Here is a 57,671-nt window from a genome sequence, read left to right on the forward strand (position 1 = left end):
CTTTCGCTACGGCTGCTCCGCTTAACGGATTAACCTTGCTAGTAAAAGTAACTCGTAGGCTCATTATGCAAAAGGCACGCCGTCAGCCCGAAGGCCTCCGACCGCTTGTAAGCGTATGGTTTCAGGATCTATTTCACTCCCTTATTCAGGGTTCTTTTCACCTTTCCCTCACGGTACTGGTTCACTATCGGTCTCTCAGGAGTATTTAGCCTTATCGGATGGTCCCGACAGATTCATACAGGGTTACACGTGCCCCGCACTACTCAGGATACCACTAAATCAATATATCTTACCTATACGGGACTATCACCCTCTGTGGTCAGTCTTTCCAAACTGTTCTAATTCAATATACATCTTATAACGTGGTCCTACAACCCCAGCATTGCCGTAACAATACTGGTTTGGGCTAATCCGCGTTCGCTCGCCACTACTAACGGAATCACTATTGTTTTCTTCTCCTCCGGGTACTTAGATGTTTCAGTTCTCCGGGTTCGCTCCTATTGCTAGGTGACATATCTTCAATATGCCGGGTTGCCCCATTCGGATATCTGCGGATCATAGTGTATGTGCCACTCCCCACAGCTTTTCGCAGCTTATCACGTCCTTCATCGCCTCTGAGAGCCTAGGCATTCCCCATACGCCCTTAATTAGCTTATGCGTCTTGCTTTAACTTGCTCTTTTAGTTTTTGATGATAAATAAATATCATCACTCTTTTATTTTTGTCGTTAAATGTCTCCTGTGAGAACATCTAACGCTCGTATTCTTTAAATCAATATGTCAATGAACGTTTTTCCTATAATCAATATAAAAATCAATGAAACCAAAAACTTTTTCAACTTGTGAATCCTGTGTTTTAGCAACTATCAATCCCTATATCTAAAGAATTGTGGAGAATATCGGAGTCGAACCGATGACCTCCTGCGTGCAAGGCAGGCGCTCTAGCCAGCTGAGCTAATCCCCCATTAATGAAATCCTAAATGTCGAATTCAGAATCCCGAATGATGAAGTAATGAATTCTCAACTTCTAAAATTTCCTTTCAGTAATATAATCAATGAACTAATTTTAAGTCCGTAGACTTAGTAGTCTCAGGCAGACTCGAACTGCCGACCTCTACATTATCAGTGTAGCGCTCTAACCAGCTGAGCTATGAGACTTCTTCATAGTTGATGGTTGGTGGTTTTTTGTTGATCGTTATAAATATTTTAAAAAAAATACTAACAACTAACAACCAAAAACTAACAACTATTGTTTAATTAATTAACAGCTTAAGACTAAAAACACCTCAAAATAACAATTCCTGAGTATCGTCTTTCTCTAGAAAGGAGGTGTTCCAGCCGCACCTTCCGGTACGGCTACCTTGTTACGACTTAGCCCCAGTTACCAGTTTTACCCTAGGCCGCTCCTTACGGTGACGGACTTCAGGTACCCCCAGCTTCCATGGCTTGACGGGCGGTGTGTACAAGGCCCGGGAACGTATTCACCGGATCATGGCTGATATCCGATTACTAGCGATTCCAGCTTCACGGAGTCGAGTTGCAGACTCCGATCCGAACTGTGATAGGTTTTATAGATTCGCTCCTGGTCACCCAGTGGCTGCTCTCTGTACCTACCATTGTAGCACGTGTGTGGCCCAGGACGTAAGGGCCGTGATGATTTGACGTCATCCCCACCTTCCTCGCGGTTTGCACCGGCAGTCTTGCTAGAGTTCCCGACATTACTCGCTGGCAACTAACAACAGGGGTTGCGCTCGTTATAGGACTTAACCTGACACCTCACGGCACGAGCTGACGACAACCATGCAGCACCTTGTAATATGTCCGAAGAAAAGTCTATCTCTAAACCTGTCATACTACATTTAAGCCCTGGTAAGGTTCCTCGCGTATCATCGAATTAAACCACATGCTCCACCGCTTGTGCGGGCCCCCGTCAATTCCTTTGAGTTTCATTCTTGCGAACGTACTCCCCAGGTGGGTTACTTATCACTTTCGCTTAGCCACTCAGACCGAAGTCCGAACAGCTAGTAACCATCGTTTACGGCGTGGACTACCAGGGTATCTAATCCTGTTCGCTACCCACGCTTTCGTCCCTTAGCGTCAATACATTATTAGTGATCTGCCTTCGCAATCGGTATTCTAAGTAATATCTATGCATTTCACCGCTACACTACTTATTCTAACCACTTCATAATGATTCAAGACCTGCAGTATCAATGGCAATTTTCCGGTTGAGCCGAAAACTTTCACCACTGACTTACAGACCCGCCTACGGACCCTTTAAACCCAATGATTCCGGATAACGCTTGGATCCTCCGTATTACCGCGGCTGCTGGCACGGAGTTAGCCGATCCTTATTCGTAGAGTACCGTCAGAGTTCCACACGTGGAACTGTTTCTTCCTCTATAAAAGTAGTTTACAACCCATAGGGCAGTCTTCCTACACGCGGCATGGCTGGATCAGAGTTGCCTCCATTGTCCAATATTCCTCACTGCTGCCTCCCGTAGGAGTCTGGTCCGTGTCTCAGTACCAGTGTGGGGGATCTCCCTCTCAGGACCCCTATCTATCGTTGCCTTGGTATGCCGTTACCATACCAACTAGCTAATAGAACGCATAGCCATCTTATAGCAATAAATCTTTAATGATTAAATGATGCCATCTTATCATACTATAAGGTATTAATCCAAATTTCTCTGGGCTATCCCTTACTATAAGGTAGGTTCTATACGCGTTACGCACCCGTGCGCCGGTCGTCGTCAAGTGCAAGCACTCACGTTACCCCTCGACTTGCATGTGTTAAGCCTGCCGCTAGCGTTCATCCTGAGCCAGGATCAAACTCTTCATCGTGTATTCTTAAATATTATTTAACAATAACAACAGGAATTTTAAATCGTATCTCAAAAATGCTTCTAGTCTTAATTCTTATTGTAAAATGATCGTAAATAAATACAACCATAATACGCGCTGTCAATCAATATATCAATGAACTTTTTTAACTAACCGAAAACAATCTTCATTGCCGGTCGTTAATCGAAAATTAACAAGGAATCGAACCCTATAAATGAACCTAATCACTCTACTCCAGTACAACTTTTATTCTTATGAACTTCGCTTGTTTCTCAAAGCGGGTGCAAATATACAACCTCTTTTTAATCCTGCAAAACTTTTTTTAAAAAAAATTAAAGTTTTTTTTGAACCCCGAACCAAATCTACAAAAGCATCTAAACCCCAGTAAAACCTGACCCAAACAAACAAAAATAATCTCAATGAACTTAACAAAACAATATCCCGTTTTGCGGGTGCAAACATACAACCCTTTTTCTAATCAACAACAACTTTTTTGAAGAAAATTTTAATCTTTTTATAACAACCTAGAAACATACGGTTTACACAAATAAAAAAAATAGAAAACAATCAACACTAAATCAAAATAACAATATCAAACCAAATAACATCCTGTCCTTATTATTATACCACATTTAACCAACAACTAAAAATATCTATTAAATTGGTTTTTACAACAGATATTAGCACATTAATATTTTGATAAATCTAGTCATTAATTATTGTGAGGATTTTATTATCGTATTATCTTTGTCTATTATAATTTGAAGAATAATGATCAAGATTACATTACCGGATGGTTCGGTTAGAGAGTTCAGTGAAAGCATCACTGCTATGGATGTTGCAAAAGACATCAGTGAGGGATTTGCAAGAAATGTTATTTCTGCAAAATTCAATGGCACTATTATAGAAACCTCAACGGAATTAACCACCGATGGAAATTTGGTTTTGTTCACCTGGAGAGATCAAGAAGGAAAGCAAGCCTTTAGGCACTCTACTTCTCATGTTCTTGCGCAAGCTTTAGAAGAACTGTATCCAGGAGTTAAATTATCTATTGGACCAGCTATAGATAATGGTTTTTATTATGATGTAGACTTAGGAGACAAAACTATTTCGGAAAAAGACTTTAAAGCAATTGAAGACAAAATGTTAGAAATTGCTAGAGGGAAACATGAATTTAAAATGAGATCTGTTTCTAAGTCTGACGCTCTCGCTAAATATAAAAAGGAAGGAAACGAATACAAACTAGAATTGATAGAGAATCTAGAAGATGGAACTATCACATTCTGTGATCATGATACTTTTACCGATTTATGCCGAGGAGGACATATTCCTAATACTGGTTTGATCAAGGCCGTTAAAATAATGAGTGTTGCAGGTGCGTATTGGAGAGGTGACGAAAAAAACAAACAACTCACAAGGGTTTACGGAACTTCATTCCCAAAACAAAAAGAACTTAAAGAACATCTAACACTACTAGAAGAAGCTAAGAAGCGTGACCATAGAAAACTTGGAAAGGAATTAGGATTCTTTACATTTTCGCAGAGAGTTGGTCAAGGGCTACCTTTATGGTTACCTAAAGGTGCTGCTTTACGCGAACGTTTAGAGCAGTTCTTAAAAAAAGCTCAGAAAAAAGCTGGATACGAAATGGTGGTTACACCTCATATTGGTCAAAAGGAACTATATGTTACTTCTGGTCATTATGCTAAATATGGTGAAGATAGTTTTCAACCGATAAATACTCCCGCAGATGGAGAGGAATTTTTGCTTAAACCAATGAACTGTCCTCATCATTGTGAAATATACAAAAGTGGTCCTTGGTCCTACAGGGATTTACCTATACGATACGCAGAATTTGGGACCGTTTATAGATACGAACAAAGCGGTGAGCTTCATGGACTTACACGAGTTCGTGGATTTACGCAAGATGATGCACATATATTTTGTACACCTGATCAATTAGATGATGAGTTCAAAAAGGTTATAGATCTTGTTTTATATGTTTTTGGTTCTTTAGGTTTTGAAAATTTTACAGCACAAGTATCATTAAGAGATCCTGATAATCCTGAAAAGTACATTGGAGATGTGGAAAACTGGGAAAAAGCAGAAAATGCAATTATAAGTGCCGCAAAAGATAAAGGTCTTGATTATATTATCGAAACTGGTGAAGCTGCTTTTTATGGACCTAAACTTGACTTTATGGTAAAGGATGCTTTAGGAAGAAGTTGGCAATTAGGAACTATACAAGTAGACTATAACCTACCGGAGCGTTTTGATCTTGAATACAAAGGCAGTGATAACGAAATGCATAGACCAATAATGATCCATAGAGCACCATTTGGTAGCATGGAAAGATTTATAGCTATTTTATTAGAGCATACAGCTGGTAACTTCCCTTTGTGGCTAATGCCTGAACAAGTTATTGTCCTATCAATCAGTGAGAAATATGAAAAATACGCTGAAAAAGTTTTAAATTTGTTAGAAAATAACGAAATTCGCGCCCTTGCCGACCACAGAAACGAAACTATGGGTAAGAAAATTAGAGAGGCAGAAATGAAAAAAATTCCTTACATTGTTATTGTAGGGGAGCAAGAAGAAAAAGATAACACAATATCTGTTAGAAAACATGGTGGAGAAGATATTGGAGCTATTAGTATTGAAAAGTTCACTGAAATAATCACCGAAGAAATAAATAGAACGTTAAAACCATTTAACGGATAATAAAATAAATTTTAAGTTTAATTTAAATTTTGAAGTCATAGCAATAAGAAGAAGAAGGTCTCAGAAACCACTAAGAGTAATTAAAGAAGATGCTCACAGAATCAATCATAAGATTAGGGTTGACGAAGTACGTCTTGTAGGCGACAATGTAGAAGTTGGTGTATATCCAACCAAAAAAGCACTAGCACTTGCTGAAGAGCAAGAATTGGATCTTGTAGAAATTTCTCCAAAAGCGGTACCTCCTGTTTGTAAAATAATGGACTATAAAAAGTTCTTATACGAACAGAAAAAAAGGGACAAGGCTCTTAAAACCAAAGCGACTAAAGTCACTATAAAGGAGATTAGATTTGGACCTAACACAGACGAACATGATTACGAGTTTAAGAAAAAACACGCAATTAAATTCTTAAGTGAAGGAGCTAAATTAAAAGCATACGTTTTCTTTAAAGGTCGTTCTATAATCTATAAAGATCAAGGTCAAATCTTATTATTAAGACTTGCTCAAGAACTGGAAGATTATGGTAAAGTAGAACAAATGCCTAAATTAGAAGGTAAGAGAATGATTATGTTCATTGCTCCAAAGAAATCAAAATAAAAAAAGAAGCTTTTTTTTAAAGAAAGCTCTAAAGATAATAAGTGAGATTATTATAAAAACAAGGATACAATGCCTAAAATGAAAACAAAATCCAGTGCTAAGAAGCGTTTCAAGCTTACCGGTACTGGTAAAATCAAAAGAAAGCACGCTTTTAAGAGTCATATTCTGACAAAAAAATCTAAAAAGCGTAAGCTAGCTTTAACGCACTCTACGTTAGTGCACAAAAGCGATGAAAATAGTATTAAAGAACAATTACGTTTAAAGTAGTCGCTTTTTAATCAGGTTAAAATTATTACAAACCCAGGAGTTGGGCCTTTAGAAAATTGGAGAACTAAATATTTAGAACTCGGATTAACAAAAAGACAAAGAGTCAATTTATTGACCGCCTACTACTAAAAAATTTAAAATTATGCCAAGATCAGTAAATTCTGTTGCAAAAAGAGCTAGAAGAAAAAGAGTTCTTAAGCAAGCAAAAGGTTACTTCGGACGTCGTAAAAACGTTTGGACAGTAGCAAAAAATGCAGTTGATAAAGCAATGTCATATGCTTATAGAGACCGCAGAAACAAAAAAAGAACTTTCCGTGCGTTATGGATTACTCGTATTAATGCGGGAGCTCGTATACACGGTATGTCTTATTCTCAATTCATGGGAAAAGTAAAAGCTAATAATATCGAATTGAATCGTAAGGTTCTTGCTGATTTAGCTATGAACAACCCAGAAGCTTTTAAAGCAATTGTAGAAAAAGTAAAGTAATTTTTAAATAAAATATTTTCTCACTTATAGTAAAAACCTCATCATTGTGATGGGGTTTTTGCATTTCTAAACATCTATAAAAAACTAAAACTTAATCCGTAATTTCTGGGATTAACAAACAATTGGCTTATGACGCTAGTATCCCCTAAAATCTATAATCTTAGCTTCGTAAAAATATCTTTTCTATAATTTATTTTATACTTGTCTTAGTATATTTGTTCCTATGCTTAAACAAATTACCAGTATACAAAATCCAAAAATAAAATTCTTAAATCAGCTTAAGGAAAAATCTAAGATTCGTAAAAAGGAAAATCGTTTTTTTATTGAAGGAAGACGAGAGATTTCCCTTTCAATTTCTGGCGGATACAAAATAGAACATATATATTATTGCCCATCAATTATCTCTTCTGAAGAAGTTATAGAAATTCTAAAAAAAACGAATATCCAAATTGATTTATTTGAAATTACCTTAGAAATTTATCAAAAACTATCTCATCGATCTACAACCGAAGGTATTATAGCAATTGCAAAATGCAAAGAAATATCACTTCAACACTTAGTTCTTGAAACAAAAAATCCATTAATTTTAGTTGCAGAATCCCCGGAAAAACCGGGAAATATTGGTGCATTGCTACGTACTGCGGATGCTGCAAAAGTAGATGCGGTTCTAATTGCAAATCCAAGAACAGATATCTACAACCCAAATATAATTAGATCAAGCGTTGGGTGTGTATTTACAAATAATGTAGCAACTGGATCCACTTCCGAAATTATCTCCTTTCTTACTGCTCAAGGTATTGATATATATGGAGCTGCATTACAATCTTCTGAAAATTATTACACACAAGATTATACTAAACCTACTGCAATTGTCGTTGGTACAGAAGATAAGGGCTTAACCGATGAGTGGTTAAATAACACCACACAAAATATTAAAATCCCAATGAGTGGTGTTATAGATTCAATGAATGTTTCAGTAGCTGCAGGAATACTAATTTTTGAAGCAAAACGACAACGTGATTTTGTTGTGTGATACTTAAAAAATCACTAACTTTCTAAACCTACAAATCCCAAAGCTACAAACCTATACAAATGACGTCAAACACGCTCTTTCAACTATTGATTGCTATTATTATAATAGTATTTCTAATAGATTCTTTACTGGATATTTTAAACGCCAGACATTACAATAACGAAATCCCTGATGAACTCTCTGATGTTTACCCAGAAGATGAGTATCAAAAATCAATAGCCTATAAAAAGGCTAATTACAAGTTTAAGCTAATATCTTCTTTAGTTTCTTTATGCATCATGCTTTTATTCTTTTACTTAGATGGTTTTGCTTGGGTAGATAATATCGCCAGAAGTTTTTCAAACAACTCTATTATTGTTGGACTTCTATTTTTTGGTATTATAATGATCAGTAGTGATATTCTATCGACACCTGCTGCATATTATAAAACCTTTATTATAGAAGAACAATTCGGGTTTAATAAAACAACTATTAAAACTTTTTTTATTGATAAAATCAAAGGGATTATTATGATGATCATTGTTGGAGGTGGTCTTTTAGCATTAATTATGTGGTTTTATGAAATTACCGGAAAATATTTTTGGGTCTATGCCTGGGCATTAATTTCTATTTTTACATTAGCTATGAATATGTTCTATGCTAAATTGATAGTTCCATTGTTTAATAAACAAACACCTTTAGAACCAGGTGAGTTAAGAGATACAATTCAAGAATATTCTAATAACGTTGGTTTTCAATTAAGAGATATTTTTGTAATTGATGGATCAAAAAGAAGTACTAAAGCGAATGCTTATTTTTCTGGTTTAGGAAGTGAAAAAAGAATCACATTATATGACACACTGATTAAAGACCTTAACAAAGAAGAAATTGTAGCGGTTCTAGCTCACGAAGTTGGGCACTATAAAAAACGTCATGTAATCATGAATCTTCTTTTATCAATTTTACTCACAGGAGTAACACTATGGTTTTTATCTTTATTTATTGCAAACCCACTTCTTTCAGAAGCATTAGGTGTAGAAATACCTTCATTTCATATTGGACTAGTTGCTTTTGGAATCTTGTATAGCCCAATATCTGAGATAACTGGACTTATTATGAATGTTGTTTCTAGAGCTTTTGAATACCAAGCAGATGACTATGCTAAAAGCTCTTATGATGGTGAAGCCTTAATAAATAGTTTAAAAAAATTATCAAAAAATAACTTAAGTAATCTGACACCACATCCTGCTATGGTGTTCATTCATTACTCACATCCAACTCTTTTACAAAGGATTAAAAATATACGTAAATAAATGAGGTAAGATAGTCTTGGTGGTTACAATTCTTAATTGTATTTTTAACTCTTACTCGATGTTTAGAATCAAATATTTTTAACCATTAAGTAAGCACACAGTCACATTAAAAATAGGCTTTCAAAGAAAACTTTATAGTATGACAGAAGCCGCTATAGAAGAGGAAAACAAACAAATTGCTAAGCAATACAAAGAATTGCTTCGTATTAGTTATAGAGATCTTAGTAAAGAAGATAAAAAACTAATACGACAAGCGTTTGATATTGCTGTAGATGCTCATAAAGATCAGAGACGTAAGAGTGGAGAAGCCTATATCTTCCACCCTATTGCTGTTGCTAAAATTGTAGCAAGCGAAATTGGACTGGATGCAACTTCTATAGCTGCAGCATTACTTCACGATGTTGTCGAGGATACAGAATATACCTTAGTAGATATCGAACAAATGTTCGGAGATACTGTTGCTCGCATTGTAGATGGGTTAACAAAAATATCTTCTCTAAAAAAAGATAAAGATATATCCCTTCAGGCTGAGAATTTCAGAAAAATGCTACTTACCCTTAATGATGATGTAAGGGTTATTATTATTAAAATAGCAGATCGTTTACACAATATGCAAACGATGGATGCAATGCGTCCTGACAAGCAAGTTAAAATTGCGTCAGAGACCTTATACATCTATGCTCCTTTGGCACATAGAATAGGTCTTTATAATATCAAAACAGAATTAGAAGATCTAGGATTAAAATATACTGAACCCGAAGTTTACAAGGATATTTTAGAGAAAATCAAAGAGAGTAAAGAAGAACAAGATGTTTACATAAAACGGTTTTCTGATAAAATAAAAGAAGGACTTGATAAGGAAGGCTTAGATTATGAAATTAAAGGAAGACCAAAGTCAATTTTTTCAATCAGACGTAAAATTCTGAAACAAAACATTTCATTTGAAGAAGTTTATGACAAATTTGCCATAAGAATCATATACAAAGCAGATGATATAGAAAACGAAAAATTCATTGCTTGGAAAATATACACTATAGTTACTGACTATTATAGACCAAATCCTATACGACTTAGGGATTGGATTTCTCAACCAAAATCTACGGGATATGAAGCCTTACATATCACTGTAATTGGTCCTGATAGCCAATGGGTAGAAGTGCAGATACGTAGTGAACGAATGCATGAAATTGCAGAAAAAGGATATGCAGCGCATTATAAATATAAAAACACCGAAGAAAAACAAGATCAAGGGCTTGATGGTTGGTTAAATAGATTACAAGAAGCACTAGAAAATTCTGAAGCAAACGCAGTTGATTTCGTGGAGGAATTTAAACTTAATCTATATGCAAAAGAAATCTTTGTCTTTACTCCTGAAGGAGATTTAAAATCTTTGCCCAAAGGAGCAACAGCATTGGACTTTGGCTTTAGCGTACATACAGAAGTTGGACTAAGAACTAGAGGAGCTAGAGTGAATAATAAATTAGTTCCGCTAAGTCATGAACTTAAAAGTGGAGATCAAGTAGAAATTATTACTTCTACTAAATCAAAACCTTCATCAAACTGGTTAGATTATGCAACTACCGCTAGAGCAAGATCTAAAATCAAATCTGCCTTACGTGATGAAAAGAAACAGATAGCCGAAGAAGGAAAAGTAGTTCTTAAACGTAAACTACGCTCCCAAAAAATAACCATGGGAGAAAAAGTAGTTAACGAACTGGTTCTATACTTTAAACTCAAAACTAGTCAAGATCTTTTCTATAGAGTTGGTATCGGAACTATTGATAACCAAAAAATTAAAGAATTCGCTACTACACGTAGTAATGTCTTCATGAATTTTATTAAAAATAAAATTCGACGAGGAAATGCCAAAGATGTGAATAAAGATGAAATTACGTCTAAGTATGATCTTTTAGTATTTGGTAAGGATTCTGAAAAACTAGAATACAAACTATCCAATTGTTGTAATCCTATAGCTGGAGATAATGTTTTTGGTTTTATAACAGTTAATGAAGGTATAAAAATTCATAAAAAAGATTGCCCTAATGCTTTACAACTACAGAGCAATTATGCATATCGTATTATTCAGGCAAAATGGATAGATTCTAGCCAAGAAGTGTTTAAAGCCGTTATTAGACTTAATGGTATTGATAATATTGGCGTTGTGAATGAAGTGACCCAAATCATATCGAATAATATGCATCTTGCCATTTATAATATGAACTTTGACACCAATGATGGTGTATTTACAGGTAAAATCACTGTAGGTGTTAAAAACAAAAACACCTTAAAAACAGTTATTCAAAACCTTTCTAAGGTAAATGGAATTGATAAAGTAATTAGAGAATAGTTCTTTCTATTTTTTATTAATAAGTATTTATAATTTGGACTCTAACTTGTAAAAAATAATGTAAATTTGCTTTTTTAAGCATTATGAGTACCAAAACAACTACGCAAAACGATCAGAATATCGTTAAGAATGTGTTTACTAGTTTTCTAGAGGAAAATGGTCATAGAAAAACACCTGAGCGCTACGCTATACTTCAGGAAATTTATGAAAGTGAAGAACATTTTGATATAGAATCACTTTATATAAAAATGAAAAACAAAAACTATCGTGTTAGTAGAGCTACACTCTACAACACTATAGAGCTTCTATTAGATTGCAAACTAGTTCGTAAACATCAATTTGGTCAAAGTCAGGCACAATACGAAAAATCATATTTCGACAGGCAACATGATCACCTTATTTTAACTGATAGTGGTGAAGTCCTGGAGTTTTGTGATCCAAGAATACAATCCATAAAAAAAACAATCGAAGAAATTTTTGATGTAGAAATTACAAATCACTCATTATATTTCTACGGAACCAAAAAGAAACCCACTAATCAAGAAAACTAATGGCGGTAAACTTATTACTTGGTCTTCAATGGGGAGACGAAGGTAAAGGAAAAATTGTAGACGTTCTTACAAAAAATTATGATATAATTGCGAGATTTCAAGGAGGACCCAATGCAGGACATACTTTGGAATTTGATGGTATCAAACATGTATTACATACGATTCCAAGTGGAATTTTTCATGATAAAGCAATCAATTTAGTAGGTAACGGTGTCGTAATTGACCCAGTAATATTTAAAAAAGAATTAGATAATCTTGCTAAGTTTAATTTAGATTATAAATCAAAACTTGTTATATCAAGAAAAGCACATCTAATATTACCAACACATAGAATTCTTGATGCAGCATCTGAAGCTTCTAAAGGAAAAGCAAAAATTGGTTCTACTCTAAAAGGTATTGGACCAACTTACATGGATAAGACTGGTAGAAATGGTATCCGTGTAGGAGATCTAGAACTAAGTGATTGGAAAGAACGCTATAGAAATCTTGCTAACAAGCACGAGGCTATGATAGATTTCTACGATGCAAAAATCGAATATGATTTAGAAGAACTAGAAAATGAGTTTTTTACTGCTATAGAAACTTTAAAATCTTTGACTTTTATTGATAGTGAAGAATATCTGTACCAAGCACAGAGAGATGGTAAGAAGATATTGGCAGAAGGAGCTCAAGGATCTTTACTAGATATAGATTTTGGAACATATCCTTTTGTAACATCTTCAAACACAACAGCTGCTGGAGCTTGTACAGGACTAGGAGTTGCTCCTAATAAAATCAAAGAAGTATTTGGAATTTTTAAAGCGTATACCACTCGTGTAGGAAGTGGACCATTCCCAACAGAATTGTTTGATGAGGATGGAGAAACTATGGGTCGTGTAGGTAATGAATTTGGAGCTACAACCGGAAGAGCACGAAGATGCGGATGGTTAGATTTGGTAGCATTAAAATACGCTGTTCACGTTAATGGAGTTACTCAATTAATGATGATGAAAGGTGATGTATTAAGTGGTTTCAAAACTCTTAAAGTATGTACTGCATATAAATATAAAGGAGAAACGATCACTCACCTACCCTACAACATTGAACCAGAAAATGTAACTCCGGTATATACAGAAATGAAAGGTTGGTCAGAAGATCTTACTAAAATGTCTGATAAATCAGAGTTCCCAAAAGAGTTAAATGAATACATCGATTTCTTGGAAAAAGAATTAGAAACACCAATAACTATTGTTTCCGTTGGACCAGATAGGACTCAGACAATTCATAGATAATTTTATACATAAATTATTATAAAATATATTCCTCAAGTTTTAAAGCTTGGGGAATTTTTATTTAATAAAACGCTAAAACCGATCTAACACAAACAGCTAACCAGTAATGTTCAATACTGCTAATTTTCTAGAATTTCTTTATCAAAACACTCTTAATTGATGATCTTTTTCAGTTCAGATATTAACTATATTTTCGGCAATTTTTAAGATTCGATTTTATATTTCTTTTAAGAAGAATAGTATATTTGCAGCAAATTTGAAATCCCCTTAATTGAGAGTCTTTTTTTCTATATTAATATTCACTGCTTTTGCCTTAAGACCTGCAATAGAAATGAGTAATGTACTATATTACCAACTAAATATTGATACAATTATAGAGAAATATTGTGTTAATAAAGAAAGACCCAAACTAAACTGTAACGGAAAATGTTATCTAATGACTCAAATGAAAATGAGCAAAACAACTTCCGATACTAAAAACAATTCTTTAACCGTAATAGTAGAGGCTTTTATTCCACTCTTTTTTGAAGATAATACCATCCGAATTAAAAACATTTCACAATTCTATTTTAAAAACACTTCCAACTGGAAACCTATTAGTGTTCATACTAAAAATGTTTCCAATAATATTGATCGCCCACCAGAAGTTTCCTTTTCTTAATCACTTCTAAAGTGATATCATAATATAGAACTTAGTTAAGATTTCTTCTTGACCTTAGGATTCTATATATCATTTTTTATAAACAAAATGTTATTTAACCGTTTTATATAATAGAAAATCTATTATATAAAGTGGATTTAAGTGGAATTACATATACCCATATGTCAACATTCTTACTTAAAAATAACCCACACAAATTATTTAATGAAAAACATACTAATGTTAGCTATATTCCTTATTTATGGAATTCATAGTTACGCACAATCTTTTCAAGGAAAAGTTGTAGACAATTCTAACAACCCACTAACAGGAGCAACAATAATAGCATCTAACACGACTACAAATGGAGTAATGAGCGATATTAATGGGAACTTTACAATAACACTCCTAAACTCAAATCAAGTTACCATTAGCTTTTTAGGATATACAACTAAAAAAGTCTCTCTTACTAGTGGCGTTAATATTATCCGCTTATCTATTGATAATGTAGCGTTAGAAGAAGTTTTTGTTACCTCTGCAAGTAGAGAAATCCAAAAACGTTCTGATGTTCCTGGGTCTATCGCTACCATATCTGCAAAAACTATAGAAGAGACAAAAGCTTTTGGTATTGATCAATTGGTTAATCAAGTTCCTGGAGTTTTTATGTCAACTTCTAGGGCTGCTAGCAATGAACAACATTTCATGGCGGTCCGATCTCCTATTTCTACAAAAGCATTGTTTTTATATCTAGAAGATGGATTGCAAATACGTCCAACTTCTGTATTTAATCATAACGCATTATTAGAAATGAATGATATTTCTTATGATCGCATAGAAGTACTAAAAGGACCGGCATCCAGTATTTACGGTAGCGAGTCTATTGGAGGTAGTTTTAATTTTATTACTAAGAACCCTACAAAAAACCTTAGTGGTAGTTTAGGGTTCCAGACTAATGATATTGGATTAACTCGTTATGAATTAGAGGTTTCGAATAAAACCAGTGACAAGTTTGGGTTTTATTTAGGAGGACATTATGTACAACGAAAAAATGGCCCCATAGAACATAGTGATTACGAAAAACTAGCGGTAACATTTAAGACCGTGTACGATTTTTCTGAAACTACAAAATGGACAACTGTTCTAGATATTGTAGATTACAGATCAGATATGACTGGTTCTTTAAGTGAATCTGATTATTTAGGAGGAAACTTTGAAAGCGATCAAACTTTTACGGAACGAGAAGCACTAGCTTTTAGACTAAGAACCTCACTAGATAAATTCTGGAATGATCGAAACAAAACTTCTTTTAATTTTATTTTCAGAGATAATACGATGGATCAAAATCCATCATACAGAGTTCGTCAATTTAGAGATCAAGGTCAGTTAACTGGATTTGGTTCTGGAGAAATAAACTCTAATCAATTTAAGAGTTTTGTGGGTTTAATACAGCATAAACTAGATTTTAATTTTGCCAATTCTTCTTTAATACTAGGTGCTACGGGTGATTTTTCTCCACAAAAATATGTAGCAGAAACTACTAGTGTTATAGTTGATACAGAAACTGGGAGGAATACAGATTTTACAATCAATTCAGGAGATTTCATATTAAATTATAAAGCAGACATTTTTAATTATGCAGGGTTTCTACAATATGAAATATCACCAATAGCGCCTTTAAAAGTAACTGCCGCAATTCGCTATGATGGATTTAAATATGATTATAACAATCAGGCAGATGGTATTGTAGGTGTAGAAGATACCGTAGATAATTTTAATAATCTTACTCCTAAACTTGGAATCAACTACAACTTTTCGGGTCAGACCGGTATCTATGCTAATTATTCTCAAGGGTTTACTCCTCCTCAGGTTTCTACATTATACAGAAACAGTAATCAATTACAAGGTATAAAACCAAGTAGATATAATAACTACGAAATTGGTGGGTATTATACGATTCCGGCAAAACTTACTTTAGATGCTGCTATATATGTTTTAGAAGGAAAAAACACACTTATCACACTAAGGGATGAAGATGACAATTTCTTTAATACTAATGCAGGTAAAACTAGATCTTACGGAGTAGAATACGGGATTACTTATAAAATTCTCAAAGAATTATCCATTTCACACAACGGTAGTTATGCGAAGCATGAATATATAGACTTTTTTGATTCAGGTGTAGATTATTCTGACACAGAAAGAGAAACTGCTCCTAGTTTATTAGGGACTTCTGCTATTACCTATCGCAAGGATTTTGGAAACATTGGTTTTAGTATTACAGGAGAGCATGAACTGGTAGGAAGTTATAATACTAGCTTTGAGAATCAAGTACAAAACGATGATGGTTCTTTTGGTACAGCTACTTATAATGGTCATACTATTTTTAACCTTAGGGCATCAGTAAACTATAAGGGAATTGAGTTATGGGGACACGCTTTAAATATTCTTGATGAATTATATGCCGCAAGAGCCTCATATAATGTGTTTAGAAGCGAAAATAGTTTTACAATAGGAAACCCAAGAGCTTTTCATCTTGGAGTTCGATATAATTTTTAAAACCAGAAGTTTCTAAAATATAGTTATGATCTACTGTCATAGTAAATATGTGTTTAAAGAGTCGACATCTCTACAATTGGTTTACACATATTATTTTCTATTGTGGGGTAATAGAAAATAATGGCAGTAGATCTTTTTATCAACCACTGATAATTCTACAATCATGAAAAAAAATTCAAAACTTAATAAATGGCTTTGGAAATGGCATTTTATCGCAGGATTAATATCTCTTCCATTTATTCTAATACTTTCTATTACAGGAATTATTTATTTATTTAAATCTGATTATGAGACTCCGAGACAGAAACATATAAAAGAAGTAGTTATTACGGATAGTCCCATTTCTCTACAAGAACAATGGAAGATAGCTAATGAAACAGCTATCAAAAAACCAAACTCAATGGTTATCTCAAAATCTCTTAATCACGCTACAGAATTTGTCTCAGGAAGGTTTGGAGGTAAGAGTAGTTTATTCATAAATCCATATTTGGGCACCGTTTCTGGTGAGATCATTGCCAAACAAACAAATATGCATACGGTTCGAAAATTACACGGAGAATTGTTAATGGGCAAATTTGGCACTAAAATCATCGAATTAATTGCAAGTTGGATGATTGTTTTAATTCTTACTGGCTTATATGTTTGGTGGCCAGAAAGAGGATGGAAATTAAAAGGATATTTTATCCCAAGAACAAACCTAGACCGTAGAACTTTTTATAGAGATATTCATTCTATTTCAGGTTTTTGGATATCTATTTTATTAGTAATGATTTTAATAGGAGGTTTTCCGTGGACAGATGTTTTTGGAGAAAATTTCAAAACTGCGCAAAAATTAACCAATACTGGATACCCAATCGGTTGGAGAGGTGACCAACTAAAATCGAATATTACCGGAAGAACACCCTTAACATTAGATCAAATGGTTTCTAAAGCTAAAACACTAAAACTTCCTGGTGAGGTAACAGTAAGTTTTCCTAAAGGACCAAAAGGAATATTTAGTGTATCTAACTTTAACCCTTCAGATTTAAACACCCAACAAAAAATACATTTTGATCAATACTCAGGTGAACCAATCCTAAAACTTACTTGGAAAGATGTAGGAGTTTTAATGCGCGCAAGAATGTGGTTTATGGCGTTTCATCAAGGTCAGTTCGGCATCGTTAATTGGTGGTTAATTCTTCTTACTGCGATCACGTTAACCATAATGAGTGTATCAGCCATTCTATCTTATTTATTAAGAAAACGAAAAAAAAGTTGGGGAGTTCCAAAAGTTCCTTCATCTTTTAAAGTTGGATATGGAATTATAATCCTACTTATACTACTATCGTTAGTATTCCCATTATTTGGAGCAAGTCTATTATTAATTTTAGGAATGGAATACCTAAGAAAAAAACAATCTCGTAAAATTTCCTAATCTATAATATATCAGAATAATACATATTCAAAAAAGTAATACATTTGAACTATTAAAAACCAAGACCAATGAAAAGTAAAAACATATATTTCTTAATATTAATTACCGGACTTCTAACAAACTTTGCGTGTAACAAATTGTCTCAAGAAGAGCAAGAGTTCGATGCTTTGATGCAAAAAGTAATTGACGTACACGATGAAGTAATGCCTAAAATGGGATCTATGAGCTCTTTAATAAAGGAATTGGAACATAAGATTGATACCACTTCCGTTGGAAAACCATATGAAAAAGCACAAAAAGATCTTAAGGATTCTTATGATTTTATGATGGATTGGATGAGTGATTTTAACTCTAAATTCCCACACGGCGAAGAAAATACAACAGATGACATGGAAAAGTTTACTGCAAAAATGAAACTGCTAAAAGAAGAAGAAATAGAAGTTAATAAGCTAAAAGAGCAAATTAATTTGAGTATTGCTAATGCCGAAAAGCTTTTGAAAAAGTCATAATTCTTCTTTCTACATATAGTTTCTAAAATTGTTTTATTTTTGCTGCTGCAACAAATCGCTTAAACCAATGAGAAAAATTATTTTATTAGCCTCTGTACTATTATTTACAAATTCGTTTGTACATGCACAAAAAAAGAAAGACCTAATTGCGGAAATTGATAAGCTTAGACAAGAACTAAAAGGCACCCAAGGAGAGCTCACAGAAGCCAAAAAGAATGAAAGAGTAAGCGAATCTAAGGTTAAAACTATGGAAGCGCAAGTAGCTGATCTTAAAGAAACCAACGCTAGTCTTTTGGCTAACATGAATAGTTTCACTGAATTATCAAATAAAAAAGCTACTAACTTACAAACGTCTCAAGAAATCATTAAAGCAAAAGATAGACAACTAAATGTTATTAATGATGCTATTACTGCTAATGATTCAACGAATTTAGCTGTATTTAGTCAATTTAAAAACGCCATTGGAGGCGATAATATAAAGATTAGCGGAAGTACTATATTTATAATTCTACCTAATACAACTCTTTTTGGAGAAAATGACAAAAATTATATTGTAGATGATAAAGCGAAACCAACTTTAGAAAAAATAGCTGCTACATTGAATGCAAATCCTAATCTTACTATTACAGTAGAAGGAAACAGCAATGCACTAAAGCTTGATGGAAAAAAACTAATTGACAATTGGGATTTAAGTTCTAGACAAGCTGCATCAGTAGTTAGAGTACTTCAATCTGATTATAAAGTAGATCCAAAACGCATGGAATCTTTAGGTAAAAGTGAATACGGTACGGAAGGTATAGAAACAATAACTCGTATTATAATTGATCCTAAATTTGATCAGTTTTATAACCTAGTTAAAGATAATATGAAAAATTAGTCTTTTAAAAGAATCTAATAATACAAATTAAAAAGCCCAACTAGTAATTACTAGTTGGGCTTTTTAATTATCATGATTAAGAATTTAGTAACTTATACTATGAATTAGTGAGTTTTCTATTTTTAAATTCTGTTGGATTCATAGTAGTATGTTTCTTAAAAAACTTAGAAAAATGTCCTGCTTCTTTATATCCCAATTCGTAAGCAATCTCTTCTGATGTTTTATCAGAATATAGCAACAATCTTTTTGCCTCTAGCACTATACGTTCATTAATTGTTGCCAATGGCGATTTATCACTGTATTTATTAAATAAATTAGACAGTGTCTTAGGTGATTTAAACAACAACTCTGCGTATTCCGCTACTTGATGTTTTTCTCGAAAATGTTGTTCTATAAGAATATTAAATTTTCTAATTATGTCTAACTGGTTATTCGGAATCTCAGATTCTGGTAAGTCTTCCTTAATTAATCTTCTCGATTTTATCAAAAACCTTTTTAAAAGTGTCTGAAGCATTTCTCCTTGGATCTGATCTTTATTTTCAAATTCTTCTCTAAAAGAATCAAACATCATAGAAAAACTTACTTTTTCTTTTTCATCAAGGGATAATATTTGCGGAACTGAAGAACCAAAAAACAAAAAACCATTACAAGACACTTCTTGATCATGATCTCTTATACAATAAAACTCTCTATTAAATACAAGCGAAATAATTCCGTCTGTATTATTTTCTATTTCTAATACATTGAGTGGAGTACAAAAAATAATTTGATCTTTTTGTAATTCTATAAGAGATCCATCTATACGAAAACTAACTTCATGATCTTTACTCCATATAATCTTATACAACCCTTTATTTCTGAGTAAATCTAATGATGAAGAACAATTAAAATCTGTAAGAATAAATGAGCTCTCATCTTTTATACTTGAATAATCTAATCTCATATTCAAATTAACAAATAAATTTTATCAAAAAAGAAAAATCTACCATTCTTAAGGAATAATTATCATTACAAAACCTCTATTCTCAGACTAACTTTGCATATATAATTAATCTTTAAATAAAATACATATGGAAACTACAATAGAAACCAATTTAAAACATGTTCATCAATTATTAGCTAAGGGAGCTTTCATCGAAGCAATGGAAACTTATTTACACGATGATGTAGAATTAAGAGAAAGCAATGACAAACCTAAAAAAGGAAAGGAATTCAATTTAAAATTTGAACAAGATTTTATTGATAACCAGCTTTCTGAATTTATTAGATATGAGGTTAGAAATTACGCCGTTAACGGAAATCATTCTTTTTATGATGCTATTATGGAACTGAAACTTAAGGATGGAAGCACAATGCTTTCTGAACAAACAGTAGTAACAGAATGGAAGGATAATAAAATCTATAGAGAGCGCTATTATCACGCATAAGAAATACTCTTTTTATAAAGAAAACTTGCAATATGTATTAAGATCCAATCAATTATTGATTGGATCTTAATACATCCATACCTTAATAACGATATTCTCTTCTAAATTCTAAAGGTGTTTTATCTGTTCTTAACTTGAATACCCTAGAAAAATAAGCGTAGTCCTCATAACCTAAACTTTCTCCAATTAACGATAAGGAACTATCCGAGTGAACTATTAACCTTTTTGCTTCTAACATAATACGTTCTGTTATCAAATCTGTTGTAGTTTTATTTAGTGTCGTTCTTGCAATTCTATTTAAATGTTTTGGAGAAATGTTTAGTTTTTCTGCATAAAACTTAGCTGATTTTTCATTTTTATAAAACTGTTCTATGATCACTTCTAGAGAAGCTAGGGTTTTTAGATACGTCGGAGTTGATGATAAATATTCCGTCTTTCTATTAATATACAAACGAGATAAATCTATATAAATTAGATCTACTAGACTCACTATTTTATCCTTATTAAAAACCAACGTTTGGTTATATTCTGAATTTATTTGTTCGAAATATGATTTGATTACGGGCATCTCTTCTTTAGTTAAGTTCAAATAAGGAGGGTTTTTATATGAATAGTAAAAAGGAAATCGCTGAAGTTTTTTGTTAGAAAACTGAAATTCATAAAAATTCTGAGAATGAAAAAAGATATACCCTTCTGGTTGTTCTTGAAATTTCCAATAATGTGTCTGACCTGGCATTAAAAAAAATACACTTCCCGGCTTTACAGTATAAGAATCAAAATCAACCTCGTGTATACCAGAACCTTTCGAAAAAAATACACATAAGAAAAAGTCATGCTTATGTGATTTATGAAAGATATTCTTGTTTTTAATTAAATGATTTTTAAGATCATTACTGTAAAAATCGGTTAAGGATTCTTCCTTGTCAAATTGCGTTATATTTAATATTGGGATCATTTAAAAATCAACATATATGTCCTAAAAGCACAAAAATAAGCAACAAATCTATGAATAAAAAAATCACATACTTAACTATTTTTGTATCTAAATAAAAGCATTGATCATTTCATTTTAAGAAAAGGTAACAAACAACAAAAGTCGTTAACTTACAAATCAAGAGCATATGAATTTTTTAAAAGGAACAAAAGCTTATAGTATTATAAAAGGCACTTGTCCAGTTTGCCAAAACGAAAGTATGTATTCTGAGAAAAACCCATATTTAATTAAGGATACGCTAAAAATGAATGAACGATGCAGTTCTTGTAACACAAAATATAAAATTGAGCCCTCTTTCTTTTATGGAGCTATGTATGTTAGTTATCCAGTGGGTATTATGTTCGCAAGTACCGCCTTTATTCTGTCTTATCTTTTACTTGGTATCAACCTGATACCTACCTATTGCATAATTGTAGTGGTTATGATAGTTTCTCTTCCAATAATTCTTAGAATATCCAGAAATATTTGGATCAACTTTTTTATGAGTTACAAATAACTACGGGTTTAACATACAACATAAAACAACAACCCGTAAACAGCTGGTATACTTGCAAAAAAACAGCTTTCACTGAATAAAACCATCCATTCACAGAAAATAAAAAGTCATCTAGCAATACTTACAAACGTTCTACTGAAAGCACCATTTCCTTCAACAATATTAGTCGTAATTATCAAGTTATTTCTTTTGAATTCGCTTAGCTAAGTATTTAAAGAAATTTTGATTTTGGATCAATCTACATTGTGAAGATATTATAAATATCATTTTAGAATTCGACACTTACTTTTTTAAATATTATTTGACGTCGAAATAATATTTAGAAAGCCGTATTCTCCAATCAGAAATGATAGAGCACGGTTTTTTAATCTAACAATTAACTATACAATTTATGAAACTATCAAACTTTAGAATACTACTAGTATTCTCTATTACGGCTATTTTTATACAATCTTGTTCATATGACAATGAAGAAATAGACTCAGAAACATTGGATACTGAAACCATTGATGATCTAAACAAAGGTCCTAATGAATCTGATACTACTATCGATTTGATCACTGACTGGAACTCTTTATGGGTCGAATTAGATCAATACGCATTCGGGATGCGACCTAATGCAACCGCTAGAGCTTTAGCGTATATACACTTAGCAGCATATGAAACTGCTGTGCACGATATGAGAGGATATCGTTCTATAGAAAATAGACTGGATGGATTGCAAATAAATGACCGCGAAAGAGATAGAAATATCAGTCTAGACTTAGCATTAAACACATGTTACGCTATTGTTATGGATCATTTTATGAATAACATTGATCCATCTATAGACAATAAGATAGGTCTACTACAATCTGAATATGAAGATCAACTTTCGCAAAGATTAAGACGACGAGATATCAGAAACTCTATCGAATGGGGAACCCACGTAGCAGAACAAGTTATTGCTTATAGTCAAACGGATACAGAAGCAGAAACGCAAATTTTAGAACCACAACCACTTGATTACGAACCACCTGTTGGTCCAGGTTTATGGAGCTATAGTGCAGAACCAGAACGTGGTTTATTTCCTTACTGGGGAAAAGTAAGAACTTTTGTAATTTCTTCTGAAGAAACTACTAGTATTCCTCCACCATTAAATTATAGTACAGATCCAAATAGTGATTATTTTGCAGAAATGAATGAAGTGTACACAGTAAGTACAAGAGCTGCAGAAGAAACTAATGAAGAATTATGGATCGCAGAATTTTGGTCAGATGATGTAGAAGGTTTAATGGTAAGTCCTCCTGGAAGACAAATTGCTATCGCTAATCAATTAATAGAAAAATACGATCTTGATTATGATAGATCATTAGCTATGCTCCTTAAACTAGGTTTTTCTTTGAATGATGCAGCTGTTTCTTCATGGGCTGATAAGTATGAGTATTTAGTAATGCGGCCAAGTGTTTATATTCAAGAATTCATTAACCCTGATTATCAAACAAACTTATTTAAATTTATTTTTTGGCCAAACCCTACATTCCCAGGATACCCATCTGGTCACTCTACATTTGCTTCTGCTGCTGCAGGAATATTCATAGATGAGTTTGGAAACGATACTAATTTCACGGATCGAACACACGAAGGTAGAACAGAATTCTTAGGTCAACCAAGACAATTTGATTCATTTACAGAAATGGCCGAAGAAAATGCTTTTTCAAGAATTCCACTAGGAGTGCATATTAGGATCGATTGTACAGAAGGATATCGTTTAGGGTATGAAATATCCGATGCCGTAAATAGATATCGATTAAGAAACTAATTATATGTTCAAACTTATTCTAATATAAATTGATCTTATATTATAGTTTCTACGTATTCTGTTTTAATGATCTTTTATAAAAGAAGAGATAAAAAATCCAATCAGTAATGATTGGATTTTCTTTTGTCGGGTAGAGAGGATTCGAACCTCCGATCTCTGGTCCCCCAGACCAGCACTTTAACCGGACTAAGCTACTACCCGAAATTTGGGAAACAAATATAAAAATACTTTTGTTATAGAGAAGGGTTCTTATTCTGTTCTAAAATTTTAATCATTTTAAACGATTTCAAGAGATGAAATAAACCCGGAAGAATAACCGCTCCACCAATAATTAATGATATTCCTAGTACATTAATCACACTATCAGGAGCTATTTGATCTAATAAGCTTATACTTCCATTTTTACTAATAATAATATTAGGAAAATGTGATATTAATGCAGCAAGTAAAATTAAAAAAACCTGTAATCCAGCAAAAAGTCTACTTAGCACTCTCCTACCCTTTTTTATAGTAAACCAAAGAGGTATTAATAATATTCCCGAAATTACCATGGAAACAATAGCATAAGGATCTGTGATAAAATTCTTTACAAAAAAATAATCATCAATATATCCATATATAAAAGTTATCAACCCCATTACGAATACAACAATAGTAGCTATAGCAGCTTTTCTTATATAAATATTTTCTTTTCCATCTTCGGATTCACCAATAAGCAATACTGATGATAAGAATGCACATAAAGCTGCAAAAAACAATCCTACTAAAATACTAAAAGCATTAAACCAAGGTCTTACAAAAATCTCGTAAAAAGTTAAATTACTCACATCTTCGGAAAGCTGAATTTGACCACTAATTAATCCACCAAACACCATCCCTAAAAATATCGGAGTAATCAAACTTGATATTTTAAACATGGCATCATACAATTTTTGGGAATTATCAATTATCGCATCATAATGTCTAAAAACAAAAGCAACTCCTCGTAGCGTAACTCCTAATAATACTATTGTTAGAGGAATATGCAGATTAACTACCAATATATTGTAATATGCAGGAAAAGCAATCCACAAAATAACGATCATAATGATAATCCATATATGATTTGCTTCCCAAACAGGCCCCATTACTCTATAAATTGTTTTCTTTGTTATTTTTTGATTCTCTTCTGAAGAAAACAGTTCTACAATCCCTGCTCCATAATCTGCACCTCCTAAAACCACATATAAATACAGAGAAAATATCAAAAAGAATAATACTACATACAACATAAACTAATCATTTTTGGCATTAAGAACTTTGATTTGACGAATCATCAACCATGTAACTGCAATTGATAATGATAGATAGACAACTATATATGTATAAAAACTAAATACAATTCCTGGCATTGGAGTCACCGCATCTTTAGTTCTCATTATTTTATGAATAATCCAAGGTTGTCTTCCCACTTCTGTTACAATCCATCCAGCCTCTAAGGCTATAAAACCAAGAGGAGCTAACAAAACAAAAAGTATCCAATATTTATTATTATTCAACCATCTTTTCTTTTTTAAAGAAATAAAATATAACAGTCCCGCAAGCATCAATATTCCTCCAATACCAACCATTGTCTGAAAAGCATAATGCACTATAGGAACATTCGGACGTTCATCCTCTGGAAAATCATTCAACCCTTTAACCTCAGCATCAAAATCTCCAAACGCTAGAAAGGATAGCATCCCAGGAATAGCAATTTTATATTTTACTTCTTGGGTATCTGCATCAACGATACCGCCCAGATATAATGGAGCACCTTTTTCTGTATTGTAGTGTGCTTCCATTGCCGCTAATTTCACCGGTTGTCTCTCCGCAATATCTTTTGCAGATATATCTCCACTAATTGGTTGTAATATCGCAGCAATCGCCCCGAATGTTAATGCAATTTTAAATGCTTTGGTATGCAGGGCTACCTTTCTTCCTTTATATACTTGATACGCATGAATTCCGGCAACAGCAAAACCAGTCGCTGTAAAAGCAGCTAATGTCATATGCAATGCCTGGGTAAACCAAGCCGGATTTAGCATCGCTTGTACTGGGTCAATATTTAAAAATTGACCATCTATATAATCAAATCCACTAGGAGAATTCATCCATCCATTAGCTGCTACAACCAAAATTCCAGAAGCGACTCCGGATAATCCAATTATAACACCTGTAAACCAATGAAATTTTTCTGGTAATTTATTCCAACCATATAGATAAAATCCTAGCGCTATTGCTTCTACAAAAAAAGCTGCCCCTTCTAGTGAAAAAGGCATTCCTATAATAGGACCCGCATGCTTCATGAACTCTGGCCATAATAAACCTAATTCAAAGGACAAAGCAGTCCCCGAAACTGCACCAGTAACAAAAAAAATTGCCACTCCTTTTTGCCAAGCTTTTGTTAGCGTTAAATAAATTTGATCTTTAGTTTTTAACCACTTATAATGTGACACCACCATAAAAAAAGGCATTACCATTCCAATACATGCAAAAACAATATGAAATATTAAGGTAAATGCCATCTGGAGTCTTGCTGCATCAAGGTTTTCCATAGAAAATTTTTAGAGAAAGAATGCTATTCTAATTACTCTATAAAGATACGACTCAAAGCCCATTCTAAGAAGAAAAACAGTAAGTCTTTTACTTTTTTTTCATTAAATTTTAAAGCTTACAAATATTAAAAAAACATAAAATCAAACCCATTATAAATCTATTAACATCTTCTCATAAAACTCAATAACTTTTTGATGATTATAAGTAGTATTTCTTAAATACACTTATCTTTAATAACACTTTACACTGAAATCTTTATTTTCGTGGATAGACCAATTTATTTTACACAAATGTAATGGACATAATATCTATTAGAAAAATACTTATATGCATAACATTATGCTATTCTTTTCTTTGTATTGGGCAAGAATCGATTAGTATACAATTAGATAGTGCTATTGATTCTTTAGACGCTAATCCTAATTATTCTTATAGCGTTTTATCCAAAATTTCTAGAGATAAAGAACAACAAGATTCCATAAAATCTAAAGCCAAACTTTATCTAGGAAGCTACTTCAATTCCATAGGTGTTGTAGATTCATCTATGTATTACACAAGAGCCTCCTTAATCCACTTAAGAAATAAAAAACATTTAGCGCAAGCATATAGATTACTAGGTTCCAGTTATAGACGAAGCGGTAACATAGATGAAGCTATAGAAATGTTATATAGAAGTCTTAAGATTTCTGAAGAAATTGATTACATAGAAATGATTACTAAAGTCAAATCTGATTTTGGAATTTTAAACGCTAATAATGAAAACTATGATAAATCTATTCAGTTTTTTGAAGAAAGTAATGCAGCCACTACAGATAAAAAAATCATTTCATCTAATTACATAAATATAGGAGCTGTATATTTTAGAAAAAAAGATTATGACAATGCAGAAAAATTCTTTCTCAAAGCTTATGAAATGATTCCTCCTAACACCTCTCCAAAGGCCTCTGCTACGTTAGCTTTAAATATTGGAGATGTTTTACACGAAAATAAGAAATATGAAGAAGCTTTAGCATATTTTAATGATAGTAAAAAGATTGCTGATCTTCATGGTTTTAAAGACAAAAGTATCAATGCCATAGTCCACAAATCCAAAGCTATAGCTGCACTTGGAAAACCACAGGAAGCCATCAATCTATTAAATAACAGCTTGGCTCCAGCAAAGCTGATTTCGAATTTAGAAATACAAAAAAATATTTATGAAAATCTAGCGAATATTTACACTTATATTGATGATTATAAATCCGCAAATCTAGCTTTAAACAATTTTCATTCTTTAAAGGATTCTATTAGCTATAGTAGACAAAAAAAGACAATAACTGAATTAGAAGTAAAATATGAAACTGCAACTAAAGAAAAGGAAATTTTACTTTTAAAAGAAGATCAACTCTCTAGCGAAGCAGAAATAAAACGACAACGTTTATTAAGACGGTTTTATATTATTGGTTTTATCATTGTTCTAATCCCAATTATTGGTTTACTTCTAGTATATTATCAAAAACTACAAGTAAAAACAAAATATAATGCTCAGAAAGAAGAAATCAATCGCCAGAAAACTGCTTCTTTTCTAAATGAGCAAGAATTAAAACTGGCAAACACCTATGTAATCGCTCAAAACGAAGAACGAAATAGAATTGCAAGAGAACTGCACGATAGCATTGGAGGAAATATAGCAGCTATAAAATTACAGATGATTAACATCGAAAAAGATAAAAAAACACAAGCTACGATTATCGATCAATTAGATAATACATACCAACAAGTTCGAGAGATTTCTCATAATTTGATTCCAAAAAAAATTAATCAAACTGCATTTGCCAATTATATACGAGAATACATCGATACTATAGAAAAAGTTACAGATCCGGATATTACATTTATACCACATCCAATAGAGAAAATTAATACAATTAATGATAATCAAAAAGTAGAAATTTTTAGAATTATACAAGAACTAATGACCAATGCTCTTAAACATGCTAAAGCAAGAGTCATTGAAATATGTCTTAATGCATATAATGATTCTATAGAAATTATTTTTGAGGATGATGGTATTGGTTTTGATTCTAAAAAGGAAACAAATGGTATTGGTTTACAAAATATAAAAAAGCGCTTAACGTTATTAAAAGCAAAAATCGACATTGATTCTGCTATTAATCGTGGAACGGCTATACGAATTGAAATACCTATCGTACTAAATGACAAAAAGTAACACATATAAACTAGTAGTAGCTGATGACCATAAAATGTTCTTAGATGGTCTCTTAAGCATCATATCACACGAATCTGATTATGAAATTGTGTATACTGCTAGTAACGGTTTGGATCTTAAGAAGTACTTAGATATTAATACTACTGATCAAATTGATTTAGCGATATTAGATATTAATATGCCAAAAATGGATGGTGTAGCATTGAATCATTATATCAAAGAAAATCATCCCACTATTAAAACTCTTATTGTTAGCATGCTATCTGAACCTCAAAAGATTTATGAATTAACACAGGCAGCGGTTAATGGATATATCCCTAAAAATGCTAAAAAAGAAGAGCTTCTTAAAGCAATTGAAATTATTTTAAAAGGCTCAAATTATTTTTCAAACAGTATCAAAGAAGCTTACACAAAAAGTATTTTTGAGCAAAAACAGCATAACGAAATCAATCTCAGTAAACGTGAGAAAGAGATATTACAGCTTATTGCAAAAGAATACACTACTCAAGAAATTGCGGATCAATTATTTTTAAGTAAATATACGATAGAGGGATATCGTACAAGTTTGATTTCTAAGTTGAATGTAAAAAATGTCGTCGGGTTAGCAAAACATGCTATTAAATTAGGTTTAGTAGATTAAAGACTAATATCTAAACCTTTTACATACAACCTACACCAGCATCAATTACAATTTCGGTTCCTGTATTTACTAAATCACACACAGCATTTGGCATAGAAACAATGTTATTTTCCGAAATATCCAATACTTGTAAATTTATCAAATTACTAAGCTTAACAGGTATTTCTTCTATCATATTTGTTTTTAACAACAGGTTTTCTAAAAGAAATAAATCCCCTACACTCTCATTAATTTCAACTAAATTATTTCCAGATAACTGAAGTCGTTTTAGATTGGATAGTTTTGTAATCCCTGAAGGAATAGTACTTATGCCAGCATTGTAAATATCTAATCTGGTTAATGTCTCTATTTCTAAAACATGATCTGGTATGGATCCTAATTGATTGGAGGAGATTCCTAAACTAGTTAATTTAGATAGATTTGTTATTTCTTGTGGCACCTCTAATAATTCGATATTATTAATGAATAATGTATTTAACTCCGAGAGTTCAAACAGTTCTGAAGGCAGTGTTTGTAAAGCATTATTAGACAAACTCAAATATCTCAGTTCTGTAAGTTTATTAATATCAGAAGGTATATCTACTAACATATTGGTATACATTCTTAGATCGGTTAGTTTTTCTAGACTAAAAAATTCTCCTGGAATTATTTCTATCTGATTTCCACCGAGATTCAACACTCTTAAGTTATTAGACAAATCTTCAATCTGTCTTGGAATTTCTGTAATCATATTACCTTCTAACGATAATGTTTTAAGGTAAAACAAGTCACAGATTTCTGGCGGTAATATGGTAAGCCCTTTTTCATCTAACTCTAACCCTATTATCTTCTCATCTATAACTACGATACCTTCCCAAGCAGAAACATTGTCACTAGTTATATCCCAGCCAAGTGTATTATCAGGGTTTTGATTAAAAATAGTAAGTAAAATCTCTTGATCTGTACTAGCAACAACTCGTACTCTTACTGTATAGTCTGAAGTTGTACCATCTTCTGCAATCACGCTATAATTTAAAGGATCGGAAAAATCTACAAAAATATCTGTACCTTGGATAATGGATGCAGATTCTGAAACTTTTATATTGGGTTTCAATGCTCTAACTGGAGTACCATATGGTAATACTACAGATATTATCTTATCATTCTGATCGATACGAGCACTAACATCAATCTCTAATTCTTCATTATCTGATGAGAGAAATGTAAATTCTAATATTTCTTTTTCGTTATTTAGTAAAATAACATCTGACCCATCTATTTCTTTAGAACAAGAAAATATGATCAAACTACACATTACTAAAAGTAGGTTTTTATAGGTTAATAAGCCCTTCATAGGTATTGGTTTTAAGAGTTTTATTATTTGTGTGATATCTCTAAATCAAAAGTAGGAAATAGGGCTAGCGCGTACATCCATGATTTCCATAGAAAACATCCCCTGAAAACCACTGGATTTAGAAGAACGAACTAATATAATTGATCTCATTTAACGTAAATTTTGAGAAACTCTTAAATCTAAGCAAACCATATTATTACACTTTCTTTAGCTCGATATATTTAGTATCACATTCACTAAACCTAACAAACTCATTCATTGCATTACCATAATTTAGTATAACAATGGTGTCGTTAATAAATTCAGCCGTTATAATTCTTTTTGGATATTCTCCGTATAATTCTTTAAACTGAAAAAGAATTGACTTATCGTGATACTCAATTTCCAACTCACCTGTATGCTGAAGATTTTGAGTTTTAATTTCATAAACTAAATTGGAAATATTTATAGTCAAAAGACAATCATCTTTCTTATACTGATATTTACCATCAAAAAAACCGGGCTTCTTCTGTTCAATAATCGTATTTTGTACAACACTTTTTTTTGATTTACAGTTAATGGTGAATAAAAGCAATATGAAAAAAAGGAAATATCTCATATCATTTTTTAATTTTTTAAGACTCTTAACCTTTCTTCTACAAAACTTCGAATTTCATATTTATCATATCCATACCAATTTCTTGGCGGGATTGGTTTACCTGCAGCGTCATTTAAAGCAATAAAACGCTCATACCCTTCAATAGCCTTTTGCCTATTCTTCGTGCACCCTTTTTTGGAGGTTGCTGGGTCGTGCCATACTCCCCAACCAAAAGATCCTTTTTGTCTATTATATACTTTACTTTCTGAAAATATATATTCTGTGGACTCAGAATTAGAATTATTACAACTTTCATATAATATTTCAAATCCTTTCTCGACAGATTGTAATCTCTCATTATAACCATTAAAACCTCCATTAACGCTATACGTTATAAAAATAAAATCATTTTCATCCGCATCATCATTTAATTCTGCACTTTGGGCCCAAAACCACCCTGCCGACTTAGATGCGTGAGGGTTCCTTTCTAACTTTTCCTTATTTTGTTGTGAAGAGGTGAAATCTTCTCCAATAAAATTACCATAGGCTTCATAATTACTCCTAAATGTCAATTGAATCAATCCTCTTCCAGGAAAACCTCCGTATGCGCTATTTGAAACACCAGTTTCCCTTGTATAATAAAAACTTCCAGATTCTTTTATCACTTGTGCTAAAAAATGTATTCTTCTCAAACAAGTATTTATATCGTTGTCAATGAATGCCTGATTTATACCACTTAAATGAGTTTCTACATTCCTTTCAGTTGCGTGAATTGCAATACTCATTATTTGTTCTTTGGTCATTTCTTGAGAGCAACAATTATTCTTCAATTGAAAATATTCATCTCTCATTTTCAAAAACTCATCTTCATAATCCTGTTTATCTCCACTTACTTTTACTTTTAACCATAAAAAATCTATAATCGGAGGTAATTCTGGTTTTTGATTAGTGGGTAAGGGATAATCCTCAGGATTAGTAGATACCTCTGATCCAATTTGTGGCACATCTGATCCAAAAGTTAATGGAACGGATGGAGTTATTTGTTGCATTTCTTCTACAGAAGGAGGAGGAAGATTAATGGGTTCTTTAGGTTTAAACTTTTCTTTCCATTCTTCAAAAACCGTATCAGGATCATCTACTTTGGGACGAAACTTAATCTTTACTACAGCTTCTCCTTGATCGTTAAATGTAGCTTTTAGTTCGGTTTTGTTTGTATTCTCATTTGGTTCTTCTGCTTCTATAGTATCATACTGAATAACTGTAAGTGGAATTTCATCCTCCATTAATAAAAATGGGCTCCTTTCAAAAATTTCTACAATGGCTTCTTTATCTTTTAAGGCAAATCCTTTAACTAGGATATAAGAATCCTCACCTAATATTCCATTATCTTTTTTTTCATAAGAAACTCTTTCTTCTTTCTTAAAAATTTCAAATTCTACAACATTATTAGGTTCCCTATATATTCTATACTCAAGATTTGTACGTATTGCTTCAACATTAGTATGATAGCCTTCTGCTAATAAAGAATCCCTCTCAATTACATATAAAATTTCTTCGGCTACGGTATCTATACTTTTAGTTCTTAGGTTAGGATCTATTTCTCCTTCATCCATTATTCCATTTTCATCAACTAAATTAATAGGATTTCTTATAGGATATGAAGAGTTCCCACTAGAAACACTAACCTCTTCAACTTTCTTTTTCGCAAAGTAAGCATCAATTAAACCTTCTTCAGATTCATTGGTAGCAAAAGTTGTTTGATTTGCATAATCTGCCCAATTGCGATTAATCTCCTCAATTCTTCTAGAACGAGCCTCTATCAATTGTTGTGTTGCATTAATTCCTTCTTTATGTCCACTCATTCTAATATTCTTTTTATTACAAATAGATGTAATAATTCATAAATTTTAGACGCCATTTATTTCTAATCATCCTATACAATTTACAGATTTCAATTCTAGACGATTTTCATTAACTTTAAATCTGTAAAGAGTCGTTGATTCTATTTCTTGGTCATTTTCCTTAACAGGAACTAAAAGAAGATTGTTTTCCATTCTCACCGGATCATAACTTCTTAGCACTTCCATTAAATCCTCTGTAAATATTTTTTTATTTAGTATTTTGTTCTTTAATAAATAAATATCTCCTCTTTCATACAAATGCGCTAATTCAAGTTTATGAAAAATACAATCTCCGAAAATCGTATCGGATAAATAACGATTATTCAAAGATTCATTATCGATGTTAACATAATCTTTCTGTAGAATAGTTAAAAGTCTTTTAATAGTAACCGAGTCCGAATCTGCCTTTTTCAAAGAACTAATTTTGGTATTAGTTTTTTCATTATCTACAAAAAATTTAGTACCATTTTTAGTGCTACCACAAGAAGAGACAAACAAGCAAAGGAAGAACACACTTAAAAAAGATTTACGTACGGGAACCTGCTTCTGCCGCATCAGCTTCACTTTGATATTGGTAAAACACTTCATTATTTTCATCATATATATATTCTTTAGGTAATACATAGCCTAATAGTTTAAAATTACCTTTTACATAGTTAGAGCCTGATTTTTCGAAAATATATTCTTCAACTTGAACTCGATGAGTTTGATTCCCTCCTAAAAGTTTGAATATCAAACGGTCGCCTGAGTTAACATAATCAATAACAAAAGCTGCATGTCCCTCGTGTGTAGGTCTAGTTAATCTTTGCATAATTAGAACGCTTCCATACGGAGGTTTCTTATCTGGTAATATTCTAACTCCTCCTTCATATCTGGATGGATTAAACCAATTAATAGCCATTGCAGGGTTATGGGTATGTCCATTCAAAGGAATAGTTGAAAAATTTGTCCCCTTTAGCCTATTAGTCTCAATGAATACCCAATTAGTAAAACTAGAACACCAAGCTTGGTTAATAGGATCTAAGGCTTGTCCTGCTCCATTTAAGAAAAACTCTGCTACCCTTTCAAAACCTCCACTAGTTCTATCTCTTTCATAAACACCTAATTCTGCCCAAGCAATTTCCATCCAAGGTGCTATTTCAGTTTGTAGCTGAAAATATTCATTGCTAAGCTTTAAAAACTCTTCTTCATATAAATTACTATTTCCTTGTACTTTTACCAATAACCATAATGGGTCCGTTATAGATGAAGGAGGGTTTGGAGTATAATTTAAAACATTTGCACCATCTACATTTTCTGCAGTATATGTTCCGTTAAGGCTTTGCATAGCAATACTGTTTCTTTCATTTTCTGTTTCAGGGTCTAACATAAAATCCGAAGTATCACCTGATACCAAATCGTTTTGATCAGAAGAATTTGGTTCTATTGTAAAGTTTTCCAGCGGGTCTTCTGGGATAAACTTCTCTTTCCAAGCATTGAACACTGTGTCTTCTGCATCTTCTCCTTCAGGTTTCTCAGGTCTTAATTGAATTTTAACTACCGCTTCTCCATTTTCATTAAACTTGGCTTTCAATTCTGTCCTATTTTCATTTACAGGTTTTTCTGCATCTAGAGGATCATATTGAATCACTGTAAGAGGTGTTTCATTTTCCATCAGTAAATAAGGCCTTTTTTCAAAAATTTCAATAATCGCTTCTTTATCTTTTAATGCAAATCCTTTTACTACGACATAAACATCACCTCCTAGCACTCCACTATTTACCTTTTCATAAAAAACCTCGGTTATAGTTGGTATTTGATTTGGTATTGTTAATTGAGCACCAACACTGATATTATAATTTGGCCTTGGGCCTACATCATCTGGATTAGCCTCGGCTATATCTTCTATACTTACTCCAGAATAATTTTCTGCTATCTTGGTAAGATTATCTCCACTAACTACAGTATAAATTTCAGGTTCTGTTTCTAAAGAATCATTTACTGGCACCTCTCTTTCTTTTCTCTCCGCAAAGTATGAATCTAATAATCCCTCTTCCGCTTCATTCGTGGTAAATGTAATTTGGTTAGTTTCTTCATCCCAACGTACTTGATCCCATATTCGCTTTAAGCGAGCTTCGCCTTTTTGTTGTGCTGCATTTATTACTTCTTGATTATGTCCACTCATAATTTCTTATGATTTAATATTATATATTTCTTTATCTACAGAATCGCAAAAGATCACCTCTTATTTCTAGAAAAACATCAAGTATTTTGTTATTTACCTTCTAAGAATGTTTACCAATTAGGAAACAGGTACAAAAAATTCTTTTTCAAAAGTTATTTTTGTTAAGAAGGGTTTATAACCTCTCACATGTTGCAAGAAAAACCATCCTCTAAATCCAGCTCCTAGCGAGTAAAATTTTTGCATATCGGGTAGATCTAGTCCAAAATGATCCCAATAAATCACCTCATATTTGATATCATAACCGTTTTCTTTTTTTGTATATTCAATAACACTTACTTCGTAACTCCAAACATCATTCACGGCAATTGTCAACCCTCTAAAAAGATTGTTATCTTCTCCTCTAGCAAATGAAGGAGAAGCACCCGGTCTTCTTTGCCACCTTATAGATGTATCTTCTGCTGCTGCAATATTTCCTCCCCTATTCTGTATTCGTTGTGTAATGTCATTTTCTAAAGCCGCACAAAATCTTTCTGTTGCAGAACTCTCGATAGCCGCCTGATTAAGTTCATCATTCTCATAAATCCCTCCTTCATTATTTTGAAACTTATCAATCATAGATGCTATATTTTCTCTTAATGCACCTGAAGAAAGTTGAAAAGCCATAATTCTAAAATCATCAAAGAGCATAAAATCAAAATTCAACCTAGTAAGATTAAATAAAATAGGTCTTATTTCTGTTATTTCTTCAGTTTTATATATTGCTTTATCTGTGATCCTATCTCCATTTGCGAACTTTATATGTTCTGTATCATTAAAACCATCCTGCTCATATTCTTGCTTGTAAGCTTGTATCTCCTCTTCTGAATAAATCAACGTACTAGGTTCTCCAGAACCGTAGGCCATATCATTGGCAATTGCACTTCCATCTTCATTTAATCCTGGTATTCTATAACGTTCTACATAAAAAGGCACTTCTATATCTTGTAGCATAGATTCTGGTAAATCCGTAGGGACGTCTATCTGAGCGGTATCTTTAATTACGATATCTACTCCTCCTGTTGCACATCCAATTGTAGAGTCTTCTAACAACATAAACTCTCCGTCGATTTCTAAATTACTAGCAACTCCTTGCCATTGTTTAGGAGCAATTACACCGGCACAGGGCGGTGGACTTTTTCTCCATTTTTTGCATACTCCACCAAAAACAAGATTAGATTTGTTTCGATCTCCATTAGTCGCACATGGTGTATCTTGTAATTGCACTTCTGTATGTGATACAACAAGTACTCCATCACTAGAACAGAGCGGACAGCTTAAGGTAGCTCCATTTTTCACAAATTGTCCAGACATGATTCATAGGTTTTAAGCGTATTTTTTTTACATAATCTTATTCTATATTGTTATTGTCGTACACCAAACTTTTATCTCCTCTCATAATATCCCATTGCCATTTAAAAAATGAATGCATATTGCCTTTAAATCTATTATCTAATGGCTCTTTGTTAAGATCTGGTTCGAATTGAGTTGGATAATCCATATAATTATCTGTAAATCCTCTATAAAAAAGGAAAGGAGTATTAAATTCTTCTTCAAAAGAATGCGGTAATGAAAGAGAATGCCCTATTTCGTGGGGAACATTATGAATTTCTGACAACCCTCCTCCAAAAATAATACACGCATTTCCCCATTCCACATTGGATATATCCGTTAGATCAGCACTAGCTAGCCCTCTCCATTGTATAGGAGGAAGGCCTTCTCTTTCAAGAATTCCCGTAACATTTGTATAAAACAGGAATGTTTTATTATGACCAAATTCTTCTATACCAGTTACTGGTTTATAATGTCCATATTTATCATATAACTTAACCAAATTATTTAAAAATCCATTTACTGAATTAAATTGAGGTCCTATATCCAAATTTTCAGTAACAAAATCATCTTTAAACTTTTTTACATCTGGATCGGTATCAGGTAAACTATCTATATCAAAATCATCATCAAAAACTTCTGTCTGTATCAAGGGTTGAACCGTGGACTCATATTTAATAGTTGTCTTATAATTAGGATTTAAAATTGCACTCATTCCATCTATAATAACATTAACTGCTATAACATTAGCAGTGGCGATAGCATTATTATTATAGACCATCAGTTTACCTACTTCTTCTTTTTCTCCATCCAACTCTGCATAGATTTTTATTTCTTCGTGAGCTTCCAAAGGATTTCCTTCACATTTTATAGTAATTACTTTTTCAGTTACATAAAGCTCTTTTGTAGTAGTACCTAAATCCTTAGTTTGCTTTTCTGCCAAAAGTTCACTTAAACTTATTTGCGATGGTATAACGATAAGTGAATCATTTGGAGATTCAAAAATGATTTTAGTAGCATCGCCAACCAACGGCTCTATTGCTTCTATTTCGATATTTAATAGAGCTTCATTTACTCCATTAAATGTTGTATCTGGAAAAATAGATAACCAAGCTGGATAATAATCTTCTCCATAAGGAGTAATTGGATTTACCACATCCTTTGTCTTGTACTCTTTTTTTAAATCTTCAGGATTTTTACAAACAGCTAATTGTTGATTTAAAGGTCCAGAAAAAGGAGATCTGGCATTATCATACCCTATAGTTTCTATTGGATAGATATGCTCATCCCGTAACCAATCAAACCCATACTCGCCTTTATAATCATCTGGTCTTCTTACATTCACCAAAAACTTTTTTAGTCTGGCATTCTCCGTATCTGGTAAATCTGTAGGGACATCCATCTGAGCGGTATCATCAATACCAATATCTACGCCTCCGGTACTGCAAGTAATCGTGGAGTCCTCTAATAACATAAATTCTCCGTCAATTTCTACATCTGTTGCTACTCCCTTCCATTGCGTCGGAGCAATTACACTTGCACAAGGCGGTGGACTTTTTCGCCATTTTTTACAAACTCCTCCAAAAACAAGATTAGACTTACTCTTATCGCCATTGGTAGCACAAGGAGTATCTTGTAATTGTACCTGAGTATGCGATACGACCAATGTACCACTACTAGAACATAATGGACATTTTAAAGTAGCGCCATTTTTTACAAATTGTCCAGCCATTATTATAGTTGAATTATACTAACTGTATTGTGATATTCTTGTCTGCCATACCTTTCTATACTAGAAATTACAGCCCGCTGCAACCAAGATTCAAGTATCCCTTTAAAATTATAAGTTCCGTTTACCGAAACATACTCTTTATTTTTGGGATAATGCGACTGTAACTGTAACTGAACATCTTCTGTTTCCTTTGCTGATTGCAATAAAACATCTTCTTCTGTAGCAACCTTTCCGTATTTTGTGGATAAATACTGTGATGTAATACTACACGAATCAGAACTATATTTTTGATACATCGATTTTATTAATCCTCCAAAATTATGATACAGAGAAATATCTTTTATAATCTCTTCTTCTGAATTTAATATCGCTTCTGTTTTTAATATGAAGCGTTGTATTTGATTTCCTTTATATTTATTTTCAAAATACATTTTTATTTTACTCCATTTTTCCTGTAATTCATCCATATTATCTATGGATAAGATTTGCCCTTTATAAGATACTTGTAAATTAAGTTTGTTATAAACCGAAGCTGTTCTTTTTATAATATCTTGCATTGCAAAGGACCCGTCAGAGAATTGAAAATTATCATTTTCAATCTCAACATTTACAAAACGAATGTATGGTTGGTCTTCATTGTATTCCATAGAAAGAGAAACTTCTTTCTTCCGAGAACAACGTATTTCTCCAGAATAATTAATAAAATTTGTACTTTCTATCAAATATTTGTTCATTCCTTGTTTCGGAATATTTAATTGTATCTCTTGTGTTCTAAATCTATATTTACTTGGGATCATGACTTATGTGTTAAAAAAATACGTTTATCCTTTACTAATTTTTACATTTCCTCCTCCTTGAAAAGAAGCTGTTGCTCCACAAGCAATCTTCATATTTCTTTTACTCTGAATTTCTGCATTACCACTATTTTGAATTAAATCACCTCCGATAGTATTTTTCATTTTACTTTCTACTGTATTTGTATGATTAGAAGAAGAGGTGTCAAAATTTCTCTCTGTATAAATTGTTGTATCTCTACCAATATTAAATGAAGCATCCTCTTTAACATTCATTTCAAAATTCTTTGCATTCAATGTCATGGTTTCTAATGCAGTGATGGTAATGTTATTATTGGCTGTATCGATATGAATTAGATTTTCATTCTTATCCTTTATAGTAATAAACTCCCCTTTATCAGTATCATTTAATTCAATGGTATGGCCACTTCGAGTTCTAATAGCTTTTACATTGTTTTTATCTGTTTTCCATCCTGATGGATTCTCAGATCCATTATACAATGCGCCCATGACAAAAGGCCTCTCTGCATTTCCACCCTCAAAACCTATTAATACTTCTTCTCCTACCTCTGGAATAAAATGAAATCCTTTATCTCCTCCAGAATGCGGAGTCATTACACGAAGCCAAGGCGTGTAAACTCCCAGCGGTTTTTGCCAATTTAATTGTACTTTTATTCTACCTATTCCTTCTGGATCATCATTAGCGGTAACTGTAGCGACCTCAGTCTCACTTTTAGGTATCTTAAAGATATTTGTATTAGGATATACATCTTGATCTACTGCAATTCCTTCAAAAAGATTTATATACTTCCCATTTTCGGTTGCTGTATGCGTTATTTTGATAATTCTATAAACGCCTTGATTGTTATTTTTTTCTTTTATTTTTACTATTCTTCCTAAACTAACACCAGGATTATCACTTTTACCGGTAATAATTACCTGTTTAATTTCTTCTGCCTTTTTTTGTTCCTTTACTAAATTACCAAGTCTTTGTTTAGTTTGAGTATCATTATAAGTATTTAAAAATACTTGTGTTTTATGAGGGAACATTTCTTTGCTTTTATTAGAAGCAAATCCATTATGCCCATTAATAGAACTAGTAATTTCCGAAGTGCCAACTTCATGCTTTTCATTACTCAAATAATCATTAGTAAAAAAAGAATAACTATTCGACCTAGGTTCTAACCGCCTAGAAAACTCTTGTAGATCAAAACCATAGGTTAACACAACCTCTTCTGAGTTCTGTGGCTCTCCAAATATTAAATTTTCGCCATCATAATAAAACCACTCTCCATATTGGGCAGATAACCTACTCGCAAACTGAAAACTACTTTCTCCTTGCTGTACACAATAGTGTAATGGACTATTAAATCTCGTAGTTATCGAGGTATTTAATTTTGAACGATCGTATTTTTGAAAAACACCTGTTAGAATAGAACTTAAGTTTTCGTCACTAAATGAGGCATAATGAGGCCCATCATCTGTAAGTATAGAATTACTTTTAGCATTGATTAAAATAGAATCTCCCATGGATTGATGAAACCCATTGGTGACTTTTACCTCAGTAACAACGCCATTAAACTTTAATTCCTTATAAACATTAACGGAATCTAATGATGAAATAGAAAGAATAATAGTTTGCCCTAAAAAATCGTTGCTTTCATCTTCATAAAGATCAGAAACCTTTTCTAAAACATCTTTACGACATAAAATTTCTAGCGTATGATGATCATCAATTTCTTGCTTAAGTGTAAGTTTCTTATATGCTTTTATAGAAACTCCCCCAATAAAAATTTGGATATTAGATTGAAGTGCCATTGCTGAGTTTTAAGATTAATTTGTGTAACCAAATAAAATAACAAGCTTTTATTCTTATTAACTAAATGTATTCAATGACAATAAATTAGGTTTCGAAGAATAAACAATAGTTCTTTTTGGTTATTCCAAATTTAGAAAACAACACCTCTTAGATCAACCAGATATTCAGTGAAAATATACCCCTGAAAACCACTATGATCATCAACGGTTCGTTATTATAAAAACTAAGGATTATCCGTAAATATTACGAATTGCATTAAAAACAAGTCTATGCTAGAAATGGTTTCAAAAAAACTATAACTACAGATCATAATATTATGTAAGGGTATACCCTAATTTTTAAATTCTATGGTTGACTCCTAAAAATAAGAATATTGCCCAATGTAATTTAGCACCATACAATTAGAACCCATACACATCTTTTTTAGCAGATTGTAATTATAAAGCTATTAAGGGAAAACAAATTGGCGCCGAAAAAAGGGATCTAATGACAGAAGATATTCTACTGTTCTGTATAAAAATGAGTAGAATCAATTATTCTTAAAACTAAAACAAATGATAAATTTTAGAAATTCATGGATGTGTACATCCATCGTAATTGGAGTATTTTTAATGATCTCCTGTGAAAAAACAGATGTATCAACAGAAACTCTTGAAATCCAAGAAAACGACTTTACTAGTATAACTGGTAATGATGATCAAACTCTTAATCTAAATAACAAAGAAGTACAAGAGCCTCTTTTACATTTGAGCTTTGATAAAAACACGAATGAACAAGAAATAGATTTTTTATGGAATAAAGCGGTCAAAGATTATATTCATCAAAACCCTATTACAAATAAAAATGCAAGTACCGAAGTATTCATTCTAATACGTACTCTTACTGGAGAACAAGAAAATCATGATACAACTGCGAATGCGAGAGCAAGGATAGAATTTACAACCGATCAAGGGCAACGCATTAGTAGATATTTATTGTTAAACAATGGAACTAATTATGACGGTTCGGATAATGGTCCAGATAGACAAATAGATCAATATGATTTTTATCTTTTTAGAATTGGATTTCCTAATCTTCCAATATGTTGGTTCGAATTAAACACAGCTCATCTTGAGTCACAAGGAATGGATAATTGGTTTGTAAGAGAGTTTAATCTATATGTTCAACCAGATTATCAGACGATATCTGCTACTGGAAGATCTGTTATATTATCAGATCCCAATGAATGGTTAGAAGGCGAAACGGAAACAGATTGGGATCAATACCATACTGGTATTATTAATAGTGGAACGTTAGATTTCTAATATTAAAGGTTTTATCTGTGAATTCTTTAACAGCCTGTTATACTATAACAGGCTGTTCTTTCTGATAAATCAAAAAGTCACCTTTACAATTATTTATTAATGACTTCAAAGATTCGTACCTTTAAAAAGCTTAAACTCATTAAAATCAATTCTTCATAATACATCTCTTAACCTTATGAAGCTTAAAGACACATATTTATTTTGTTTTCTTTCTTGCGTTTTTTTTATATCAGTTGCCCAACAACACGTTAACGATATAGATACCTTAACGGTAAAAAATCATTTAGACTATAAGCTAAATAGGGCATTGAATATACCAGATTATAAAAAAGCGCTTAACATAATAGATAGTATGGAAGTTTATGGTTTACAAAACAATGACCTCTTATTTACTGCTTACGCCTATAGCGCGAAAACATCCATCTATAGATTTAATCAAGATATCACTAATGCAAAAATATATGTCCGAAAAAGCATTAAAATTTATGAAAAATACAACTATCACAATGGTCTTGTTTCTCTAAACTCACACCTTGCCAATATATTAAGAGCAGAAGGAAAACTAGATTCTTGTTTTTATGTATTAAATTCAATCTCTAAACGATATATTTCTGATAGCATTTCTAAAAGAAATCTACGCTATTATTATAATGAAAAAGATATCTCCCATTCCATGGCAGGGAGAATAGATTCTTCACTTCACTATACTTTAAAAAAAATAGCTCTTATTGAAAAAGATAATCACTACGATTTAGGAATTTCTTATACCATAATGGCAAAAAACTTTTACTTAGTGAAAGATTTTTCTAAAGCTCTAGTATATATTAATAAATCATTAGATCATTTTTCTGAAGAATCAAAAAAACCTGAGACCGCAATAAGTCGAGCATATATTCTAAAAAGTAAAATTTTACTTGATCTTAATAGATATGAAAAAGTAGAATCTACTCTTGATATAGTTACGGATCTGATCAAAAAGAAAAATTCGATTGATTATGGTTTAAAAATACAGACGTTACGATCGAAACTATATTGGAAAACAAAACAGTTTCACAAACTTCCTTCCTTTGATATAGACAGTAACGATTATAAGAAGGTATCAAGTCATACTTTTTTTAATTTCTATTTAACCAATCTCGAACAGAACATTTCTAAAAAAAAATGGACAGAGTCAAAAATACTAATTACTAGATTAAACGCTTTATTACCCTCGATAAGTGATCTAAGTTATAAACAATCCTTTTATAAACTTTCATCATTATATTGGGAAGGTATCAAAGATTTCGAAAAAAGTTATTCTACACAAAATCAATACCTTAAAATAAAAGAGACAATCAACACTAGACAACAAACATATATCGCTTATGATCTTGATCAAAAATATCAACTAGCTAAAAAAAATGAAGAAATTGCACGAAAAGAGTTTACAATCAAAGAGCAGGAAAATCAACTATTAAAAAAAGAAAAAGACCAAATTTATTTAACACTATCGATAATATCCGCAATACTAGCCTTTATTACATTATTATTTATATATAAACAGCGACAAAAAATAAAAAACAATGAGATTCTAGCCTTACAAAAACAACAAGAAATAGTAAAACTAGAAGCCTTAATCAAAGGAGAAGAAAAAGAACGCAACCGCCTAGGGCAAGATTTACATGACGGTATCAATGGTGATTTATCTGTAATTAAATATAAAATCACCTCTATAGAATCATCACAATTAATGGAAAAAGAAAAGCAATTTCATAGTGAAGCTATAGAACTTTTAGATAATACTGTAGAACAGATACGTTTGATTTCGCATAATCTAGCTCCTTCTATATTACAAGATTTTAACCTCACACAAGCGATACAACAATTATGCGATAAGATAAATTCTACATATACAGTAAACATAAATTTTCAATATTTTGGACATCATTTAGTATTAGAGCAAGAAAAAGAAATTTCTATATACAGAATAATTCAAGAGTTAGTAAACAATATAATAAAGCACGCTAACGCTACCGAAGCTATTGTTCAAATCAATAATCATAATAACAGATTATATATTACTGTAGAAGATAATGGTAAAGGTTTTGACCTTGATACTAAAAGTTATGGAATAGGGTTGCAAAATATAAAATCTAGAGTTAGTTTTTTAAATGCTGACTTAGAAATTTCTTCTTGTGACCAAGGAACTTCTATTCATATTAATTTAGATTTAGATAAAACAAAAAAGGCATGATAACTGTTTCGATTTTAGATGATCATATTATGGTTTTGAGAGGACTAGAAACAATGTTAGAAGATTCTAAGCTAGTCGAAATAATAGCAACTTATAACACTGGAAAAAAATTATTAGATGGACTTGTCATAACGACTCCTAATGTGTTGCTGTTAGATATAAACCTTCCTGACAGTAATGGTATAGAACTATGTAAGTTAATTGCTAAAACATATCCTAGTATAGCAATTATAGGACTTTCCAATTATAACGAAACGGGTTTTGTAAAAAATATGATTCGTAATGGAGCCAAAGGGTATTTATTAAAAAACTCTTCTAAAAAAGAACTAATCGAAGCTATTAAATCTACTTATCGCGGAGAAACATATTTACCTAAGAGTCTACAGAATAAACTCCTGAACGAAAGCATTGGAATTCGGTCTTCATCTTTTATTCCTAAATTAACGAGAAGAGAAAAAGAGGTTTTAGAATTAATTTCAAAAGAGTATACATCCGAAGAAATAGCAGGAAAACTATTTGTTACCATAAAAACTGTTGAAGCACATCGTAGTAATTTAATTCAGAAATTAGGAGTTAGGAATAGTGCTGGTCTAATCAGAGTTGCCTTTGAAAAAGGACTATTAGCTTAAGAAAAGAAAAACTGGACATAAAATAGATTTATATCCAGTTATTAAAAGTATGTAGTATACATTTTTTTGGGGTTTAAATTGATAAAATTCTATCTGTGAATTGCATGGCTACTAGCAGCTGGTAATTCTTGTAAAAACTTTCTCAATATACTCCAATTGATTTTTAATGAAATAAAATTTGTCATGATTATATATTTTAAATTAATAAATGTTTTATAACTGATGTTGATTATAATAATATCAGTTGTTATGTATAATTTCAAAACGTGTGCCAAACTTTCTTAAACAAATCTTAACTAGACACAAACAACTGTTTTTCAGTAAATTAAACCGAAAAAAGATTACAAGAAGGTTGTAAAAAACAGTTATCTATATTAAAAAAAGTAATTCTTAAACATAGAAAAGCCCACCAAGGATAATCACTTCCAAAGCGGGCTTTCCATTCAGCAAAATAATTGTCTATTTAACCATTTTCATAACCTTTACATTCTTATCAGAAATTACCTTAAGCAGGTAAATTCCTTTTGGAAGATTAATTGTATTAATGGTTACTCTATTTGTCTTAGTATCTTTTATTACTGTAGTATTCGTTTTTTTACCCGCTAGATCATACATTTCGATACTAACGTAGTTATTTTTCATATTCCCAGTAAAAGATAATGTCAATGACTCTTTAAAAGGATTAGGCCAAGCCTTCACTAATTCTAATGAGTTATTTTCAACAATCTTTTCAGCATCAGCGAAAGATATTTTAATTGCTTCCGGAGATGGACAATTGCTTGGGCAATTATCAAACCACTGACTATCGTACCAGCCATCTGTGGTTCTAAATAAATCATCACTCTGTGATGCACCATTATCATTAAAAACAATACCTACTTCTACAGATTCATCAATTACATAAGAATACCAGGGAGATCCAACAATCTCATTCATTTCTACTCCAGGCCAAGCGGGAGCTCCAGGAATTGCAGCATTTGCATTTTTATCATACACATATATATAAGCAGTATTCCAAGATGCAGGTTTATTAAAATACACATCAAATGAATTATCAGAAATGATTCCCGGGCATTCTCCAGGACAACCATCCGTCCAATTGTTGTTATACCAACCTTCTGTTGTTCTAAATAAATCATCACTCTGTGATCCACCATTATCATTAAAAACAATTCCTACCTCAACAGATTCATCTATTACATAAGAATACCAAGGAGAGTCACTTAACTGAGTCATTTCAATTCCTGGCCAAGCAGGAAAATCAGGAATTGCAGTATCCGCATTTCTATCATACAAGTAAATATACGCTGTACTCCAATTATCAGGTTTTCTGAAGTTAACAGTATATCCATTATCAACTTCTTCTTCTAAAACATAGGTTCTTACAATAATAGGAGAACTTCCTGTTTCATTTATTGCTACAGCTCTAAGTTCAACTGTCCTAGGTGCACTGCCTATTACGAATTCTCCGTTATATTCAAAATCAGAAGTTGTAGGATTCGTTCCATCTAATGTATAGTAAATAGATGACGAGTTTGTGGAACTCATCTCTACGCTTACGCTTCCATCAAAAGTTCCGTTTAAAGGGTTAACTGTTAATACTGGTAATTCTAATGGACCAGGACAATCACCAGGACAACTATCAAACCATTGATTATCATACCAACCTTCTGTTATTCTAGTAAGATCATCAGTTTGATCACCTCCATTATCGTTAAACACAATACCAACTTGTACATTCTGATCTACAGTATAAGAATACCAAGGCGAATTTTGTACATTTTGCATAGGCTGACCTGGCCAAGCAGGGAACCCTGATAATGGCTCCCCTGTATTTTGATTGTATATATAAATAAAAGCAGAAGACCAAGTTGTTGGTTTCTTAAAATACACATCAAATGGAGACCCATCACCGATTATATAGTCTGCAGGTACTATATCAGACTCGTTACCTTCAGAATCAAAGGCTATTGCTTTTATAGATGTTGTAGTGGTTATATCAAATGGAGTTGTATATGGAGTACTGGAAACTGAAGGATCCGAACCATCCGTGGTATAAAAAATATCTACCGTAGCTCCTTCTGCTGTTGTAGATGCATCCATTTCTACAGTTACAACATCTGTATAAAACCCTGAAGCTGGATTTATCGATAATGTTACAGAATCCGAAAGATCAAAAGGCTCCCCCACTAGTACAATTCCGAAAGTAGTTCCAAAAGTTACTGTTCCTCCAGATACTGTTGCTGTAGTATCAGAAAAGTAATCTTTAAGTACAGTTCCTTCAGGCCACATCCCATAAACATTAAGTGCTCCTGTAAAGTCATTATCTTGTCCTTGAAAAACTAATGCTTTATCCGTTACACCATTACGATTATATTCTCGTTTAAAAATGTAAGGAGCATCGCTTAATTTTTCATGAGAACCGCCTCCGATAGAAATATGCTCTCTTCTAAACTTACCAAGTTTTCTCCAATGTAGTAATAAAGCATCATCAATAGAATCCCAGTTCATATCAGAACGGTAACCAGCATCAATATATGTCGTAGCATTAAAAAATTGACGCCCAGATTCATCTCCATAATAAATTTGTGCTCCACCTGGAGAAAGTAATAATTTAACTGCTCCTTCAAACATATTACCAGTATAGAATTCGCTAAAATCATGAGATCTCAGGTAACTAATCATATTATATTCTCCTGGAGTATTGAAACCTCCATCATTATTATTCAATTTTGCAGCAAAAGAACTAAATATTTCTTCCTGGCCTAAATCAGTATATGCTTCTTTTGGAGAACGAAAATTGATCATACTATTAAATTTCCCAACAGTAAAATCATCTGGTAATTGATCTCCAACATTACCAATAATATTTACTCCAGAATGCTCTCCTGTCATATAAAAATCAAGATCATCTAATTTTTTAGTTGGATGATTTTGCTTCCACTCTCTTAAAGCAAGAACGGCTTCATCTTTAAGTTCTGCCCAGGCATCAACTCCAACGTGTCTTTCTGTATCTACTCTAAATCCATCTATTCCATATTCTCTAACCCAATCCGTTAACCATTTGATTAAATAATATCTAGGCGCTCTTGGTTTTCCTGTTCTAGCAAAATAATCGTTTAACTCGTCTAATTCTTCCTGTCTTCTACCTTCTGCATCCCATTTATCCAATAACCATTGCGGAAGATCTACAGAGTTGAATGATTCAGTTCTTATGTCTGGAAGTCCAAAAAGTGGTGTTGTGAGGTCATCACACGGAAGTTCTCCATTTTCTGATCCACATTGTAATCGTACCCAATCAGAAGGAAAATCTTCATCTACAAATTCTAATTGTCCATTTACACTCTTATAAGTTCGATATCCAGAATGATTCATTACGATATCCAACAATACCCTTATTCCATGATCATGTGCTGTATCAATAAATTTTTCAAAATCCTCAGCACTCGTAAAATTAGGATCAAAAGCTGTCCAATCATTTGTATGATATCCGTGGTAAGGATAATCTCTAAATGCTGGATCATTCGCTGGTGGATTATTAAATCCATGCCTATTTTCTACAACCGGAGTAACCCATATAGCGCTAACTCCTAATTCATCAAAATAACCTTCTTCTAATTTTTGAGTAACTCCGGCGATATCTCCTCCATGAAAATCTAATTCATTATTTCCACTATCCTGAAAACGGTCGAAATTAGAATCATTGGTGGTATCCCCATTGTTAAAACGATCTGTAATAAGGAAATAAACTGTTAAGTTATCCCAAGAAAATGGGAGGTTTCTTTCTGATTGTGCCATACCTATCCTAGGTAAAAACAGGCACACTAATACCCCTAAATAGAGTAATTTTTTCATAATTAAGTTTTGTTTGTGTGTTAATAAAAGAACGAACAAAGAAATTTTCTCGAATGGAAAATTCCTCAAACGTTGTAATAAATATTTCTAAAAAAAAATCAAATAATATAATTATCAGAGTGTCGTTTTTATACGAAATCGATTGAGTGTTGATATTTTGTTTACAGGAGATATTAAAAAGTGAAGAATAAGCAAAAAAACACTTAATATTTTGATGAGTTTAACCTCTCCGCTTTATCCAAGATAAAGATTCACGGATTTTATAAAAATGTAATAATTAAATTCTTGATTAATAAAAAAACCACTAAAAAAATTATGGATTAGAAATTAAAAGAAGCTTTGGTATTTAAAGTGAATAGAATTTCAAAAAAAACATATACTACTGACTATCAAATGAATGAACAGCAATCTATTAACCAAGTATTTTTAATTTGGCAAATCGTAATAATAATTTCTTGATTCCACCATTTTCAAAATTAATCTCGGCTTTTTTATCTTGCCCCACTCCTTCTAGCTGAAGTATTTTCCCTTTACCAAAACGCATATGCTCTACCATAGTTCCTGGCACTAATTCCCCGTCAAAAAGATTAGTTTTTGGTGTATTATTATTGGTGTTATTAGATATAGGTCTTAATTTACGTAATTTACGTAATTGTTCTTCTGATGGTTTATGAGAAACCGGCGGTGATCCAGAAACAGGTTTCTTAAGTCTAAGTTTACTTTTATCAACTTCGCCAAAAATATCAGTATCTACTAATGGTTTATAACGATATGTATCTATTGGTGTGATATACTCTAAATATTTAGCATCTATTTCTTCTATAAAGCGACTTGGTTCTGCATCTACTAATTTTCCCCATCTATAACGTGATTGAGTATAAGTTAAATATGCCTGTTTCTCGGCTCTTGTAAGTGCTACGTAAAACAGTCTTCGCTCCTCTTCTAGCTCTGACCGTGTATTCATACTCATCCCAGAAGGAAATAAATCTTCTTCCATACCTACAATGTATACATATGGGAACTCCAATCCTTTTGCTAAGTGTATCGTCATTAAAGCCACTCTATCATCATCCCCTGTATCTTGATCAAGATCTGTTGCCAATGCCACATCTTCTAAAAACTCAGCTAAAGACCCTGTCTCATCTGCTAATTCTTTCTGTTCTTCAACAAAATCACGAATACCATTTAATAGTTCTTCTATATTTTCTATACGGGCAATTCCCTCTGGTGTACCATCTTTTTTAAGTTCCTGTAAAAGACCAGTATTCTTTGCAACCATTTCTGATAACACAAAAGCATCAGAAGTTTGATTAGTAACCTGAAAACTTTTAATCATATTCATAAAGTTCTCAAGTCTAGTCTTTGTCCCACTATTAATTTTTAGATTTATACGGTCTAAATTTTCAATAACTTCAAAAATAGATCGATCATAATGATTTGCAGCTACTACTAATTTATCTACTGTAGTAGCTCCAATTCCTCTTGCAGGATAATTGATAACTCGTTTTAAAGCTTCTTCATCTTTTGGGTTTATAATCAACCTAAGATACGCTAAAACGTCTTTGATTTCTTTTCTTTGGTAAAACGATAACCCTCCGTAAATTCTATATTTAATATCTCTTTTTCGAAGTGCATCTTCCATAGCTCTGGATTGTGCATTTGTTCGGTACAGAATAGCAAATTGACCATTAGTCAATTGATGCTGCATTTGATTTTCAAAAATAGAACTTGCTACATATCTACCCTCATCTCCATCTGTTAATAATCGATTTACTAAAATTTTTGGTCCGGGATCGTTAGCTGTCCATACAACTTTATCGAGTTTTGTTTTATTCTTATCAATTATAGAATTAGCTGCTTCAACAATATTTTTTGTAGATCTATAATTTTGCTCCAATCGATACTGTTGTACATTATCGTAGTCCTTCTGGAAATTAAGAATATTATTGATATTTGCTCCACGAAAAGCATATATACTTTGAGCATCATCTCCTACTACACATATGTTCTGAAACTTATCCGATAATGCTTTTACAATTAAGTATTGCGAATGATTCGTATCCTGATACTCATCCACCAATATATATCTAAAACGATTCTGATATTTTGCTAAGACCTCTGGAAAACGATTTAATAATTCATTAGTTTTTAGTAACAAGTCATCAAAATCCATGGCACCGGCTTTAAAACATCTATCTACATAATGTTGATAGATTTCTCCCATTCGGGGTCTTTTTGCCATGGCATCTGCTTCAACCAATTCAGCATTCTGAAAATATGCTTTTACTGTGATTAAACTATTTTTATAGGAAGAAATGCGGGATTGTACCTGTTTATATTTATAGATATCTTTATCCAATCCCATTTCTTTAATCACTGAAGAAATTAATCTCTGGGAATCTTGCGTATCATAAATAGTAAAGTTAGAAGGATATCCTAATTTATCAGCTTCAATTCTTAATATTTTAGCAAAAATAGAATGAAATGTTCCCATCCATAGATTCTTTGCTTCGCTTGCTCCAACAATATCTGCAATACGCTTCTTCATTTCACGTGCTGCTTTATTGGTAAAAGTAAGGGATAGTATATTAAATGAATCTACTCCTTGATTCATTAAATATGCTATTCTAAAAGTAAGAACTCTCGTTTTTCCTGATCCAGCACCAGCAATCACAATCATAGGGCCATCCTTCTGCAGTACAGGAGCACGTTGTGCATCATTTAATCCAGCTAAATATTCTTCCAAGTCTTCTATGTTTTATAAGCTTCGAAATTTAAGTAAACTATCTATTTTATTGAACTAATATTAATGATACTTATAAACAAATCATCAACGTTTTACTTAGATGTTATCTAATTAAACTCAAATATAAAATGAGACCTATTTCTTATAGAATTTATATTTTTTTACTTAAAAAAATCGTTTAAATGCAGTTTTTATAAGATAAAATGCATATATTTAGCATAATTAATAATCTTAACGGATTATAAAAGCCCCAAAATTAACCTAATTTTTTTCCTATGTCCCCAAACATAAATGCTCAGCCTATAGAAAAAGAACAAATTAAATTTCTAACATTTCCTAAAGAGGATGTCCTTAATAAAAGAAAAGATCAAATAGATAGAATTCTAGAATTACAAAGAGCCTTATCGTTAGGAAATTTAGAACGTCAAAAAGTAAGAATTGTATTTGTTGATAATAAAGGTTTAAAAAAAGTAGAAACCACTATTTGGGGAATTACTGATAAAGAAGTAATTCTAAAACAAGCTACTATAATTCCTTTAGAAAGAATAATAAGTATCTCTTGAAAAATTTAAGTGTTATTGCCATGAAAGCTCTCAATATTTTCTTAGTGATGTGTTGAGAGTTTTTATTTCTCAATTTTCGCACAATAAAGCGTTTTTTAAGATGTTACGTTATTATTAATCAGCCCCTAACCATTTTACTAAATAAACCAATTAAGTTTCTACTAATTAATGATTTAAAGAAATCTAAAAATGACTAAAATCTACCTCAAAAGTTTTATCCTAACTCTTTTTATAGTAAACACTTTTATCACTTATGCTCAGCAAAACTCCCCACAATTAATTGTGGAAAACATAGATAATTTGGTTAAAAACCTCACTACTAAATCAAAGGGTCTTTCTATTAATTTACCTACCAAAAACACTTCTGTATCGTTAACCATTAAAGTAGAAAAAAAACAAAATGATCAAACCATTTATATAGGAAGTATCAATAATGAAAAACTTTCCACTTTTACACTATACAAAACAAAAGATCAATTAGAAGGGACTCTTGTCCTTAGAAATAATAAAATTGGTTATGAAATTTTCTCTGACGATCTAGGAAAGGTATATATCAAAGAGGTGGATATTAACGATCTAATTTGTATAGATTTTGAAGCCACTAAAGAAAATAATCAAAGTAAAAATAATATATCATCTAGAATGCCTCCTCAATTAGAAAGTCTTCCGGGAGCTCCTGGAATTATTTATTTAGATTTTGACGGAGAGGTTGTATCAGGAACTCGCTGGGTTAGTGGTGGTACCATTAATGCAGAATCTCCGAACTTTTCCGATCAAAAAATAATAGATGTTTGGAAAATAATGGCTGAAGATTTTAGTGCTTTCAACCTAAATGTAACTACAAGACGAGATCTGTATGATGCCGCTCCTCAAAACAAAAGAATGATGTGTATTTTTACTCCTACTAATGACGCAGCACCTGGTTCTGGCGGTGTTGCATATTTAGGTTCTTTTTCTTCTACTAGAAATGATGATCCATGTTGGGTATATAACTTATCTACAAGAGCTGCGGGAGAAACAGGGTCTCACGAAATAGGACATACATTAAGATTAAGTCATGATGGCAGACCTGGAGAAGAATATTATGCAGGCCACGGACAATGGTCTCCAATAATGGGATGGAGCGCCAGCAAACCAATAGGTCATTGGAGTATGGGAGAATATGATGATGCAACTCAACAACAAGATGATATAGAAATTATCGCTGGATCACAAAATGGTATCGGTTTTAGAGAAGATGATCATAAAGATATTCTGGCAGAAGCAACTCCTATTCTGGTGGATACGGATGGAAATGTAAGTGCTGATCAAAATTATGGTTTTATTCATAATCGTTCTGATAAGGACATCTTTTCTTTTGTAATTGAAACAGGAAATGTATCCTTTAATTTCAATCCTAGTTCAGACAATCCTAATCTTAATATACAAGCTCGTATTCTAAATGGTATTGGAGAAGAAATTGCTACTTCAGATCCTTCAGGTCTTAGTGCCAATATTGATTTAAATCTTACGTTTGGAACATATTTCATAGAAATTGATGGTGTTGGCGAGGGTAATCTAAGTAATGGATATTCTGATTATTCTTCTATAGGTAATTATTATATTTCTGGTAAGTATATCCCAGGCGATAATAATCAACCCCCAATAGCAAATTTTGAAGCAGCAACGAATTGTTCTACAGTTAATTTTAATAGTACCACAATAAATAATGTAAATACATATGCTTGGGATTTTGGAGATGGAAACACTTCTGCCGAACAAAATCCAACTCATACATATGCTAATAGTGGAACGTATAGTGTATCACTTACTACATCCAATAGTGCCGGTGAAGATACTAGACAAAGAGATGATTTTATTACTATTAATATTCCGCAACAACCAATTGGCGAAAGTCAAAGTATTTGTATTGGTGAATCCGCTTCTTTAACTGTTACCGGAAATAGTGAATTCCAATGGTATGATGCTCCAACTGGTGGCAATTTATTATATACAGGAGCAACGTATGAAGCTAATACTTTACAAACAAGTCAAACATATTATGTGTCGGGGTCCTTCGATAACTGTACAACAAATACTAGGACAGCAATACAGGTAATTGTTGAGGAGAACCCGGAATCTCCTACCCTTTCAATTCCGGACACCAAAAATCTAACAGTAGAATCAACATATGCGCAATATCAGTGGTATCTAAATGGTGTAATGATTACAGGAGCAAATGATTCTCAGTATAGACCAGATCAAATAGGAGACTATAGTGTAGAAGTTTTTAACGAAACTGGATGTAATGTTATTTCATCAATATTCTCAGTAGATTTATCTCAATTAAATCTAAGCCAAGGGTCAAGTGTTTTCAATTTTTATCCAAATCCTACAAGAGATATACTTACAATAGATGGACTAACTATTAACGAAAAAGATATAAGAATTGTAAATACATCTGGGCAAGTAGTAATGAATACGATCATACAGCCCCAAGTAGATTTAACTAAATTATCTAGTGGACTTTATATGATTTTAATAAATAATAAATCTGTTGGTAAATTCGTGAAACTATAATAAAATTAGGCCAGCATCAAAAGCATATTTTTATATTTTAAAAATATGCTTTTTTGTTTCATAATGATCAAAAACATATTTTAACTTTCCTTTAATAGATTTTTGAATATCTTTAGAAACCAAAATTACTAGGCTTGAAACACACATTTTTATTTCTCCTTGCTTTACAACCTGGAATACTTTTTTGTCAAAAAGAACCCAAAAAAGGAACTATTATTACAGAATATGGTAAAACGTATGATGTTAAGAACCCAGATTTTAAAACAGACCTTACAAATAATTTAAAAGCTGTTTTTGATGTAGGAAGATCCTTTGGTGACAGCACTAAAGTAAATCCTCTAATAAATACCGCTGCTAGATATCTTAATATGCATGCAAATGCTGGAGTATCTGTAAAAAAACTTAAAGTTGCGTTAGTAATACATGGCAGTGCTGCTAATGATATATTAAATGATGAAAATTATAATTCAAAATTTGGCATCAATAATCCTAATACTGCTTTAATTTCTGCACTTACAGAAAAAGGTGTTCAAGTTATTTTATGTGGGCAAACTGCGGCTCACAGAAACATTTCTAAATCTGATACGCATCCAAAAGTGAAATTTTCATTATCGGCAATGACTGCTTTAGTGCAATTACAAAATAAAGACTTTAGACTCATTAATTTTTAACTCAACGTACTTTATGAAAAACAACATACTAATCGTCATACTTCTGTTATGTTCCGGTATACACGCGCAAAAAATAGATCCTGCTATAAATTCTATGTCAGAAGAAGTAGAAAATAAGGTGATAGAATGGCGAAGAGATTTTCATCAAAATCCTGAATTATCTAATAGAGAATTTGAAACTGCAAAAAAAATCGCAAAACATCTAAAAAGCCTTGGTATTGAAGTAACAGAAAATGTAGCTAAAACTGGAGTTGTAGGAATTCTAAAAGGTGGTAAAGAAGGAAAAGTTGTAGCTTTAAGAGCAGATATTGATGCGTTACCAGTAACAGAGAGAGTAGATATACCTTTTAAATCTACAGTTAAAACTACTTTTCTTGGTTCAGAAGTTGGAGTAAGTCATGCTTGTGGGCATGATACGCATACTGCAATACTTATGGGAGTCGCAGAAGTTTTAAGTAAAAATAAAGAAAAGATTAATGGTACTGTGAAATTTATTTTCCAACCAGCAGAAGAAGGTCCTCCACCAGGAGAAGAAGGTGGTGCAAAATTGATGATCAAAGAAGGGGTTCTTAAAAACCCGGATGTAGATGCGATCTTTGGACTTCATATAAATTCAGGAACACCAGTAGGAATGATACGATACAAACCAGGTGGAACCATGGCCGCTGTAGAGCGTTTTGTAATCGATGTAAAAGGAAAACAAACTCACGGATCTGCTCCTTGGACAGGAGTTGATCCTATTTTAATTTCTGCAAAAATTATTGATGGCCTACAAACTATTATTAGTAGAGAATCTCCTTTAGTAGATGAAGCAGCAGTAATAACAGTAGGAAAAATAACAAGTGGTGTGCGGTTTAATATCATACCAGAAAGTGCAGAAATGATTGGTACAGTAAGAACACTTGACCCTGGAATGCGTCAAATGATTATACGTCGTATGAATGAAATGGTTCCTGCAATCGCCAAAGCTTATGGTGGAGAAGCAACCATAACTTTTCAGAACAATACTTCTATCACTTATAATGATCCAACTCTTGTAGCAAAAATGTTGCCTACCATAGAAGGAATTGCTGGAAAAGAAAATGTAATTTTATCAAAAGCTACTACAGGAGGAGAAGACTTTTCGTATTTTCAAGAAGTGGTACCTGGTTTTTACTTCTTCTTAGGAGGAAAATCACCAGATGAAAAAAAAGCGGCTTCGCACCATACACCTGATTTTTATATTGATGAAAGTGGTTTATTATTAGGTGTAAAAGTGATGTCACAATTAACATTAGACTATTTAAATGCTCAATAATTTTAATTAATAAATGGATACTGTATTAGATTTTATTAGTTCGATATCCTGGTGGATGTGGATTTTAATCGCTCTTATATTTATTGCGATTAGAGATATATTCTTTAACAAAAAACATACGGTTAGTCATAATTTTCCTATCGTTGGACACCTTAGATACCTTCTAGAAAGTATAGGGCCAGAAATGAGACAATACTTTGTCGCTAACAATAGAGAAGAACTTCCTTTTAATAGAATTGAAAGAGGATGGGTATACGCTTCATCTAAAAATGAAAACAACTATGAAGGGTTTGGTACTGATCGAGATATTTATCAACATCAACATATTTTCATAAAAAATTGTATGATTCCTTTTCAGATGAATACGGATCATCCTAATAAGATTGATAAAACCTTTTTGCCTTGTGCAAAAGTAATGGGAGCATACAATCAACGTAAAAAACCTTACCGCCCAGCATCTGCAATCAATGTCTCTGCGATGAGTTATGGTTCATTATCTGCTCGTGCCATTGACTCTCTTAATAATGGAGTAAAAAAGGCAGGTGCTTATCATAATACAGGAGAAGGTGGATTGTCTCCATAT

General features: G+C 32.4%; 42 protein-coding genes, 3 tRNA genes and 2 rRNA genes (2 of these 47 cut by a window edge). 27 read left to right on the top strand and 20 right to left on the bottom strand.

Annotated elements, in window-relative coordinates:
- From NMK29_RS11230 to NMK29_RS11245, 4 genes are all read right to left on the bottom strand, one after another.
- Window positions 1–658 (bottom strand): 23S ribosomal RNA (locus tag NMK29_RS11230); it reaches 2,164 nt to the left of the window's first position.
- 230 nt (window positions 659–888) lie between these two features.
- Window positions 889–962 (bottom strand) — tRNA-Ala (locus NMK29_RS11235).
- A gap of 120 nt (window positions 963–1,082) precedes the next feature.
- Window positions 1,083–1,156: transfer RNA gene (locus tag NMK29_RS11240), tRNA-Ile, on the bottom strand.
- A gap of 164 nt (window positions 1,157–1,320) precedes the next feature.
- Window positions 1,321–2,842 (bottom strand): 16S ribosomal RNA (locus tag NMK29_RS11245).
- Together the 16S and 23S rRNA genes with 2 tRNA genes alongside form the textbook arrangement of a ribosomal RNA operon.
- 771 nt (window positions 2,843–3,613) lie before the next feature.
- On the opposite strand from NMK29_RS11245, the gene thrS reads away from it, so the two are divergent.
- The 14 genes from thrS to NMK29_RS11315 all read left to right on the top strand — a co-directional run bounded on the left by thrS (window position 3,614) and on the right by NMK29_RS11315 (window position 19,399).
- Window positions 3,614–5,560: a threonine--tRNA ligase gene (thrS, locus tag NMK29_RS11250; RefSeq protein WP_108805574.1), complete on the top strand. Its 1,947-nt coding sequence runs from the start codon at window positions 3,614–3,616 to the stop codon at window positions 5,558–5,560.
- A 79-nt stretch (window positions 5,561–5,639) separates the two neighbouring features.
- Complete coding sequence (gene infC, locus NMK29_RS11255; RefSeq protein ID WP_255411848.1) at window positions 5,640–6,155, top strand: translation initiation factor IF-3; 516 nt, start codon at window positions 5,640–5,642, stop codon at window positions 6,153–6,155.
- 69 nt (window positions 6,156–6,224) lie between these two features.
- Window positions 6,225–6,422: a 50S ribosomal protein L35 gene (gene rpmI / locus NMK29_RS11260; RefSeq protein ID WP_027394180.1), complete on the top strand. Its 198-nt coding sequence runs from the start codon at window positions 6,225–6,227 to the stop codon at window positions 6,420–6,422.
- 142 nt (window positions 6,423–6,564) lie between these two features.
- Window positions 6,565–6,909: a 50S ribosomal protein L20 gene (gene rplT, locus NMK29_RS11265; protein ID WP_027394179.1), complete on the top strand. Its 345-nt coding sequence runs from the start codon at window positions 6,565–6,567 to the stop codon at window positions 6,907–6,909.
- Between the two features lie 223 nt (window positions 6,910–7,132).
- The gene (locus tag NMK29_RS11270; protein ID WP_108805572.1) at window positions 7,133–7,942 is read left to right on the top strand and encodes an RNA methyltransferase; all 810 of its coding nucleotides are present in this window, start codon (window positions 7,133–7,135) and stop codon (window positions 7,940–7,942) included.
- 59 nt (window positions 7,943–8,001) lie between these two features.
- Window positions 8,002–9,234 carry a M48 family metallopeptidase gene (locus NMK29_RS11275; protein ID WP_108805571.1) on the top strand — a complete coding sequence of 411 codons (1,233 nt, stop codon included), beginning with the start codon at window positions 8,002–8,004 and terminating at the stop codon, window positions 9,232–9,234.
- Window positions 9,235–9,373: 139 nt separating this feature from the next.
- The gene (locus tag NMK29_RS11280; protein ID WP_108805570.1) at window positions 9,374–11,581 is read left to right on the top strand and encodes a bifunctional (p)ppGpp synthetase/guanosine-3',5'-bis(diphosphate) 3'-pyrophosphohydrolase; all 2,208 of its coding nucleotides are present in this window, start codon (window positions 9,374–9,376) and stop codon (window positions 11,579–11,581) included.
- 83 nt (window positions 11,582–11,664) lie between these two features.
- Window positions 11,665–12,132, top strand: a complete 468-nt coding sequence (locus NMK29_RS11285; protein WP_027394175.1) for a Fur family transcriptional regulator — start codon at window positions 11,665–11,667, stop codon at window positions 12,130–12,132.
- A complete protein-coding gene (locus tag NMK29_RS11290; RefSeq protein ID WP_108805569.1) occupies window positions 12,132–13,403 on the top strand; it encodes an adenylosuccinate synthase in 1,272 nt (423 codons plus the stop codon). Before NMK29_RS11285 ends, NMK29_RS11290 begins: the two co-directional genes overlap by 1 nt.
- Before the next feature lie 271 nt (window positions 13,404–13,674).
- Window positions 13,675–14,064, top strand: a complete 390-nt coding sequence (locus tag NMK29_RS11295; RefSeq protein WP_159092369.1) for a hypothetical protein — start codon at window positions 13,675–13,677, stop codon at window positions 14,062–14,064.
- 204 nt (window positions 14,065–14,268) lie between these two features.
- Window positions 14,269–16,599, top strand: a complete 2,331-nt coding sequence (locus NMK29_RS11300; protein WP_108805567.1) for a TonB-dependent receptor — start codon at window positions 14,269–14,271, stop codon at window positions 16,597–16,599.
- A 163-nt stretch (window positions 16,600–16,762) separates the two neighbouring features.
- Entirely contained in the window at window positions 16,763–18,013 is a 1,251-nt protein-coding gene (locus NMK29_RS11305; RefSeq protein ID WP_108805566.1) for a PepSY domain-containing protein, read from the top strand.
- A gap of 68 nt (window positions 18,014–18,081) precedes the next feature.
- Window positions 18,082–18,522, top strand: coding sequence for a hypothetical protein (locus NMK29_RS11310; protein WP_108805565.1), 441 nt, complete (start codon window positions 18,082–18,084; stop codon window positions 18,520–18,522).
- 67 nt (window positions 18,523–18,589) lie between these two features.
- Window positions 18,590–19,399, top strand: a complete 810-nt coding sequence (locus NMK29_RS11315; protein ID WP_108805564.1) for an OmpA family protein — start codon at window positions 18,590–18,592, stop codon at window positions 19,397–19,399.
- Between the two features lie 97 nt (window positions 19,400–19,496).
- Here the strand turns inward: NMK29_RS11315 and NMK29_RS11320 are convergent, their stop codons facing one another.
- On the bottom strand, window positions 19,497–20,342 hold the full coding sequence (locus tag NMK29_RS11320) for an AraC family transcriptional regulator (RefSeq protein WP_108805563.1): 846 nt from the start codon (window positions 20,340–20,342) through the stop codon (window positions 19,497–19,499).
- A gap of 127 nt (window positions 20,343–20,469) precedes the next feature.
- Here NMK29_RS11320 and NMK29_RS11325 point away from each other — a divergent pair, with 127 nt between their 5' ends.
- Entirely contained in the window at window positions 20,470–20,826 is a 357-nt protein-coding gene (locus NMK29_RS11325; RefSeq protein WP_027394167.1) for a hypothetical protein, read from the top strand.
- A gap of 82 nt (window positions 20,827–20,908) precedes the next feature.
- Here NMK29_RS11325 and NMK29_RS11330 read toward each other — a convergent pair whose 3' ends face one another.
- Window positions 20,909–21,781: an AraC family transcriptional regulator gene (locus NMK29_RS11330; protein WP_108805562.1), complete on the bottom strand. Its 873-nt coding sequence runs from the start codon at window positions 21,779–21,781 to the stop codon at window positions 20,909–20,911.
- Between the two features lie 166 nt (window positions 21,782–21,947).
- Here NMK29_RS11330 and NMK29_RS11335 point away from each other — a divergent pair, with 166 nt between their 5' ends.
- Window positions 21,948–22,316: a DUF983 domain-containing protein gene (locus NMK29_RS11335; protein ID WP_108805561.1), complete on the top strand. Its 369-nt coding sequence runs from the start codon at window positions 21,948–21,950 to the stop codon at window positions 22,314–22,316.
- Window positions 22,317–22,707: 391 nt separating this feature from the next.
- Window positions 22,708–24,117, top strand: a complete 1,410-nt coding sequence (locus NMK29_RS11340; RefSeq protein ID WP_108805560.1) for a vanadium-dependent haloperoxidase — start codon at window positions 22,708–22,710, stop codon at window positions 24,115–24,117.
- A gap of 126 nt (window positions 24,118–24,243) precedes the next feature.
- Here the strand turns inward: NMK29_RS11340 and NMK29_RS11345 are convergent.
- The 3 genes from NMK29_RS11345 to NMK29_RS11355 form a co-directional block, all read right to left on the bottom strand.
- Window positions 24,244–24,318, bottom strand: a tRNA-Pro gene (locus NMK29_RS11345).
- Window positions 24,319–24,350: 32 nt separating this feature from the next.
- Window positions 24,351–25,388, bottom strand: coding sequence for a cytochrome d ubiquinol oxidase subunit II (locus NMK29_RS11350; RefSeq protein WP_108805559.1), 1,038 nt, complete (start codon window positions 25,386–25,388; stop codon window positions 24,351–24,353).
- Between the two features lie 3 nt (window positions 25,389–25,391).
- On the bottom strand, window positions 25,392–26,693 hold the full coding sequence (locus NMK29_RS11355) for a cytochrome ubiquinol oxidase subunit I (protein ID WP_108805558.1): 1,302 nt from the start codon (window positions 26,691–26,693) through the stop codon (window positions 25,392–25,394).
- 296 nt (window positions 26,694–26,989) lie between these two features.
- Here NMK29_RS11355 and NMK29_RS11360 point away from each other — a divergent pair, with 296 nt between their 5' ends.
- Both NMK29_RS11360 and NMK29_RS11365 read left to right on the top strand, forming a co-directional pair.
- On the top strand, window positions 26,990–28,903 hold the full coding sequence (locus NMK29_RS11360) for a sensor histidine kinase (protein WP_108805557.1): 1,914 nt from the start codon (window positions 26,990–26,992) through the stop codon (window positions 28,901–28,903).
- Entirely contained in the window at window positions 28,890–29,543 is a 654-nt protein-coding gene (locus NMK29_RS11365; RefSeq protein ID WP_108805556.1) for a response regulator transcription factor, read from the top strand. Before NMK29_RS11360 ends, NMK29_RS11365 begins: the two co-directional genes overlap by 14 nt.
- Window positions 29,544–29,562: 19 nt before the next feature.
- On the opposite strand, the gene NMK29_RS11370 is transcribed toward NMK29_RS11365, so the two are convergent.
- The 9 genes from NMK29_RS11370 to NMK29_RS11410 form a co-directional block, all read right to left on the bottom strand.
- Window positions 29,563–30,876 (bottom strand): hypothetical protein, encoded by a 1,314-nt coding sequence (locus tag NMK29_RS11370; RefSeq protein WP_108805555.1) that lies wholly within the window; start codon window positions 30,874–30,876, stop codon window positions 29,563–29,565.
- A 196-nt stretch (window positions 30,877–31,072) separates the two neighbouring features.
- Window positions 31,073–31,474 carry a hypothetical protein gene (locus tag NMK29_RS11375; RefSeq protein WP_159092368.1) on the bottom strand — a complete coding sequence of 134 codons (402 nt, stop codon included), beginning with the start codon at window positions 31,472–31,474 and terminating at the stop codon, window positions 31,073–31,075.
- A gap of 8 nt (window positions 31,475–31,482) precedes the next feature.
- Complete coding sequence (locus NMK29_RS11380) at window positions 31,483–33,315, bottom strand: hypothetical protein (protein WP_108805553.1); 1,833 nt, start codon at window positions 33,313–33,315, stop codon at window positions 31,483–31,485.
- A gap of 66 nt (window positions 33,316–33,381) precedes the next feature.
- Entirely contained in the window at window positions 33,382–33,909 is a 528-nt protein-coding gene (locus tag NMK29_RS11385) for a hypothetical protein (protein WP_159092367.1), read from the bottom strand.
- The gene (locus tag NMK29_RS11390) at window positions 33,881–35,518 is read right to left on the bottom strand and encodes a LysM peptidoglycan-binding domain-containing protein (protein ID WP_108805551.1); all 1,638 of its coding nucleotides are present in this window, start codon (window positions 35,516–35,518) and stop codon (window positions 33,881–33,883) included. Before NMK29_RS11390 ends, NMK29_RS11385 begins: the two co-directional genes overlap by 29 nt.
- A gap of 117 nt (window positions 35,519–35,635) precedes the next feature.
- A complete protein-coding gene (locus tag NMK29_RS11395) occupies window positions 35,636–36,868 on the bottom strand; it encodes a DUF3289 family protein (protein WP_108805550.1) in 1,233 nt (410 codons plus the stop codon).
- Between the two features lie 37 nt (window positions 36,869–36,905).
- Window positions 36,906–38,618: a DUF4280 domain-containing protein gene (locus NMK29_RS11400; RefSeq protein WP_108805549.1), complete on the bottom strand. Its 1,713-nt coding sequence runs from the start codon at window positions 38,616–38,618 to the stop codon at window positions 36,906–36,908.
- 2 nt (window positions 38,619–38,620) lie between these two features.
- On the bottom strand, window positions 38,621–39,415 hold the full coding sequence (locus NMK29_RS11405) for a hypothetical protein (protein ID WP_108805548.1): 795 nt from the start codon (window positions 39,413–39,415) through the stop codon (window positions 38,621–38,623).
- Window positions 39,416–39,439: 24 nt separating this feature from the next.
- Window positions 39,440–41,230: a type VI secretion system Vgr family protein gene (locus tag NMK29_RS11410; protein WP_108805547.1), complete on the bottom strand. Its 1,791-nt coding sequence runs from the start codon at window positions 41,228–41,230 to the stop codon at window positions 39,440–39,442.
- Window positions 41,231–41,785: 555 nt separating this feature from the next.
- Between NMK29_RS11410 and NMK29_RS11415 the strand changes: the two genes are divergently transcribed.
- The 3 genes from NMK29_RS11415 (at window position 41,786) to NMK29_RS11425 (ending at window position 45,397) form a co-directional block, all read left to right on the top strand.
- Complete coding sequence (locus NMK29_RS11415) at window positions 41,786–42,535, top strand: hypothetical protein (protein WP_159092366.1); 750 nt, start codon at window positions 41,786–41,788, stop codon at window positions 42,533–42,535.
- Window positions 42,536–42,710: 175 nt separating this feature from the next.
- The gene (locus tag NMK29_RS11420) at window positions 42,711–44,768 is read left to right on the top strand and encodes a sensor histidine kinase (protein ID WP_108805545.1); all 2,058 of its coding nucleotides are present in this window, start codon (window positions 42,711–42,713) and stop codon (window positions 44,766–44,768) included.
- The gene (locus tag NMK29_RS11425; protein ID WP_108805544.1) at window positions 44,765–45,397 is read left to right on the top strand and encodes a response regulator transcription factor; all 633 of its coding nucleotides are present in this window, start codon (window positions 44,765–44,767) and stop codon (window positions 45,395–45,397) included. Before NMK29_RS11420 ends, NMK29_RS11425 begins: the two co-directional genes overlap by 4 nt.
- A gap of 459 nt (window positions 45,398–45,856) precedes the next feature.
- On the opposite strand, the gene NMK29_RS11430 is transcribed toward NMK29_RS11425, so the two are convergent.
- Entirely contained in the window at window positions 45,857–49,252 is a 3,396-nt protein-coding gene (locus tag NMK29_RS11430; RefSeq protein WP_108805543.1) for a starch-binding protein, read from the bottom strand.
- A gap of 412 nt (window positions 49,253–49,664) precedes the next feature.
- Window positions 49,665–51,998, bottom strand: coding sequence for an ATP-dependent helicase (locus tag NMK29_RS11435; protein ID WP_108805542.1), 2,334 nt, complete (start codon window positions 51,996–51,998; stop codon window positions 49,665–49,667).
- Between the two features lie 275 nt (window positions 51,999–52,273).
- Between NMK29_RS11435 and NMK29_RS11440 the strand changes: the two genes are divergently transcribed.
- The 5 genes from NMK29_RS11440 to NMK29_RS11460 form a co-directional block, all read left to right on the top strand.
- Window positions 52,274–52,561 carry a hypothetical protein gene (locus NMK29_RS11440; protein WP_108805541.1) on the top strand — a complete coding sequence of 96 codons (288 nt, stop codon included), beginning with the start codon at window positions 52,274–52,276 and terminating at the stop codon, window positions 52,559–52,561.
- A gap of 189 nt (window positions 52,562–52,750) precedes the next feature.
- A complete protein-coding gene (locus NMK29_RS11445; protein WP_108805540.1) occupies window positions 52,751–55,120 on the top strand; it encodes a PKD domain-containing protein in 2,370 nt (789 codons plus the stop codon).
- Window positions 55,121–55,254: 134 nt separating this feature from the next.
- Window positions 55,255–55,791 (top strand): DsrE family protein, encoded by a 537-nt coding sequence (locus tag NMK29_RS11450; protein ID WP_108805539.1) that lies wholly within the window; start codon window positions 55,255–55,257, stop codon window positions 55,789–55,791.
- Between the two features lie 13 nt (window positions 55,792–55,804).
- Window positions 55,805–57,088, top strand: a complete 1,284-nt coding sequence (locus NMK29_RS11455; RefSeq protein WP_108805538.1) for an amidohydrolase — start codon at window positions 55,805–55,807, stop codon at window positions 57,086–57,088.
- Between the two features lie 13 nt (window positions 57,089–57,101).
- Window positions 57,102–57,671: the 5' end (the start) of an FMN-binding glutamate synthase family protein gene (locus tag NMK29_RS11460; protein ID WP_108805537.1), read on the top strand. The gene runs 1,005 nt beyond the window's last position; the window shows 570 of its 1,575 coding nt (coding positions 1–570); its start codon is at window positions 57,102–57,104; its stop codon lies beyond the right edge, outside the window.

The organism is Aquimarina sp. Aq107 (assembly GCF_943733665.1).
Lineage (GTDB): Bacteria > Bacteroidota > Bacteroidia > Flavobacteriales > Flavobacteriaceae > Aquimarina.

What these genes read in the sequence shown, in the direction of transcription:
- thrS (WP_108805574.1), top strand. Translation starts at nt 3,614, where the DNA reads ATGATCAAGATTACATTACCGGATGGTTCGGTTAGAGAGTTCAGTGAA.
- rpmI (WP_027394180.1), top strand. Translation starts at nt 6,225, where the DNA reads ATGCCTAAAATGAAAACAAAATCCAGTGCTAAGAAGCGTTTCAAGCTT.
- rplT (WP_027394179.1), top strand. Translation starts at nt 6,565, where the DNA reads ATGCCAAGATCAGTAAATTCTGTTGCAAAAAGAGCTAGAAGAAAAAGA.
- NMK29_RS11270 (WP_108805572.1), top strand. Translation starts at nt 7,133, where the DNA reads ATGCTTAAACAAATTACCAGTATACAAAATCCAAAAATAAAATTCTTA.
- NMK29_RS11275 (WP_108805571.1), top strand. Translation starts at nt 8,002, where the DNA reads ATGACGTCAAACACGCTCTTTCAACTATTGATTGCTATTATTATAATA.
- NMK29_RS11280 (WP_108805570.1), top strand. Translation starts at nt 9,374, where the DNA reads ATGACAGAAGCCGCTATAGAAGAGGAAAACAAACAAATTGCTAAGCAA.
- NMK29_RS11285 (WP_027394175.1), top strand. Translation starts at nt 11,665, where the DNA reads ATGAGTACCAAAACAACTACGCAAAACGATCAGAATATCGTTAAGAAT.
- NMK29_RS11290 (WP_108805569.1), top strand. Translation starts at nt 12,132, where the DNA reads ATGGCGGTAAACTTATTACTTGGTCTTCAATGGGGAGACGAAGGTAAA.
- NMK29_RS11300 (WP_108805567.1), top strand. Translation starts at nt 14,269, where the DNA reads ATGAAAAACATACTAATGTTAGCTATATTCCTTATTTATGGAATTCAT.
- NMK29_RS11305 (WP_108805566.1), top strand. Translation starts at nt 16,763, where the DNA reads ATGAAAAAAAATTCAAAACTTAATAAATGGCTTTGGAAATGGCATTTT.
- NMK29_RS11310 (WP_108805565.1), top strand. Translation starts at nt 18,082, where the DNA reads ATGAAAAGTAAAAACATATATTTCTTAATATTAATTACCGGACTTCTA.
- NMK29_RS11315 (WP_108805564.1), top strand. Translation starts at nt 18,590, where the DNA reads ATGAGAAAAATTATTTTATTAGCCTCTGTACTATTATTTACAAATTCG.
- NMK29_RS11320 (WP_108805563.1), bottom strand. Translation starts at nt 20,342, where the DNA reads ATGAGATTAGATTATTCAAGTATAAAAGATGAGAGCTCATTTATTCTT.
- NMK29_RS11325 (WP_027394167.1), top strand. Translation starts at nt 20,470, where the DNA reads ATGGAAACTACAATAGAAACCAATTTAAAACATGTTCATCAATTATTA.
- NMK29_RS11330 (WP_108805562.1), bottom strand. Translation starts at nt 21,781, where the DNA reads ATGATCCCAATATTAAATATAACGCAATTTGACAAGGAAGAATCCTTA.
- NMK29_RS11335 (WP_108805561.1), top strand. Translation starts at nt 21,948, where the DNA reads ATGAATTTTTTAAAAGGAACAAAAGCTTATAGTATTATAAAAGGCACT.
- NMK29_RS11340 (WP_108805560.1), top strand. Translation starts at nt 22,708, where the DNA reads ATGAAACTATCAAACTTTAGAATACTACTAGTATTCTCTATTACGGCT.
- NMK29_RS11350 (WP_108805559.1), bottom strand. Translation starts at nt 25,388, where the DNA reads ATGTTGTATGTAGTATTATTCTTTTTGATATTTTCTCTGTATTTATAT.
- NMK29_RS11355 (WP_108805558.1), bottom strand. Translation starts at nt 26,693, where the DNA reads ATGGAAAACCTTGATGCAGCAAGACTCCAGATGGCATTTACCTTAATA.
- NMK29_RS11360 (WP_108805557.1), top strand. Translation starts at nt 26,990, where the DNA reads ATGGACATAATATCTATTAGAAAAATACTTATATGCATAACATTATGC.
- NMK29_RS11365 (WP_108805556.1), top strand. Translation starts at nt 28,890, where the DNA reads ATGACAAAAAGTAACACATATAAACTAGTAGTAGCTGATGACCATAAA.
- NMK29_RS11370 (WP_108805555.1), bottom strand. Translation starts at nt 30,876, where the DNA reads ATGAAGGGCTTATTAACCTATAAAAACCTACTTTTAGTAATGTGTAGT.
- NMK29_RS11375 (WP_159092368.1), bottom strand. Translation starts at nt 31,474, where the DNA reads ATGAGATATTTCCTTTTTTTCATATTGCTTTTATTCACCATTAACTGT.
- NMK29_RS11380 (WP_108805553.1), bottom strand. Translation starts at nt 33,315, where the DNA reads ATGAGTGGACATAAAGAAGGAATTAATGCAACACAACAATTGATAGAG.
- NMK29_RS11385 (WP_159092367.1), bottom strand. Translation starts at nt 33,909, where the DNA reads ATGCGGCAGAAGCAGGTTCCCGTACGTAAATCTTTTTTAAGTGTGTTC.
- NMK29_RS11390 (WP_108805551.1), bottom strand. Translation starts at nt 35,518, where the DNA reads ATGAGTGGACATAATCAAGAAGTAATAAATGCAGCACAACAAAAAGGC.
- NMK29_RS11395 (WP_108805550.1), bottom strand. Translation starts at nt 36,868, where the DNA reads ATGTCTGGACAATTTGTGAAAAATGGAGCTACCTTAAGCTGTCCGCTC.
- NMK29_RS11400 (WP_108805549.1), bottom strand. Translation starts at nt 38,618, where the DNA reads ATGGCTGGACAATTTGTAAAAAATGGCGCTACTTTAAAATGTCCATTA.
- NMK29_RS11405 (WP_108805548.1), bottom strand. Translation starts at nt 39,415, where the DNA reads ATGATCCCAAGTAAATATAGATTTAGAACACAAGAGATACAATTAAAT.
- NMK29_RS11410 (WP_108805547.1), bottom strand. Translation starts at nt 41,230, where the DNA reads ATGGCACTTCAATCTAATATCCAAATTTTTATTGGGGGAGTTTCTATA.
- NMK29_RS11415 (WP_159092366.1), top strand. Translation starts at nt 41,786, where the DNA reads ATGATAAATTTTAGAAATTCATGGATGTGTACATCCATCGTAATTGGA.
- NMK29_RS11420 (WP_108805545.1), top strand. Translation starts at nt 42,711, where the DNA reads ATGAAGCTTAAAGACACATATTTATTTTGTTTTCTTTCTTGCGTTTTT.
- NMK29_RS11425 (WP_108805544.1), top strand. Translation starts at nt 44,765, where the DNA reads ATGATAACTGTTTCGATTTTAGATGATCATATTATGGTTTTGAGAGGA.
- NMK29_RS11430 (WP_108805543.1), bottom strand. Translation starts at nt 49,252, where the DNA reads ATGAAAAAATTACTCTATTTAGGGGTATTAGTGTGCCTGTTTTTACCT.
- NMK29_RS11440 (WP_108805541.1), top strand. Translation starts at nt 52,274, where the DNA reads ATGTCCCCAAACATAAATGCTCAGCCTATAGAAAAAGAACAAATTAAA.
- NMK29_RS11445 (WP_108805540.1), top strand. Translation starts at nt 52,751, where the DNA reads ATGACTAAAATCTACCTCAAAAGTTTTATCCTAACTCTTTTTATAGTA.
- NMK29_RS11455 (WP_108805538.1), top strand. Translation starts at nt 55,805, where the DNA reads ATGAAAAACAACATACTAATCGTCATACTTCTGTTATGTTCCGGTATA.